The organism is Butyrivibrio sp. AE2005, from assembly GCF_000686965.1.
Classification (GTDB): Bacteria; Bacillota; Clostridia; order Lachnospirales; family Lachnospiraceae; genus Butyrivibrio; species Butyrivibrio hungatei_A.
Genome location: NZ_JMMD01000001.1, coordinates 288,358 through 346,028, shown reverse-complemented (window position 1 = coordinate 346,028; position 57,671 = coordinate 288,358). Strand labels below are relative to the sequence as shown.

The 57,671-nt window shown below is 41.6% G+C and carries 46 protein-coding genes, 1 tRNA gene and 1 other RNA gene (2 of these 48 only partly in view); 5 read left to right on the top strand and 43 right to left on the bottom strand.

The genetic code is table 11. The features are described from left to right. Together DL92_RS0101565 and DL92_RS0101560 are read right to left on the bottom strand one after the other, a co-directional pair. Positions 1 to 715 carry the beginning of a glycosyltransferase family 2 protein gene (locus tag DL92_RS0101565; protein ID WP_026666690.1) on the bottom strand. 1,175 nt of this gene lie to the left of the window's left edge, so the window shows 715 of its 1,890 coding nt (coding positions 1-715); its start codon is at positions 713 to 715; the stop codon falls past the left edge of the window. A 14-nt stretch (positions 716 to 729) separates the two neighbouring features. Then, the gene (locus DL92_RS0101560) at positions 730 to 3,846 is read right to left on the bottom strand and encodes a polysaccharide deacetylase family protein (RefSeq protein ID WP_026655004.1); all 3,117 of its coding nucleotides are present in this window, start codon (positions 3,844 to 3,846) and stop codon (positions 730 to 732) included. 204 nt (positions 3,847 to 4,050) lie between these two features. On the opposite strand from DL92_RS0101560, the gene DL92_RS0101555 reads away from it, so the two are divergent. Both DL92_RS0101555 and DL92_RS0101550 read left to right on the top strand, forming a co-directional pair. Next, the gene (locus DL92_RS0101555; protein WP_026655005.1) at positions 4,051 to 4,791 is read left to right on the top strand and encodes a LytR/AlgR family response regulator transcription factor; all 741 of its coding nucleotides are present in this window, start codon (positions 4,051 to 4,053) and stop codon (positions 4,789 to 4,791) included. Next, positions 4,791 to 6,122 (top strand): sensor histidine kinase, encoded by a 1,332-nt coding sequence (locus tag DL92_RS0101550; RefSeq protein ID WP_026666689.1) that lies wholly within the window; start codon positions 4,791 to 4,793, stop codon positions 6,120 to 6,122. The genes DL92_RS0101555 and DL92_RS0101550 overlap by 1 nt, the downstream gene beginning before the upstream one ends. A gap of 13 nt (positions 6,123 to 6,135) precedes the next feature. On the opposite strand, the gene DL92_RS0101545 is transcribed toward DL92_RS0101550, so the two are convergent. From DL92_RS0101545 to DL92_RS19975, 8 genes are all read right to left on the bottom strand, one after another. Then, entirely contained in the window at positions 6,136 to 7,500 is a 1,365-nt protein-coding gene (locus DL92_RS0101545) for a PFL family protein (protein ID WP_026655008.1), read from the bottom strand. A gap of 12 nt (positions 7,501 to 7,512) precedes the next feature. After that, entirely contained in the window at positions 7,513 to 7,785 is a 273-nt protein-coding gene (locus DL92_RS0101540) for an ACT domain-containing protein (RefSeq protein WP_026655009.1), read from the bottom strand. Between the two features lie 15 nt (positions 7,786 to 7,800). Beyond that, on the bottom strand, positions 7,801 to 8,598 hold the full coding sequence (locus DL92_RS0101535; protein WP_026655010.1) for an MBL fold metallo-hydrolase: 798 nt from the start codon (positions 8,596 to 8,598) through the stop codon (positions 7,801 to 7,803). A gap of 12 nt (positions 8,599 to 8,610) precedes the next feature. Next, the gene (locus DL92_RS0101530; protein WP_242827150.1) at positions 8,611 to 10,779 is read right to left on the bottom strand and encodes a cell division protein FtsA; all 2,169 of its coding nucleotides are present in this window, start codon (positions 10,777 to 10,779) and stop codon (positions 8,611 to 8,613) included. Beyond that, on the bottom strand, positions 10,776 to 11,417 hold the full coding sequence (coaE, locus tag DL92_RS0101525; protein WP_242827149.1) for a dephospho-CoA kinase: 642 nt from the start codon (positions 11,415 to 11,417) through the stop codon (positions 10,776 to 10,778). Before coaE ends, DL92_RS0101530 begins: the two co-directional genes overlap by 4 nt. Continuing rightward, positions 11,404 to 13,602 (bottom strand): DNA polymerase I, encoded by a 2,199-nt coding sequence (gene polA, locus DL92_RS17945; protein WP_026666687.1) that lies wholly within the window; start codon positions 13,600 to 13,602, stop codon positions 11,404 to 11,406. The genes coaE and polA overlap by 14 nt, the downstream gene beginning before the upstream one ends. A 64-nt stretch (positions 13,603 to 13,666) precedes the next feature. Then, the gene (locus DL92_RS17940; RefSeq protein WP_027208305.1) at positions 13,667 to 13,990 is read right to left on the bottom strand and encodes a zf-HC2 domain-containing protein; all 324 of its coding nucleotides are present in this window, start codon (positions 13,988 to 13,990) and stop codon (positions 13,667 to 13,669) included. Between the two features lie 116 nt (positions 13,991 to 14,106). After that, the gene (locus tag DL92_RS19975; protein WP_051198950.1) at positions 14,107 to 15,195 is read right to left on the bottom strand and encodes an HD-GYP domain-containing protein; all 1,089 of its coding nucleotides are present in this window, start codon (positions 15,193 to 15,195) and stop codon (positions 14,107 to 14,109) included. A gap of 114 nt (positions 15,196 to 15,309) precedes the next feature. Here DL92_RS19975 and DL92_RS0101505 point away from each other — a divergent pair, with 114 nt between their 5' ends. Further along, positions 15,310 to 15,918: an NUDIX hydrolase gene (locus DL92_RS0101505; protein ID WP_026666686.1), complete on the top strand. Its 609-nt coding sequence runs from the start codon at positions 15,310 to 15,312 to the stop codon at positions 15,916 to 15,918. Between the two features lie 88 nt (positions 15,919 to 16,006). Here the strand turns inward: DL92_RS0101505 and DL92_RS0101500 are convergent. From DL92_RS0101500 to DL92_RS0101445, 12 genes are all read right to left on the bottom strand, one after another. After that, a tRNA-Leu gene (locus DL92_RS0101500) sits at positions 16,007 to 16,089 on the bottom strand. A gap of 226 nt (positions 16,090 to 16,315) precedes the next feature. Next, a complete protein-coding gene (locus DL92_RS0101495) occupies positions 16,316 to 17,971 on the bottom strand; it encodes a putative manganese-dependent inorganic diphosphatase (RefSeq protein WP_026655025.1) in 1,656 nt (551 codons plus the stop codon). Positions 17,972 to 18,138: 167 nt separating this feature from the next. Continuing rightward, a complete protein-coding gene (locus DL92_RS0101490; protein ID WP_026666685.1) occupies positions 18,139 to 19,869 on the bottom strand; it encodes an ABC transporter ATP-binding protein in 1,731 nt (576 codons plus the stop codon). Next, entirely contained in the window at positions 19,866 to 21,590 is a 1,725-nt protein-coding gene (locus DL92_RS0101485) for an ABC transporter ATP-binding protein (RefSeq protein WP_026666684.1), read from the bottom strand. The genes DL92_RS0101490 and DL92_RS0101485 overlap by 4 nt, the downstream gene beginning before the upstream one ends. Before the next feature lie 26 nt (positions 21,591 to 21,616). Then, positions 21,617 to 22,948 (bottom strand): RsmF rRNA methyltransferase first C-terminal domain-containing protein, encoded by a 1,332-nt coding sequence (locus DL92_RS0101480; RefSeq protein WP_026666683.1) that lies wholly within the window; start codon positions 22,946 to 22,948, stop codon positions 21,617 to 21,619. 102 nt (positions 22,949 to 23,050) lie between these two features. After that, entirely contained in the window at positions 23,051 to 24,595 is a 1,545-nt protein-coding gene (rny, locus tag DL92_RS0101475) for a ribonuclease Y (RefSeq protein WP_026655030.1), read from the bottom strand. Between the two features lie 119 nt (positions 24,596 to 24,714). Beyond that, entirely contained in the window at positions 24,715 to 25,332 is a 618-nt protein-coding gene (locus DL92_RS0101470) for a regulatory protein RecX (RefSeq protein ID WP_026666682.1), read from the bottom strand. Then, complete coding sequence (gene recA, locus DL92_RS0101465) at positions 25,332 to 26,393, bottom strand: recombinase RecA (RefSeq protein WP_034461987.1); 1,062 nt, start codon at positions 26,391 to 26,393, stop codon at positions 25,332 to 25,334. Before recA ends, DL92_RS0101470 begins: the two co-directional genes overlap by 1 nt. Positions 26,394 to 26,663: 270 nt before the next feature. Next, positions 26,664 to 27,200: a J domain-containing protein gene (locus DL92_RS0101460; RefSeq protein ID WP_026655032.1), complete on the bottom strand. Its 537-nt coding sequence runs from the start codon at positions 27,198 to 27,200 to the stop codon at positions 26,664 to 26,666. A gap of 22 nt (positions 27,201 to 27,222) precedes the next feature. After that, positions 27,223 to 27,624 carry a GerW family sporulation protein gene (locus DL92_RS0101455; RefSeq protein ID WP_026666680.1) on the bottom strand — a complete coding sequence of 134 codons (402 nt, stop codon included), beginning with the start codon at positions 27,622 to 27,624 and terminating at the stop codon, positions 27,223 to 27,225. A gap of 28 nt (positions 27,625 to 27,652) precedes the next feature. Continuing rightward, positions 27,653 to 28,630, bottom strand: coding sequence for a hypothetical protein (locus DL92_RS0101450; RefSeq protein ID WP_026655034.1), 978 nt, complete (start codon positions 28,628 to 28,630; stop codon positions 27,653 to 27,655). A 17-nt stretch (positions 28,631 to 28,647) separates the two neighbouring features. Then, complete coding sequence (locus DL92_RS0101445) at positions 28,648 to 28,974, bottom strand: hypothetical protein (protein WP_026655035.1); 327 nt, start codon at positions 28,972 to 28,974, stop codon at positions 28,648 to 28,650. A gap of 148 nt (positions 28,975 to 29,122) precedes the next feature. Here DL92_RS0101445 and DL92_RS19970 point away from each other — a divergent pair, with 148 nt between their 5' ends. Further along, positions 29,123 to 30,190, top strand: coding sequence for an HD-GYP domain-containing protein (locus DL92_RS19970; protein WP_051198947.1), 1,068 nt, complete (start codon positions 29,123 to 29,125; stop codon positions 30,188 to 30,190). Between the two features lie 7 nt (positions 30,191 to 30,197). Here the strand turns inward: DL92_RS19970 and DL92_RS0101435 are convergent, their stop codons facing one another. From DL92_RS0101435 to DL92_RS0101380, 12 genes are all read right to left on the bottom strand, one after another. Beyond that, entirely contained in the window at positions 30,198 to 31,661 is a 1,464-nt protein-coding gene (locus DL92_RS0101435) for a peptidoglycan D,D-transpeptidase FtsI family protein (protein WP_026655038.1), read from the bottom strand. Further along, on the bottom strand, positions 31,627 to 33,021 hold the full coding sequence (locus DL92_RS0101430) for an FtsW/RodA/SpoVE family cell cycle protein (protein WP_026655039.1): 1,395 nt from the start codon (positions 33,019 to 33,021) through the stop codon (positions 31,627 to 31,629). The genes DL92_RS0101435 and DL92_RS0101430 overlap by 35 nt, the downstream gene beginning before the upstream one ends. A 4-nt stretch (positions 33,022 to 33,025) precedes the next feature. Further along, complete coding sequence (locus DL92_RS0101425) at positions 33,026 to 35,314, bottom strand: peptidase U32 family protein (RefSeq protein WP_026666679.1); 2,289 nt, start codon at positions 35,312 to 35,314, stop codon at positions 33,026 to 33,028. Positions 35,315 to 35,348: 34 nt separating this feature from the next. Next, entirely contained in the window at positions 35,349 to 35,756 is a 408-nt protein-coding gene (gene zapA, locus DL92_RS0101420) for a cell division protein ZapA (protein ID WP_026655041.1), read from the bottom strand. A gap of 52 nt (positions 35,757 to 35,808) precedes the next feature. Next, positions 35,809 to 36,840, bottom strand: coding sequence for a Holliday junction branch migration DNA helicase RuvB (gene ruvB, locus DL92_RS0101415; RefSeq protein ID WP_034461988.1), 1,032 nt, complete (start codon positions 36,838 to 36,840; stop codon positions 35,809 to 35,811). Between the two features lie 6 nt (positions 36,841 to 36,846). Beyond that, complete coding sequence (gene ruvA, locus DL92_RS0101410; protein WP_026655043.1) at positions 36,847 to 37,467, bottom strand: Holliday junction branch migration protein RuvA; 621 nt, start codon at positions 37,465 to 37,467, stop codon at positions 36,847 to 36,849. A gap of 117 nt (positions 37,468 to 37,584) precedes the next feature. Further along, the gene (gene gltA / locus DL92_RS0101405; protein ID WP_026666678.1) at positions 37,585 to 38,967 is read right to left on the bottom strand and encodes an NADPH-dependent glutamate synthase; all 1,383 of its coding nucleotides are present in this window, start codon (positions 38,965 to 38,967) and stop codon (positions 37,585 to 37,587) included. A 62-nt stretch (positions 38,968 to 39,029) separates the two neighbouring features. Further along, positions 39,030 to 39,905 carry a sulfide/dihydroorotate dehydrogenase-like FAD/NAD-binding protein gene (locus tag DL92_RS0101400; protein ID WP_026666677.1) on the bottom strand — a complete coding sequence of 292 codons (876 nt, stop codon included), beginning with the start codon at positions 39,903 to 39,905 and terminating at the stop codon, positions 39,030 to 39,032. A 50-nt stretch (positions 39,906 to 39,955) separates the two neighbouring features. Further along, positions 39,956 to 41,392: a chitobiase/beta-hexosaminidase C-terminal domain-containing protein gene (locus DL92_RS0101395; RefSeq protein ID WP_026655047.1), complete on the bottom strand. Its 1,437-nt coding sequence runs from the start codon at positions 41,390 to 41,392 to the stop codon at positions 39,956 to 39,958. A 40-nt stretch (positions 41,393 to 41,432) separates the two neighbouring features. Beyond that, entirely contained in the window at positions 41,433 to 42,290 is an 858-nt protein-coding gene (folD, locus tag DL92_RS0101390; protein WP_026655048.1) for a bifunctional methylenetetrahydrofolate dehydrogenase/methenyltetrahydrofolate cyclohydrolase FolD, read from the bottom strand. Between the two features lie 50 nt (positions 42,291 to 42,340). After that, positions 42,341 to 44,017 (bottom strand): formate--tetrahydrofolate ligase, encoded by a 1,677-nt coding sequence (locus DL92_RS0101385; RefSeq protein ID WP_026655049.1) that lies wholly within the window; start codon positions 44,015 to 44,017, stop codon positions 42,341 to 42,343. After that, positions 44,018 to 46,804, bottom strand: coding sequence for an FtsK/SpoIIIE family DNA translocase (locus DL92_RS0101380; RefSeq protein ID WP_026655050.1), 2,787 nt, complete (start codon positions 46,802 to 46,804; stop codon positions 44,018 to 44,020). Between the two features lie 99 nt (positions 46,805 to 46,903). Here DL92_RS0101380 and DL92_RS0101375 point away from each other — a divergent pair, with 99 nt between their 5' ends. Beyond that, a complete protein-coding gene (locus DL92_RS0101375; RefSeq protein ID WP_026655052.1) occupies positions 46,904 to 47,473 on the top strand; it encodes a hypothetical protein in 570 nt (189 codons plus the stop codon). Between the two features lie 68 nt (positions 47,474 to 47,541). Here the strand turns inward: DL92_RS0101375 and DL92_RS0101370 are convergent, their stop codons facing one another. The 9 genes from DL92_RS0101370 to gpmI all read right to left on the bottom strand — a co-directional run. Beyond that, the gene (locus DL92_RS0101370) at positions 47,542 to 48,375 is read right to left on the bottom strand and encodes a bifunctional hydroxymethylpyrimidine kinase/phosphomethylpyrimidine kinase (protein WP_034468254.1); all 834 of its coding nucleotides are present in this window, start codon (positions 48,373 to 48,375) and stop codon (positions 47,542 to 47,544) included. A gap of 240 nt (positions 48,376 to 48,615) precedes the next feature. Next, positions 48,616 to 50,388, bottom strand: a complete 1,773-nt coding sequence (locus tag DL92_RS0101365; RefSeq protein WP_026666675.1) for a methyl-accepting chemotaxis protein — start codon at positions 50,386 to 50,388, stop codon at positions 48,616 to 48,618. Between the two features lie 157 nt (positions 50,389 to 50,545). After that, positions 50,546 to 51,346: a glutamate 5-kinase gene (gene proB, locus DL92_RS0101360; protein WP_026655055.1), complete on the bottom strand. Its 801-nt coding sequence runs from the start codon at positions 51,344 to 51,346 to the stop codon at positions 50,546 to 50,548. Between the two features lie 188 nt (positions 51,347 to 51,534). Further along, complete coding sequence (locus DL92_RS17925) at positions 51,535 to 53,217, bottom strand: glycoside hydrolase family 3 protein (protein WP_081816799.1); 1,683 nt, start codon at positions 53,215 to 53,217, stop codon at positions 51,535 to 51,537. Between the two features lie 64 nt (positions 53,218 to 53,281). Next, positions 53,282 to 53,637, bottom strand: a transfer-messenger RNA (tmRNA) gene (gene ssrA / locus DL92_RS20590). An 82-nt stretch (positions 53,638 to 53,719) separates the two neighbouring features. Beyond that, positions 53,720 to 54,187: an SsrA-binding protein SmpB gene (smpB, locus tag DL92_RS0101350; protein ID WP_026512786.1), complete on the bottom strand. Its 468-nt coding sequence runs from the start codon at positions 54,185 to 54,187 to the stop codon at positions 53,720 to 53,722. A 12-nt stretch (positions 54,188 to 54,199) separates the two neighbouring features. Further along, positions 54,200 to 56,650 carry a ribonuclease R gene (gene rnr / locus DL92_RS17920; protein ID WP_034468252.1) on the bottom strand — a complete coding sequence of 817 codons (2,451 nt, stop codon included), beginning with the start codon at positions 56,648 to 56,650 and terminating at the stop codon, positions 54,200 to 54,202. An 83-nt stretch (positions 56,651 to 56,733) separates the two neighbouring features. Then, positions 56,734 to 56,976, bottom strand: a complete 243-nt coding sequence (secG, locus tag DL92_RS0101340) for a preprotein translocase subunit SecG (RefSeq protein WP_026655058.1) — start codon at positions 56,974 to 56,976, stop codon at positions 56,734 to 56,736. Between the two features lie 78 nt (positions 56,977 to 57,054). After that, on the bottom strand, positions 57,055 to 57,671 hold the 3' portion of the coding sequence (gpmI, locus tag DL92_RS0101335) for a 2,3-bisphosphoglycerate-independent phosphoglycerate mutase (protein WP_026655059.1). 931 nt of this gene lie beyond the right edge of the window; the window shows 617 of its 1,548 coding nt (coding positions 932-1,548); its start codon lies beyond the right edge, outside the window; its stop codon occupies positions 57,055 to 57,057.

Below are 57,671 nucleotides of genomic sequence, written 5' to 3'. Positions count from 1 at the left end.
CAGGATCAACTTTCTTTGGTCTGTAGAAAGCTCCGAAGATATATCTGCTCAAAAGATACACTGCTGTGACCATACTGTACAGATACAGGAGCTTATTAAACTTAAAGTAAATGATGCTCTCCGCTCTCATAAGGATGACGCATGCGATAGTAAACGCTATCAGAATGACCGAAGATACAAACATGAATCTGTCTTTATTTGCGGCAGCATAATTGTGAAGCTCTTTGCCAAAGTTTATTCCGATCATGAACTTTCCGTCGGAAGTAATGAAAGTACGGACTACTTTCACTTTCTGCTTAACCCGCATTTCATTACCTTCAGGCATACTTCCCGGAACAACCCTGAAGTCAACTTTGAGCATCGTCTTGGTGCTGAGAGCGCTAAATTCCTCTCTTCCAACTTCGACGAGCATACCGGTGTTTGATATATCAACTACCTTCCCGACTCCGCTGACTTTCGGGCCTTCTTTGGAGTAGCTTCTCATATGTACCGGGAAACCTGTAACGTATCTTATGCCTGACTTACTCTCCTTAAGAAAAGCCTCATAATCATTATTCTTATTGTCGTTACTGTTTCCTCTTCGTTCTGCATTTGTTCTTTTATTTGAAGAATCCGGAACATGTGAAAGAACTCGTCTGTCTTTCTTTTCAACAGTCATCACGTCTTCTTTGTTTACAGAACCTTTTTTCTTTTTTATCTTATCCAGAAATTCCATCTTTTACCCCTCAATCATCTTAGGTAATCGTCAAGTCTGCCAAAATTGTAGCCCTGAGCTTTCCATTCCGGAATCATGATATCGAGTGCCTCGGCAGTATACTGTGCATTGGGCGACATATGCAATACGATACATGAACCATTTCCTATAGTTGCATTTCCGTACCATGCTTTCTTGCCGTTTCGTAATATGTTCACAACTTCATCAACAGAACTGCAATTGTAGTCCCCTGAGCTAAAGTCTCCGCTGACAATGTATGAGAATCCTACATCCAAAATATTTTCCATAGCGATTCGGCTCATTGCAAGGGTCGGTGGTCTGTAGATTGTTGAAAGCGCTCGTCTTCCGTCTACGACTACATCACCGCAGTATTTATTAAGTGTTGAGTAGCTGTTAACTACATCTGCTCTAAGTCTCTTTCCGGCATCCTCACTGATTGATTCGTAACTATATGTTCCGTCTTCGTTCTGGGTAGCATTCCATGCAACCATATGTGAATTGGAATGTGATCCTATCATGTGTCCGTCAACCGCGATAGCTCTTAAAAGATTCGGGTTGTCGGCAACATTGTTTGTTCTTACAAAGAAGTTTCCTTTTACTTTGTACTTATCAAGGACATAAAGAAGTTCATTTATATCCTGCTCATATCCCCAGTCATCAAAAGTAAGGAAAATAACCTTATTCTTTGATATCTTACCGGTCTTGTCATAAGCTTTCATCTCATCATCGGTAAATCCGGGAATGTATGTAACATCGGGATTTCCAATGTAATGTCCGGCCATATATGCATTCTTTGTTGCATTATCCGGAAGTGCTTCAACAATGTTGTTATTGTTTGAAACAATCTTCTGTGAATTCTTGATAGGTGCATATACATACTGTGAAGAAGCAAGTTCACTGAAAGTCTTAACCGTATATGATGTTGAAGGCTGTGACTTTCCGTAAACATCCTTATATGTAAGTGCATAAATCTTTGTCTCAATGAACTTATTCAAAAGTTCCGCAAGAAGTGTTGTTCCGTCACCGCTTGCAGCATCCTGGTCTGCGGTGTAGTAATTCATATTAAAGTAAATAATGCTTCCTCTGTGTGCTTCAACCTTTTTGGCAAGTGTTGTGTAGAAGCTTAAGTCTACAGCACTTCTGTCCTTAGACTGAACCATCGAGTACTCATATCCTGCAAGTGAGCATCCGCATGAAGCGACAGCTTCCTTGGTATCCTTGGAAGGAACGCCGTAAGGCTGCATTACAACAGAAATCTTGGCATCATATTTCCACTCTGCATACTGCTGGGCACCAAATATATATCCGGCAACTTCATCATAACTCTGATCGATCTGTGAATTGCTAACATATGCAATACCGATCTCATTTCCGCCGTTAAGGATCTTGGTAATTGACTCTCCGCATCTACTGAGTTCATCAGGTGTTACAAAGAATGTTCCCTTGTATCCGTTCTGCTTAAGTATTGAAAGAACATCATTAAGAACCGCTTTATTTGAGATTCCGTAGAATGTCATGGTCACAGCTCTTTCAGATGTATATATATTCTTTCTCTCCTGAGCAAGTCTTGCATGATTTTCCATTCTAAGGTGCGCAAGTGTCTCTTTATCGGTAACAGGCTCACATGTAGATGATTTGACAAGTTCTGTGATATCTACAACTTGCTGATTTTTACCTGCCGTGGATGAAATATAAGCATTGAGCTTAGCCATATCGAACTCTCTTGTAAGATCGAAACAGCTGATGTAGCCCTTCTCAGGAACTGCTTCATTCTTGGGTGAAACAACATCAAGTCCCGCAACCTTTGCTGCGATTCTGAGGTTCTCCGTTATCTCGCTTGCATCTTCAGGCATGTAGTATTTTGCCTTAAGACCGTAGTTCTTCTGAATGCTTCTTACAGAAGTCTTGAGATCAACATATATATCATAGAATTCTTTGTTACTGATATTTCCACCCGTAGTGCCTCTTGTTGCGATTGAAAAACCTGAATTTACAATCTTCTCAACAGACTTGGGGTTCTTCTCTATATCCTCTGAGCTTACAAAGAAAGTGGCTTTTGCATTGGCTTTGATAAGTGCTTTTGTAATAGCATCAACGCTCTCGGCATTCTCGGGAATTCCGTAGAAGCAAAGACCGGTAACATCTTTCATTGTTGCTACTTCTTCATATACTTCGGCAGAATATCCGCCTGTCTCTTCATACAACTGTCTTACGTACTCTTCATCATTAAGAGCTTTAAGCTTATCAAGCTTAACGTTCTGAACATTCTGAGATTGCATTGCATCAAGAAGCCATCCAACCATGGTGACAACGTCTCTTTCATCTTCCTTCTCTTTGCTGTCGGCTGAAGGAACTATAGTCGGTTGTACGTCAATAGCAGGGTCCTTGTATTCAACCTTCGGATCAACCTCGAGAGATTCAACATACTCATCAAGCTTGATAACGAGGATCTTACCGCTTCCCTGTCTTAAAACATACTCAGAAGTATTCTGAGCATCTCTGAAACTCTTCTCATTAAGGTAGCTTCCGGAACTGGGTGAAACCAGTTTGTTGTAACCTGAAGCAGACGCTGCCATACATATCGTGTCATTATAATATGTAGTGTTAAGCATCATCTTATCGGGCGGAACATCCATTAATGTGGAAAAAACTTTTCTGGAATCAGAAAAATTGCTGACCATATCTTCATCTGACAATACATCTATAGAAGAATCGCCGTTAAGGCCATTGTCGATAATGTCATGTCCTTTTTCAATAATAAGGTCGATCAAAGCATCGTCTTCCGCAGCTGTTGCCGCAGTAATAGCGAATGTAGCCTTGATATTCTTCTCATCAAGGATCTGCAGTACCTTTTCTACGGTAACTGAATCCTTTGCGCCTTGAAAAATCAGACAAAAGTTCTTTTCAGGCTGTGACTTGTCGTCACGAATAATCTTGGCAGGTTCACAACCTTTATTGAATTTCTCCAACGCAATTTCGTGCTCGTCTGTTGCATCATAAGAAAGTCTCTGAATCTTGGTAAGATCGATATCAGAAACCGATTCGGTGTTATCTCCGCAGCCTACAAGACTTGTAGTGCCGATGACAGCAACGAGAGCGAATACAAACAGATTTTTTAATCTTCTAAACATAAGTGCCCCTCTTTGCATAAGTTTATCGCTCAAATTTAGTCAAACCGTTTGCCGTTGACGTATAAAATTTTATTGTCAACGCGATTTCGAAGCAATATTTATGTCATAAAATGTTTTTTTTTGGCATAAGATGCATTATAATATTATAATCTATTATGAAATATTTTTCAAAACGCTAATTTTATGACGGGGAATTATAGTTAAATGAATATTGCAATTGTTGACGATCTGCGTTCTGATGCGGATCAGCTGAGAACTATTCTGATGAGTTACGCTTATGAGAACTCACTCGATCTTTCTATCGAAGTCTTTTCGGGAGGCGAAGATTTTCTTTCCGAGTATAAAAAATATAATTACACTTTGATCTTCATGGATATTTATATGAATGGCATTTCAGGAATCGAAACTGCCCAAAAAATACGAGAAACCGATACCGATACCGCTATCATCTTTCTTACAAGCAGCAATGAATTCATGCCGGAAGCATTTAGTATCCATGCCTATGATTACATTTCAAAACCTGCCGAGATTGGCAAGCTCTATAAGGTTATGGATGATTTCCTTAAGAAAAAAACAATGGCCGAAGATGTTCCGTACCTTTTCTTTACTTATGAAAAAGATAAAGTATCCGTGCCCTATTCAGATATCGCACTTATAAGATCCATCGGCCACTACAACGAGATTGTCTTAAAGAATCAGAGGACATATAAAGTCAGAATGACTTTTTCAAGAATCTCGGACATTCTGACCGAAGACATCAGATTTCTTCCTGTCATGAGAGGAATCCTGGTAAATATGGACTATATCACTTCCTTAAAAAACGGAAGCTGTTTTATAGCCGGTGACATGCAGACTCCCATCACGCTCAGAAAAGAAAAACAGCTTGAGCAGATCTGGAAGAATTATATCTTTAATAAAATTAGAAATGAAAGTGAAGTTATCTGATGAACGCCTTTAATTTTTTGAATATGTTTTTTTCAAACCTTATTCTTATCCCGGCACTTATCATGTGCTACCTGCCGTTTAAGAATCATCTGAAGTACCGAACCAAACCGCTTTTTATCGGAATGAGCACCATAATAGTAATCCTGTCCGCGCTGTTTTCGTTTATTACACTTACACTTGATGCAGATAAAGCTTTTACATTTCTTTTATTGGTTTTTATCTTGTATTTTATCTATGAGCAAACTCTTGTTGCAGATCTTGCAAAATCCCTTGCGATCTACCTTTGGATGTGTGCCTTGATGTCGATAATAATAAACGGAGTCTACGGATACGATGCAATTGTCAATCCCGCATCCAATTCCGACACATATAATATAGAAACAACATTTATCCGTGTTACCATAAGCTTCTTCATCGTTGCTATCTTCTGGTCTCCTCTTTACGATCACGGAAGCAACCTTGTTGATATGCTCACAATTCCTAAGATATGGATTATAACAATGCCCGTATCCATCATATTTGTGGCTATCAGTTTGCTTATAATGCCCGGCAAATACAGTTCTCTCTACGTTGATGATATATTTGCCACTTATTGGGGACTTCTTATAGGAATGTTCTTTGTCTTCATTATTCTTACTATCATTTTTTACAACATAGTGTTTGAGATAATGAACGCAGTTAAATATGAAGAGAAATATCATATCCTGCAGATGAAAGAAGCTCAGTACTTAAGTCAGCAGAGCTATATTGAGAATACAGCAAGGGTAAGACACGATTTCAAGCATACCATCTGCCTGCTCGATTCTCTTGCAAACAGCGGTGACATAAGGTCTATCAGAGAGTACCTCAGCAATTACATCAGTAATATGCCCGAAAGCGAGATCAGATATTACTGCAAGAACAATTCGCTCAACGCACTCCTCAATCACTATATGAGACAATGCAAAAGTGAAAAGATACAGTTTAACTGCAAAGTTACTCTTCCGGTAAAAGAAATATCGATATCAACCATAGATCTTTGCAATATAATAGGAAACCTTTTGGAAAATGCCGTTCTTGCCTGCAGGGAACTTCCCGAGGAAGACAGAAAGATAGATATCAAGATCCTTGAAAGAAACATGAGTAACCTTTATATAGTTACGACCAACAGCTTCAACGGCTTTGTTAAGCAAAAAAATAACACCTATATCACCACCAGACGCGCCGGCAGTGGTATAGGCTTAAAATCAATCAAGTCTGCAGCTGAAACCTATGGTGGTTCAGCAGATTTCAGAAACAGTGAAAACGAGTTTTACTCAAATATCACCATTCCGTTCAGTGCAGTCAAATAATTCTTAAAAATCATTAGTTCTTAAAGCTATGTACGGGGGCGGGAATTCTTCCGCCTCTGTTTACGAAAGCGTCGCAAGAGAATCCGTTTACAGGCATAATAGGTGCATATCCCAAAAGTCCGCCAAATTCAACAGTCTCTCCCACTCCCTTTCCGATAACGGGAATAAGTCTTACTGCAGTAGTCTTCTGGTTGATCATTCCGATTGCCATTTCATCCGCAATAACTCCGGCGATGGTTGTATCCTTTGTATCTCCGGGAATCGCGATCATATCAAGACCAACAGAGCATACGCATGTCATTGCTTCAAGCTTTTCAAGTGTAAGCGCTCCCGCTTCAACGGCGTTGATCATTCCCTGATCTTCACTTACAGGAATAAATGCTCCCGAAAGTCCGCCAACGTAAGAAGAAGCCATAACACCGCCTTTTTTAACCTGGTCGTTAAGAAGTGCAAGAGCTGCCGTTGTTCCGGGCGCACCTGCATGCTCAACTCCTATCTCATGAAGAATATCGGCAACGCTGTCTCCGATAGCAGGTGTGGGTGCAAGTGAAAGGTCGATTATTCCAAAAGGAACGCCAAGTCTCTTTGATGCTTCCCTTGCAACGAGCTGACCAACTCTTGTAACCTTAAATGCTGTCTTCTTTATAGTCTCGCAGAGAATCTCAAAATTCTCTCCTCTTACTTTTTCAAGTGCAGTCTTAACAACACCGGGTCCGCTGACACCGACATTGATAATTCTGTCTGCCTCCGTAACGCCGTGGAATGCTCCCGCCATGAACGGGTTGTCATCAGGCGCATTGCAGAATACTACGAGCTTTGCGCATCCAAGAGAATCATTCTCTTTGGTTGCTTCAGCAGTATCTTTTATAATTGTTCCCATAAGACGAACAGCATCCATGTTGATACCTGTCTTGGTTGAACCTACATTGATTGATGAACAAACAAGATCTGTCTGAGAAAGAGCAAGCGGAATTGACTCAATGAGAAGTCTGTCTGCCTGTGTCATTCCCTTACTTACAAGCGCTGAATATCCTCCGATAAAGTTTACTCCGATTTTCTTTGCAACTTCATCAAGAGTCTTTGCTATCTCCGCAAAATCTTCTTTTGTCTTACAAGCTGCCCCACCGACAAGAGCGATAGGTGTAACGGAAACTCTTTTGTTTACGATAGGAATACCGAACTCTCTTGAGATCTGGTCTCCGGTCCGAACAAGGTCTTTTGCAGACTCATAAATCTTATTGTATATATTCTTCTTGAGAGTTTCGAGATCTGAATCGATACAGTCAAGAAGGCTGATACCCATTGTAATTGTTCTTACATCGAGATTTTCCTTCTCGATCATTTCATTGGTCTCGATGACTTCTTTAGTGTTTATCATTAGGTTGTCTCCTTAAATTCTATGCATGGAATCAAAAATTTCTTCTCTCTGACATTTAATTACAACACCGATATCTTTACCAATTTTCTCAAGATCATCGGCAACAGTGTTGAAATCTTTTGATGTCCCTTCCATAGATGCGATCATCATCATATTAAAATATCCGCTTACGATAGTCTGAGAGATATCGAGGATATTGATCCCTGAATCTGCAAGATAAGTACATACCTTAGCAATAATTCCCACTGTGTCTTTACCAACAACTGTAATAATAATCTTGTTCATATTTCCTCCACTTATTTAAAATTCGATAACAGGCGAAAGCTCTGCTCTGTTTGCAACCATTAAAGGGAAATCTCCGCTTGAATACGGATTGTCTCCCATATCTATCTCGACGCTGACCGTCTTATAGGCAAGATCCGGATGATTATTATCCTTGGAAAGGTGCCCAAGGAACACACCTTTTATCTTATCGTTCAAGATCTTACAAAGAAGTTCTGCACTCTTTGCATTTGAAAGATGCCCCTTATCGCCCAAAATTCTTTTTTTGAGCATGTAAGGATAACGCCCCGCCTGAAGCATCCTCTCATCATGATTGGCTTCAATAAGGAGCGCATCACAACCGGAAAGGCTTTCAACGGTGTAATCCGTATAGCAGCCAAGATCGGTCGCAACTCCTATCTTTTTATCCCCGCAGTAAATTCTGTATCCGCAGGGATCAAGAGCATCGTGTGAAATTGTCATGGGATTGATTATCATATCTCCGACACACAGACTCTTATCCGCTTGAACCGGACAGAATACGGAACCTGTCATCTCATTCTTTTTATCACTGTTTCTTATTCCCTGTATTGTGCCTTCAGTGGCGTATACCGGTATGTTATGCTTCTTAAGTATCGTATGAAGAGCAGCTATATGATCAACATGTTCATGTGTCACAAAAATCGCATCGAGGTCGTCAAAGCACAGATCAAGCTTATTAAGTCCTTCCCCTATTCTCTTCATACTGATTCCTGCATCGATCAGGATGTGAGTGTTGTCAGATCCGACATAGGTACAGTTACCACTGCTTCCACTGGCAATACTGGTAAAACGCATCAAATAGTCCCCTTACTTCCAATATACTTCTATCTTGTCGCCTTCATGGATAGACTGCAAGTAATCTGGAGTCTTTCCGTTTAAGGTCGTAACGATTGCCCTACCGTTTGGCTTGGTAAGGTCGAAATCAATGGAATCAAATATGTCAACAAACACGTACTCAGGCTTACCGTGAAGTGTAACGGCATCGTTGTTCACCATAATATGAAGGTCTCTTGCAAGAATATTTTTTACAGACTCTTCGCTTCTGTGGTACTCTCCGTCATCATCGGGAAGATCCTCATATCCCATCTCATCGCTTCTGCCTTCGAACTTCCTGATATCATAATCATCGCTTTCGTAGGCTTCTTCATTGGCCTGGCTTACAGCAACTTCATCTGCATCAGGGAAATCTCTGTAATATTCCATGATAGCTTCTTCTCTGTCCTTGAACTCTACTTTGAAATTCTCATAGACAGGAGTAGTCTTATCGCCGTGTTCATTATTTACGATTATATACGTATCTTCAGTAATTTCAATATCCATTAGAGCCGCAACCTGCTCAACGGTATTGTAATCAAGTATCTGAATGTCATCGCCGTTCTTAATGCTGTAAAGGGCAGTCTGAGGCTCTCCGTTTACAGTTGCGAATCTTGATGCCTCAACATTTACGCCGTTTACATTCACCATGAATTTAGTCTTAAATTCAGGAATGTTCTCAATAACAGCTTTTCCGGGTTCACCCGCGGTTGAAGGTGTAACCTCTATGATATCGTTTGCACGAATCTTGGAGTGAATGTCCGCACTCTTTCCGTTAAGGCTGATAACTGCTGCCTCGCCGGGCTCACCTCTTGCAACTCTCTCTTTTCCGTTAACGAGATATCTAAGTTCCTGTCCTCTCTTGGGAAAAAGATCTTCATTCTGGAATGAAGCCTGCATAGCCGCGTCAATGATCTGAAGTTTGCCGTTATCGTAGATTCTTGTCTGTTCGCCGTTGAATGAAACAAAGATAATATTGTTTGCTTCTTCATAGTAGCTGATACAGATACCAAGCGGTGTTACAAGGAGTGAATCTCTCTCGATACCGTCATTATTAAGAAAAGTAATGCTCTTCATTACCTCCTCACCACGAAGGGCAACACGCTCTTCGGGAATATCCATTTCTCTGGCAATAGCCTTGGTATATCCGGGCACGCATCCACCGCCACCTACTACGAATACAGCGCTTACGGGCTTATCACCGTTAAGTCTTTTGATCTCTTCTGCTGCCTTTTTTGCCATCATATCAACCTGAGGTCTTATGATCTTGGCAATGTCCTTGGCTGTTATGGTCTTACGAAGACCCATGATATCAATGAAATCAACTCTGTCGTTGTGACTTGCCGCGATCTTGATCTCGTCGGCCTGATTAAAGTCAACAAGGCAGTGCTGAGCTATAATCTCTGTAATATCATCACCGGCTATAGGAAGCATACCATAAGCCGTGATAGAACCGTCGTTGGTTACACAGATATCGGATGTACCCGCACCAACGTCAACAAGTGCAAGATTGAGCATTCTGAATCTGTCGGGAATCGCAACCATCATAGCTGCAATAGGCTCCAGAGTCAGGTTTGCAACACTAAGCCCCGCTCTCTCGCACGCTTTGTAAAGTCCGTCTACGCAATCATCCGGAAGGAATGTAGCGATAAGCTCAACGCTTACCTTACCAGCATTATGGCCTTCAAGATTAGCGATCTGATATCCATCAAGATAATAATGCATTACGGAATATCCAACCAGATAGAACTTAAGATCTGATGTGTTCTTCTGAAGGAATTCCGAATAAGCCTGCTGAACCGCAGCAGAATCAAGGTTATATATATCTTCATCCGTAATATCATGTGATTCCGGATACTCATACTCATATGTAGTTCTGACAGTACGAAGAACTCGTCCGGCAGCCGCTATGCAAACATCAGTAAGATGTATGTCGGTCTGCTGCTCAAGCTTTTCTTTGACAACTCTTATAGTAGCGCCAACCTTACCGATGTCGTGAATCTGTCCGTCAAGCATAGCTCTTGTTTGGTGTTTCTCAACCGCCTGCGCAATAACATTAAACTGTCCGTCATTCATGTATCCGACAGTTCCCACCACGCTTCTTGTTCCGATATCAAGACCAAATACTACTTTCTGATCTGTCTGTTCCAAACTTGCCATCATTCTCTCCACTCTCCAAGTTTCTTGTTAATTTGTTCCGATGCTGCTTCTAAATCTCTGCTATTATCAATCACAAAATCCGCATTTAGTCTGTATGTCTCATCATCAAGCTGCTGAGCAAATATTCCGTCAATCTTTTCGTCTGAATAGCTTCTTGTGTCTTTGAGCCTGTCTCTTCTGGTATCTTCATCGGCATAGATATACCAAAGCTCATCGACAATATTTTTATATCCGTTTTCGATCAAAAGAGCCGCTTCAACAAAAACAAAATCGATTCTGTTTCTGAGTTTCTCTTCATCTATTATATTAATAATAAATGTATTTACTGCAGGATGCAAAATTTTATTCACTTTTTCAAGTTTTTTTGCATCTTTAAAGATCGCATTTGCCATTTTGGCCTTATCAATCTCGCCGTCATCGCCAAGAATTTCCTGCCCGAGAACTCTCACAAGCTCGTCATATGCGGGATACCCCTTCTTCTTGATCTCATTTGCAACGTCATCCGAATAGACAACCTTGCAGTTATAGTTATCATTTATGTATTTAAGTACGGTGCTCTTGCCGGCTCCAACGCCGCCCGTAACACCTATAATATTTGTTTTTCCTTTTTGTAGTTTATTCTGCATCTTACTTTGATTCATACCAGTCGTTTCCGATATGGCAGTCAACTTCCATTGGAACCGAAAGATCTGCCGCACTCTCCATCTCTTGTGTAAGTATATTTGTTACTGTATCTTTCTCATCAGGTGCCGTCTCGATCACAAGTTCATCGTGAATCTGAAGTATCAGCCTTGATTTAAGCTTCTCTCTTTTTATCCTGAAAAAGACATTTATCATGGCTATCTTCATAATATCCGCAGCAGTTCCCTGAATAGGAGCATTCATCGCAACTCTCTCACCAAACTGTCTTAAGTTAAAGTTAGATGCTTTGAGCTCGGGGATAGGGCGCTTTCTTCCAAAGAGTGTGTCGCTCACGCCTGTTTCCTTGGCACTTGCGATCACTTTGTCCTGATATTCCTTCACACCGGGATAAGTCTCAAAATATTTGTCCATATACTCTTTTGCTTCGCTTCTTGAAATGGACAAGTCCTGAGACAAGCCAAAAGAACTGATTCCGTATACGATACCGAAGTTAACAGCCTTGGCGTTTCGCCTCTGAAGCGGTGTTACATCCTCAAACGGTACATGGAAGACCTTTGATGCCGTAATCCTGTGAATATCCTCGCCCTCGTGGTATGCCTCGATAAGCCCCTTATCTTCCGACATGTGAGCGAGTATCCTAAGCTCGATCTGGGAATAATCCGCATCTGCGAAAACATATCCGTCTTTCGGAACAAAGACCTTACGGATAAGCCTTCCCTCTTCAGTCCTCATGGGGATGTTCTGAAGGTTCGGTTCTGTAGAACTGATTCTTCCCGTCGCTGTAATTGTCTGATTAAAGCTTGTATGTATCCTTCCGTCGCTGTCGATATAAGCCGCAAGCCCGTCAGCGTATGTTGACTTTAATTTCGCAAGCCCTCTGTATTCGAGAATGTCCGCAACGATCTTATTATCGGGAGCCAGCTTCTCAAGTACGTCAGCCGCTGTTGAATATCCGGACTTTGTCTTCTTCTCAGCAGGAAGTCCGAGTTTTTCAAAAAGAACTTCTCCAAGCTGCTTGGGACTGTTTATATTAAACTCGCATCCCGCAGCCTCATATATTGCCTTTTCAAGCTCTGCAATCCTGACCGCAAGCTTGTCCGAATATGCTTTGAGCTCATCTTTCCTTGCTATGATACCTTCTTTTTCCATTGCAAAGAGTATGTATGAAAGAGGCATCTCAATATAGTAAAAGAGATTCTCCATGCCGGCTTTTGCAAGCTTTTCTCTTATAAGAGGAGCCGAAGCCTTGCATATATAAGCCGATTTGCATGCGTAGTCCGCAATTTTGTCCGCATCCGCTTCTTTAACACTCATCTTACCGAACACGTCACTTCTTTTATCAAAAGGAATCTTTAAATATTCTTTGGAAATATCTTCGATTGCGTAGTCGTTCTTGATAGGATTACACAGATAAGCTCCTATCAGAGTATCAAAGCACTTCGGTGAAGTAAGATAGCTTGTATCTTCCGCATCATACCCTGATGTCCTGTCGCTTATCTCATAAGGTTCGAAAATGTCATATCCGTCCTTAATGTCAAATGTCACAAGCGCGCAGTCTTTACTCAGCTCTGCAAGCTTATTTCCGATATAAGACTCTGAAATGAAGTTCTCTACAGGAATATATACAGCACTCTTTTCATCAAAGCAAAGTGCGATACCGACTGTATCTTTTTTCTTGGAAGATGTATCTTTATTTCCCTCTCTCATGAGGAAATATCCGATATAATTATCCTTGCTCTTAGCGCCGTACTCATGCGCATTCTTGAAAATCTCCTCAACCTCGTTAAGATCCGAAGTCTTAATAATATTAAGTTCAAACTGTGGAGTCTTGATTACCTTACCTGTGGGCGACAGCTTTACAAGTTCGCTTTCAAGATATGCAATAAGTTCAGACGAGCCGGCCGCTCCCTTTGATACATCCAGAAGTTCGGGTACTCCGGCATTTGATAGAATATCTTTAAACCTGTCTGTCTGATAGAGAACCGCAGGTGTATATTCAGATTCATTATCTTTTTCAAAAGAAAAAGCAAAAAGAGCGTCTTCACTTCCGGGAAGCATGCTCTTTAACTTATATATTGCACCGTAAACGCCACTGATGCGATTTCCCTCAGCATCGGAAAAATCGGGCATGGCGTAGAATGCATCCTTTATAAAATTTGTAGCGTCAATAACGTGAATACTCAATGACTTTTTTCCCCAACATAGTGCTTATTTTGTGATCTTATAGGAAACCCGTTCCTATCTTTTTTCATAAAAACAGTGCGAGAAAAAGTGCTGTTCCTCCGAGAGCAAGAACCACAGCCTGCAAAAGATAGCTTGATAGCACCAGATATTTTCTGGTTGTCAGTCTTTTATTTGCATCAAGTAAAAGAGCATCAAGTTCATTTCGAAGATTGAAGGTATTACCGTCTTCAAGCCTCTTCATACCGACCTTAACCAAAAACTGAATGGTCAGTTCTTCCTTACATCCGGGACAAGTCTCAACATGACTGAGAAATTCGGAAAGTTCACGGTTATCAAGATCATCGTCTAAAAATAATGGAATAAGTTTATCCGCTTCTTTACAGTTCATGTTCGGCTCCGCATAACAAATATCAAAAATTCCAATATGTTGTATAACATAATGTACTCTCAACAGCCATTTCTACAACATAAAGAATACTACAAACAAATTTCATTTACAATGATTTAAATAACGGCAACAATAGACAGGCTCTTGTTTGATGAAAGATCTACGTAGTTCTCTCCGCACTTTACAACAGGACGCGAAAGGTGCTCTGCGTTGACAAATATGATCTCGCCCGTCTGGCCCGTATTAAGCATAACTCTGTTGGCAATGAATGTATTTGCGATATTGCCAAGGAATGTCATGATTACGTTGGGATCAAATTTGTTGATTCCTTCTTTTTCAAACTGTGATATCACGGTAAACGGACATATCGGTGCTCTGTAGGTCCTGCGTGATGTCATCTCATCGTATATATTGGAAACTGTGACGATTGAAACCACCTCATCAATCTTGTCTCCGCTAAGATGAAGCGGATATCCCGATCCATCCTTGAACTCATGATGCATAAGAATGCAGTTCTTTATCCTCTGATCGATATCCTCGTTCTTAACAAGCTCATATCCCTTGGTTACGTGATCTCTCATAACGCGCTCTTCATATTCTGTAAGAGCCGCTTTCTTGTTAAGAAGTTCCGAAGGCATAAGCATCTTGCCTATGTCATGAAGAAGTCCGCCTGCTGTTACAACCTGAACCACATCCTCAGGAAGTCTCATCCATGTTGCAAGCGTGTTGCTTATAAGAGAGACATTCAAGCTGTGCATGAATACCGCATCGCTGTTATCTCTAAGATTATGGAGCATATCGAACACTCCTGCCGTGCCGCCAGCCTCAACAAAGAGGTGGAAAACTGGTTCTGTAAGCTTCTCTACGTCAAGAGGCGCTCCGTCATTAGCGATCATCTTAAAAGATTCTTCGAGTTTTTTGGCTTTCTCTTCTATGTCGCGCTTAAATCTGATGAACCCTTCAGAATTCTTGAGTTTTTCTGAGTATGATAAAAAGTCCTCAGGATTTGTTTCTTCTTTTTCCGTACGTTCAACCGGCTTGTCGTCTTCAACAAAGATGTTATAAAGGGAATGCGACTTGATTCTGAGTATATCCTTCTCATCAAGAACGGTTCCCTTCGCCAGAACAAGTCTGTCGTCAATCGTATATATATTCTCCGAAACAATCAGTCCGGGCACAAGTTTATCAACTGCTAGTAGTTTCATATTATTACACCGCCTCATAAATAGAAATAACCATACCTACGAAATATTATATCAGTAAATGCCTGATTTGTGATAAAATACATTGCGTAAAATTTAGAAAAAAAGAGGTAATTTATGACCATTTTTGAGAAAAAACTATACTGGGAATTAAAAAACGAAGAACATATCATCCAGGATCAATGGATTGACTTTAGAAGAAACGAATACAAACTCCCCGACGGACAGACGATTTCACCCGTTTACAACTACTCAAAACACAGCTTTTCTCTTGTTGTAGCAACCGATAAAGACGGAAAATACATCTGCGTCCGCCAGTACAGACACGGAATCGATGAAATTACTACGGAGTTTCCTGCCGGAGGCATTGAATACGATCCGCATCACATCGGTTCAAGCATAACAAAAGAAAACATCATCGCATCGGAAGACGACGCATTCGAAGCGGCAAAGCGCGAACTTCGCGAAGAGACAGGCTACACCTCAGATAACTGGACACACCTTCTCACAATTCCCGCAAATGCCACAATTTCTAACAGCAATGTGCACATCTACTGTGCCACAGATTGCACACTCTCCGCTTCCCAGGAACTTGACGCAACCGAGTTTCTGAATGTTGTGACTTTAAGTGAAACTGAGCTATTGTCAGCAATCAACGGCGGTGATTTCAAGCAAGCCCTGCACGTGCTTGCGTATTACTTATTCAAAGATAAAGTCATGAAATAAACTTAAAGAAACCATGTTGCACAAATAAAAACCGACAACCACGCGACTTTAAATCAAACTGCGTTGGTTATCGGTTTTAATAATTTAGTGCCGGCAGTGGGACTTGAACCCACACGTGGTTACCCACAACAGATTTTGAGTCTGCATCGTCTGCCATTCCGACATGCCGGCATTCTTTCTGTGCCTGTACTGACGTACAGCTTTATTACTATATCATAGAGAATATTTATAATCAAGAGGCTTATTCATTATTTGTCATAAAAAATCATTATCGATAAGTATCAAAAGCTTGCTCAAACACTAACTTTTTTATCAAAAACAAAAGAACCGCCACTTAAAGCGACGGCTCTCCGTATCATATATATTACTAACACAACTAACTCTCTGCACAACACGATCAATTCTGAATCGCTTCAACAATCGCCGGAAGAAGCTGCTTCTTTCTCGAAACAACGCCGGGAAGTGTTGCTTTGTCGCCGGAGACGTTTATGCCAAAGGCGCTGTTGATGGTATACTGCGACTTTGCGCCGGTGAAAAGAACTTCAGAAGACTCGTCGATTATGTTGGTAAGCATGAAGAACAGCATGTCGAGGCCATCATCTTCCGCAGCTTTCTTAAGTTCAGGTTCAACCTTGTCTTTTATATCAAGAAGTTCTTCAGAGCTCATTGAGTTGATCTGGCCGATTCCGATGTTCATATCATCGACTGTAAACTTCTTAAAGTCCTGATGAAGAATCTCGCTTGCAGTCTTGCCGCTAAGATTGGATCCCGCATGGAACATCTCTTTTGCAAATCCCTCGTAATCAACGCCCGCTATCGAAGCAAGTTCCTCTCCCGCTTTCTTGTCAATATTAGTACAAGTCGGCGATCTGAACATAAGCGTATCGGAAAGGATTGCAGCAAGAAGAAGTCCCGCTGTAACCTTATCAACATCAACTCCGTACTCTTTGTACATCAGATAAATGATCGTACATGTTGAACCAAGGGGCTGGTTTCTGAAAAATACAGGTCCCGATGTTTCAATCGTGCGAAGCCTGTGATGATCGATAATCTCCAGAATATCCGCAGAATCCGCGCCGTTAACAGCTTGGTTCTTTTCATTGTGATCTACAAGAATGAGCTGCTTCTTTTTCGCACCAAGGAAATTTCTACGGCTGATCATTCCGACATAATGCTCATTCTTATCAAGCACAGGGAAATACCTGTGTCTCATGGAAGCCATAACTTCCTGAATATCTTCGATGTAGTCGTCCATATGGAAGCAGACGACATTATCTCTTTTCATAACGTAGCTTATAGGCATGCTCTGATTGATAAGCCTTGCCACAACAAATGTGTCATGCGGAGTTGTGATAATCTTGGTTCCGTGCTCTCTTGCCTGAGTCCTAATAGTCTTGGCAACATCCGCGCCCTCGCAGACTATGATACATCCGGCATTTAACTCAATCGCACAAAGCTGTGACTCATATCTGTTTCCGAGAATAACAACATCGCCCTCTTCAATGAAATTCTCCATCATATCAGGGCTCGCCGCAGCGATAACAACTTTTCCCTTATCAAGGGTATCTCCGATATCGCCCACGATCAGCTCACCGTCAAGAGTCTCGACAATATTCTGGTACGATGTTTTTGCAGAAGACAAAATCCCGGGATCTATAACATCCATATATGTCTCAACAATATCATTCGTCGTTATTATTCCGCTTACTTCATCATTTTCGGTAACGCACAAAGTCACAACCTCAGCGTCACGCATTTCAGCCCAGGCTTTCTTAAGAGAAAGATCCGCTCCGATTCCGTCGAGCATCCTGATCTCCATGTCTCTTACCTGAGTTCTGACATCCTTAATATAAACAGGAATCTGCACGCCAAAATGAGACAGCACAAACTGCGTCTCTTCGTTTAGGTGCCCCGCTCTTCCTGCAATATACTCATCACCTGTTATCTCGCTCTTAAGTTTCGCATATGTAATCGCAGCACATATAGAATCCGTATCGGGATTCTTGTGTCCGATAACAAAAACAGGTCTCTTTTTTTTCTTTTTTGATTTCATATATTCCCCTCATATTTAAAGCATCTATACTAATTCTATTACATAGTTCGAAAAATAACTATAAAATATTGAACCATAGTAAATATGTGCTATTTCAGCTTCTTCGCACAACAAATCCGGTAACAAAACAAGTCATCATCGCAAATCATTGCATCAAACACCACATTTTACGCGAATTGGCTATTGTACAATTCATAATAAAAGCCCTTCTTACCCAGAAGTTCCTCGTGTTTACCCTGCTCAAGGATATGTCCGTCCTTCATAACAAGGATCACGTCCGCTTCGACTATGGTCGAGAGTCTGTGTGCAACGATGAAACTCGTCCTGCCCTTCATCATCTTATTAAACGCCCTCTGTATCCTCATCTCGGTATGCGTATCGATTGAAGAAGTCGCCTCGTCAAGAATCAGCATCGGAGGAATATTGAGCATAACTCTGGTAATGCAAAGAAGCTGTTTCTGACCCTGCGAAAGATTTCCGCCATTCTCCGAAATCACTGTATCATACCCATCAGGAAGCTTCTTTATAAAGCTGTGCGCATGAGTCGCTTTAGCCGCCTCGATTATATCATCATCACTAAAATCTTTTCTTCCGAGAGTAATATTATCCCTGACAGTTCCGTGCCGCAGCCACGTCTCCTGCAAAACCATGCCGAAATTATCTCTAAGATCAAGCCTCTTGATATCCCTGATATCATAGCCGTCAATCTTAACACTTCCCTTGTCAACATCATAGAATCTCATAAGGAGATTAATAAACGTTGTCTTTCCGCTTCCGGTAGGTCCTACTATCGCAACTCTCTGCCCCTTAACGATACTAAGGTCAAGGTCTTCAATAAGCTTCTTTTTCTTATCGTAGGAAAAAGAAACATCACTTATATCCACAACACCCTCAGCGGTAAACTTCTCCGGAGCCGTCTCTTTATCCTTCTCCTCGCTCTTTTCCTCAATAAGGTCAAAGACACGTCTTGCGCAGGCAAGCGCATTCTGAAGTTCGGTAACAACGCCTGAAATCTCATTAAACGGCTTAGTATACTGATTTGCATAGCTCAAAAAGATCGTAAGTCCACCAACCGTCATTCCGCCGCTGATACAAGCAAACGCACCAAAAAGCGCAACGAAAGCATACACGAGGTTATTGATAAATCTGGTTCCCGGATTGGTTATTGCGGAAACAAAAACCGCTTTAACCGAAGCATCCTCAAGTTTTCCGTTCACCTCATCAAAATACTCCATATTCTCGTCTTCATGAGCAAACGCCTTAACAACCTGAAGATTGCCTATCATCTCGTCAACAAACGAAGTCTGATCTGCTCTTGCTTCGCTCTGAAGTTTAAAGAGCTTGAACGACTTATCCGCAATTACTCTCGCAACAATAAGAGATAGTGGCGTAAGAGCAACTACAACTATAGCAATCCTGAAATTCAGATAGAACATAAATACAAGCGTAAAAAGAATAGTCACTATCCCCGTAAAGAGCTGCGTAAAGCCCATAAGAAGCCCGTCCGCAAAAAGATCTATGTCCGCCACTATTCTGCTCACTATTTCGCCCGTCTGTACTTTATCAAGATATTCGAAAGGAAGAATCTGAAGCTTATCGAAAGCCTCCGCCCTAACGTCTCTGACAACCTTAAAAGTGATCGCATTATTTGCTTTGTTCATCACCCACTGGCAGATTGCGGTAAATACGATAGCTGCAAGCATCTTCATAAGAACCGCCATCACTTTGCCAAAATCAACGTCCCCCTTTCCAACCAAAAGATCTATCGCCCCTCCGGCAAGAATAGGAATATAAAGCGCTAGTGCCGCCGTGATAACAGCAAGTATCATTGACAAAAAGACAAGTCCACGGTACTTTCCCGCGTAGTGAAGCACCTTTCTAAGCGTTCCTTTTTTCATACCGCTCCCTCCTTCTTGTACTGAGATTCATATATTTCCTTGTATAAGTCACAAGTTTCAAGGAGCATATCATGCGTTCCCATTCCGACAATCGCGCCATTTTCAAGAACAAGTATCTTGTCACAGTCGTGAACAGCGGACGTTCTCTGAGACACAATAAAAGTAGTCGGTGAATCTTTCATCTCGCCGATTGCTTTTCTCAAGTTCTTATCAGTAAGGAAATCAAGCGCAGAAGCCGAATCATCAAGAATAAGTATCTCAGGTTTTCTTACAAGCGCTCTCGCAATGGTAAGTCTCTGTTTCTGACCGCCTGAGAAGTTCTTTCCTCCCTGCGATACCATATGATCAAGTCCGTTTTCTTTTCCCTTAACAATCTCTTCGGCCTGCGCAATGCGAAGAGCCTCATAAATCTCTTCATCCGTCGCATCGTTCTTGCCCCAGCGCATATTGTCCCTGACGGTTCCGTGGAAAAGAACCGCTTTCTGAGGAACGATACCGATTCTCTCTCTAAGGGCATCAAGCTTATATTCTTTGACATTTCTGCCGTCAATTACAACGCTTCCCTCGCGGGCATCATAGAATCTTGGAATAAGGTTAATAAGCGTAGACTTTCCGCTACCTGTTCCTCCGATAATTCCGATTCTCTCACCTCTTTTTACCGTGAGATTTATCTTCTCAAGCGAATCCTCACTGTCACCCTCATATCTCATGTACACATCGTTAAACACAACGTGTTCATCCGTTTCATCAAATGTATCAACGTTTCCGTCAGCCATGGAAGACTTAAGCTCGATAAGCTCCTGAAGTCTGTTCCCTGATGCGATCGACTTGGTGATGGTAAGAATAAGATTCGCAAGCTTAATAAGCTCTACGAGAATCTGGGACATATAGTTATAAAGCGCAACAACTTCACCCTTTGTCATCTCGCCCGCTTCAACATAAACTCCGCCCTTATAAATTAGGAACAAGAGCGCAATGTTAAGAATTGCAAAAGTAACGGGATTCATAAGCGAAGAAATTCCGCCGACAAAGCTCTGAAGCTCCATAAGCGAATCGTTGCTCTTATGAAATTTATTTTTTTCCTCGTTCTCAAGTCCAAATGCACGGATCACCCTGACTCCCGTATGATTCTCTCTTGTGAGCCTTAATACGGTATCAAGCCTGCTCTGAATCTCGCCGTACTTCGGGATACTCCATCCCATGATCGCGCCGACAACCGCAAAAAGCAGAATTATCGTCACAAGAAAAATAAGCGCCTGTCTGACATCGATCGTAAACGCCATTATCATTGCGCCAAAGACAATAAAAGGCGACCTCAGCAAAAGCCTAATAGTAAGATTAACGCCCTGCTGAACCTGATTTATGTCGCTTGTCATCCTCGTCATCATTGCAGATGTGCCGATTCTGTCCATATCTGAAAACGACAGCGATTGTATATTGTTAAAAAGAGCTCTTTTTACCTTCTTTGCAAAGCCGGCCGCAGCCTTAGCTGCATAGAACTGCGCAGTTATCGCACTTATACATCCGATAACGCACAAAAGGATAAGTATCATGCACATTTTAATTACATATGACTTATCCCCTAATTCAATACCTTTATCTATCATAGCTGCGATGACAAGAGGCACCATAAGTTCAAAAGATGCCTCCAACAGCTTAAACAAAGGTCCTAGCGCTATTTCTTTTTTGTAATCTCTAAGATATACAAGAAGTTTTTTCATTCTTAGATTATTCCTTCTGTTTTATTTTAGTAGTTAATGCGAAGCCCCTTCGGATAGTGGTTCTTGAGCATTCCGCCGGCTTCCTTCGCCCAGCCTATACTATATCCGTCCGTTGTGATAAGACACCATCCCTTATTACCCGTTCGCGATACGCGAAGTGTCTGGCCGTTCAGATACTGTTTGATATTGTCATCATCGGATGCGATCTCATATGACAGTTTAACATCTTCCGGCTTTGAAAACAGTGCCAAAGCATGTGAAGGCTCAAATCTATCCTTCTTAAGAGTTCCCAAATGAAGACCCGGGCGTAATACTTTAAGCCCTTCAAAAGATGGCATATCTTTTGGAGCCGCATACATCTGATCTCCGAACATAAATATAACTTTGCCGTCAAAGAGCCTGTCTATAGCATCCTTCGTAAAAGTCTCTCTAAGGAAATCATCAAGAATCTTTACCTGTTCTTTCCTTGCAGGCACTATCCTGCCTCCCGGAACATAGCCGTTCTTAACCGAAATATTCTCACCGTCTCTTTTAAGAACGCACAGAAAATGTCCTTCCCCCTTAACTTCATGAGGAAAGAGTCTCTTAGTAAGTTCGCACTTAAAATCATTATGCCTGTTCAAAAACGCTTCAATGTTATCCTCATTCTCTTCCCTTGAGAAAGTACACGTTGAATAGATAAGCGTACCTCCGGGGACAAGCATTGCAGCGGCATTATCAAGTATTTCCGCCTGCCTCTCAGCACAGAGAAGCACATTATCTACGCTCCATTCATCAGCCGCGTTATCATTCTTCCTAAACATACCTTCGCCGGAACATGGAGCATCCACCAATATTTTATCAAAATAACCGTAAAAATAGTCTGCTAAATGTTCAGACGTTTCATTTAAGACCATCGCATTGGAAATGCCAAGTCTCTCTATATTCAAAGACAGTATCTTCGCTCTGTCTTTATTTATCTCGTTTGTAATTAAAAGACCTTTGCCCTCAAGTTTGCATGCAATCTGAGTGGATTTACCACCGGGTGCAGCGCAAAGATCAAGGATTTTCTCCCCGGGCTTTGGGTCAAGGAAATGCACAGGAGCCATTGCACTTGGTTCCTGAATATAATAAAGCCCCGCCTCGTGATACGGATGTTTACCCGGCGCAAAGTCGGCACTGTAATAATACCCCGTTTCTTCCCACGGAACCTGCTCTGTTACACATTCGAGCTTATCAATAAACTCTTCCCGAGCCTTTAAAGTATTGAGCCTTAAAGCATGATATCTGTTATCAGCTTCAAACGCCTCAATAAAACGTTCATAATCTTCATCACCCAGAAGATCTTTCATTCTGTTTTTAAATTCAACAGGCAACATATATATTTAATTCTCCATAAGTGCTCTACTCAAAAAGAGGCTATCTTGCTTTCGCAAAATAGCCTCTCCACTACATTTACCCAATAATGTTCAGAAACAGCATTACTTAGCGTAATCAGTTGCTCTACTCTCTCTGATGATATTAACCTTAATCTGTCCGGGATATTCCATTTCATCCTCAATCTTCTTAGCAATATCACGAGCCATGAGTATCATGTCTGAATCTGAAACCTGCTCAGGAACAACCATTACTCTGACTTCTCTGCCGGCTTGAATAGCGAAAGAGTGATCAACACCCTTAAAGCTATTGGTAATATCTTCGAGTTCTTTAAGTCTAGATGTGTAAGTTTCAAGAGTCTCTCTTCTTGCGCCCGGTCTAGCTGACGAAATTGTATCGGCAGCCTGAACAAGGATAGCAATAAGTGACTGAGGCTCAACATCACCATGATGAGCTTCTACTGCGTTAATAACAGTCTGTGATTCCTTATACTTTTTACAGATATCTACACCAAGCTGAATGTGTGAGCCTTCAAGCTCATGATCAACAGCTTTACCGATATCATGCAAAAGTCCTGCTCTCTTAGCAACTCTGACATCGAGACCAAGTTCCGACGCCAAAAGTCCACATAACTGAGCAACCTCTACAGAATGTTTCAAGCAGTTCTGGCCGTAACTTGTTCTAAATTTCATACGACCAAGAATCTTGATAACTTCCGGGTGGAGGCCGTGAACACCGGCTTCAATGGCAGCATTTTCACCTTCCTCTTTGATCTTGGCAGCAACTTCTTTCTGTGCCTTTTCAACCATCTCTTCAATCCTAGCGGGATGAATACGACCGTCAACGATCAATTTCTCCAGTGCAATGCGCGCAACCTCACGGCGGATGGGATCAAATCCCGAAATAACTACAGCTTCAGGTGTGTCATCAATAATAAGATCAACACCGGTCATTGTTTCAAGAGTTCTGATATTTCTTCCCTCTCTACCGATGATTCTACCCTTCATCTCATCATTGGGAAGCTGAACAACGGAAATTGTTGTTTCGGAGACGTGATCAGCGGCACAACGCTGAATCGCGTTAACAACGATTTCTTTCGCCTTTTTATCAGCTTCTTCCTTAGCCTCAGCTTCCATGGTTTTAATCATGACAGCTGATTCGTGTTTTACATCATCTTCGACAATTTTCAAAAGATACTCTTTAGCCTGCTCGGAGGTTAAGCCAGAGATTTTCTCAAGTTCCTGTACCCTCTGTTCGTTAAGCTTAGTAACCTCTTCATTCTTCTTGTTTAAAGCGTCCTCTCTCGCATTTAAACTTTGCTCTTTCCTTTCGATCGCTTCAGATCGTTTCTCGACGTTTTCCTCTTTCTGCTGAATACGCCTCTCTGTACGCTGGACTTCATTTCTTCTGTCTCGTACTTCTTTCTCGAGTTCATTACGTGTTTTAAGTGCCTCTTCCTTTACTTCAAGAAGTTTCTCACGCTTCGTTTCTTCGGCAGTCTTGAGTGCTTCGTCAATAATTTTTCTTGCCCTCTCTTCAGCGCTTCCGATTTTTCCCTCTGTTACCTTTTTCTGATAAGCAGAAGAAACAATCCAAGTTAAAATCGCAGAAAGAACAAGAGTTACTGCTGCAACTATAACAGTAGTCATTACAGGAGCACCTCCTTATTCAATTTTCATTGTACAATATTTTGTATAGTGCACAAAAAAAATGCACACTTAAATACAATTTTACAACACTTAAATTTTACATTCTATAAAACGCAGTGTCAAGTTATTCCGCTATCCATAGCCTTTTTAATCATAGAGAGGTCGTACCCTCGCCTCATTAGAAAGGCAATAAGTTTCTGCTTTTCTTTATGGTCAATCGTTTGCGCATCATATTTTTTCTTGATAAGAAGTTGTTTGATCTGAGAAATTTCAGCCTCATCTCCGCACTCAGAATACAGTTCTTCAAGCTTTTGCAGGATAATATCCTTGGAAATCCCCTTATTCATCAGGTCCATTATAATTCTGTTCCTGCTTCGCATTGACATATGATAAGTTATATAGTCACCCGTGTATCTCTCATCATCCACGTATCTGAATGACTTAACATAATCTATCGCAGTATCTATGCACTCCTCCGGATACATACCGTCAGAAAGCTTATCTCTTAGCTGTTTCTCCGTGTAGTCCTTTTTTTGCAATAAATTCATAGCACGGAGCTTCGCCCTTTTGGGCAGAAGTCCGCGCATAATCTCATTGTATTTTTCTTCGGAAAGTTCATTGCCGACTTTAATATCAAAGTCTCTGAGCTCACCGTTGTATAAGACAAAACCAAATTCACCGTCTAGGAATACTTTGGATCTCTTTTTATCCAATGCACATATATCTGAAACGATCATTATTTCGCTGCCTTAGTCTTCTTTGTTGCAGGTTCCTCAGCAGTTTTCTTTGCTGCCGATACATCTACGGGAAGATTGTAATATGCTCTTACCTTAGCATCGATATCTGCAAGAATCTCAGGGTTGTTCTCAAGATAGAGCTTTGCATTCTCACGTCCCTGTCCGATCTTCTCGCCATTGTACTGATACCAGGCACCGCTCTTGTTAACAATATCTACGCTTGCAGCAAGATCAAGGATATCTCCTGTAACAGATATTCCCTTACCGAACATAATGTCAAACTCTGCCTCTTTAAAAGGAGGAGCGATCTTATTCTTAACGACCTTAACCCTTGTTCTGTTACCTGTGTTCTCACCGTTCTGCTTGATTGCTTCAATACGGCGAACATCCATACGAACGGATGAATAGAACTTAAGGGCACGTCCACCTGTTGTAGTCTCGGGATTACCAAACATAATACCAACCTTCTCTCTGAGCTGGTTGATAAAGATTACTGTACAATTTGACTTGCTGATAACCGCAGTAAGCTTACGAAGTGCCTGAGACATAAGTCTTGCCTGAAGTCCGACATGAGAATCTCCCATATCGCCATCAATTTCTGCCTTCGGAACAAGCGCAGCAACCGAGTCAACAACAACTATATCAATAGCACCCGAGCGAACCATGGTCTCTGTGATCTCAAGAGCCTGCTCTCCGCTGTCGGGCTGTGAAATATAAAGATTATCTACATCTACACCGATGTTCTTGGCATATACAGGATCAAGTGCATGCTCAGCATCGATAAATCCTGCGATACCGCCTCTCTTCTGAACTTCAGCGATCATGTGAAGAGTAACCGTAGTCTTACCACTTGATTCAGGTCCATATATCTCAACAATTCTTCCCTTGGGAATTCCACCAAGTCCAAGTGCAATATCAAGGCTGAGTGAGCCTGTGGGAATTGTTTCGATATTCATAGTATCTGATGAATCACCTAATTTCATTACAGCACCTTTACCAAACTGCTTCTCAATCTGACCAAGTGCTGCCTCAAGTGCTTTTTGTTTTTCTTCTCTCTCCATACGGGTCTCCTTTTCTAGAACATCTGTTCTAACTAAAATTTATAATAAAACAAACGTTCGTTCTTGTCAATAATTTAATTTTATTATTTTTTATTTTGGAATCTATGGCGAAAATGCCATCATATAAGCTTTTTGTCCGACACAAATACATGACGGAACAAAATATCCCCGAAAACATATACAAGCCATTGTTCACAGACTGAACAATGACTTGTTTACATTATCATATATTGTGATAACAAACAACTTAAGATTTTATGAAGACTATATTTAGTTAATCATGCTAACATCATAACGTCTGCACAATTCACTGTACTCCTGATTGATAAGCTGGACCATATCCTGGTCTCCGCTTATATTGTCAGGATGAAACATTTTCATCAGGTCTTTGTATCTCTTTTTAAGAGCAAGTGCGCTATTGACTCCTCTAAACAGACAATCAACCGCATCATACTCAATTTCACGCTGGTAAGTTCTCTCCCTCTCGAGTCTTACAAACTCACTCTGCAGCTTTTTCTTGTCACTGTTAAGCTGATCAAAGCCATTATTAAGAATTTTGAGTCTCTGCTCAAACAGTGCCTGATCGTTATCAAGGCGCTTTGTAGCAGTTTCCAACTTTCTCTCTGCCGCATCGACTCTGTTCTTGAATGAAAGCTCATCGGCTTCAAGTCGTGCGTAACGGTCAGAAAGTGAGCTCTCCTGATTCTCGAGTCTTACGCTTTCTTTGAAAAGCCAAAGTCTGAGTTCCGAAAGTTCGTCCTTTGTCCCGTTAAGAATAATGTCTTCAATGTCTCTCTTTTTTTCCATTAGGACCCCCCTAGCCTAAGACTTACTCTCCCTTATTCTTGTTCTCGGGAAAAGCAATGTCTACTGCCGCGTTATCATCCATCATGTTCTCTTCTTTTTTGGAAAAACAATCCACAATATCGGGCACGAGATCCAGAACCTTTGTTACAGCATCTTGGTTCTTGATATTAACTAGTTTAGTAGATCCATCCTTGATCACCAATACGGCACTTGGCGACATCTTTGCACAAAATCCGCCTGCTCCACCGTTCTTCTTGTCCGCATCGCTGGAGCCTGCTCCAACACCGAAAGATACGTCGACAAGTGGTAAGATCACTGTGTCATCAACCTTAGTTGCTTCTCCCACGACAGTTTTTGTCGCAAGAATTGAATTCATACCTTTAAGCAGCGAGTCAACCACGCTGCCAAAATTATTGTCTCCCATTTACTCCTCCGGGTGATAAAGAATTGCCTTATGAATTCATTATCTTCTTGAATCTGTTTATTATTTTTTTTACATCCTTGTTGAAATAGCAAACAGCGACACAATATATAACCGTAAAAACAGTTATATGCCCCTTTAGATCCAGATCCGCACCGAGTGCCCTGTTCTCAAAATCGGGTGTAAACTTAAGCTTGTCATATAAAACAGGATACAAAATTCCGTAAACAGACATAAGTTCCGCCTCAGTAGCGGGATCCCCCATTCCCAGATACAGTTCAATACTGCTCTTGTCGGGAAGAATCATTTTTAAAAGTCGCGCAAGCTTTTCCTTAACAAGACTGTAAGCTCTCTTGAAAATATCATTTTCCAGAGTATTTTTTATCATTCTTATCTTATCACAAACTCTAGATATTGTATATCGATTTTTTTTAAACACATGTTTTGGCTTTTTTATCAGCTCCAAAGCCGTTTCCGCGACTTTTTTCAGCTTGTCGAAAAAGGTGTCTTTATCGTCATCTTCGATATTTTCTTCTGTTATTTCATTATCTTCTTGATAAAATTCCGAAACATTGTTTTCGATATGTTCACCTAAAGATGTATTTTCGTCATTAAAGTTCTCTTTTTTATTAACAAAATTCTCTTTAAAAATAATCTTCTCTTCATTCTTATTTTCTTTATCTTTATTTTTCTTCTCTTTTATCTTTTCCGGCTTTTCTTTTCGCGGAAAAAACTTTATCCCGAATATCCTTATGACAAACTCGGGCCTTTGGGGATACAGGAACTTTCCCGACAGCACATGCAAAAGCCAGGAAAAATTCACGGACAAATACGCTTTATCCTTATCAAATCCCTGCCCTTCCTCAAAGATACTCTTTGGATAATTCCCCTTTATTCTGTATCTGACAGGCACAAAAAGAACCAACAGAACCAGCAATACAGCTATAAGAAGCAGCACAAGCAACACGATGCCGACCACTTTTAATACCGATAAAAAAACCGCCAACATAAACTTCTCCGTTTAATTTATTTTTTGTCCAGATAATCCAAAAGATTCCCGGGCTTCCCCACTTTCTGCGCTTCATCCGAAATTCTTATAACAATATCGAGTGCCTCCGTATAACCTGATGCGATACCGTAGATGTACACCGGATGTTTTCTGTAATAGTCCTGAGATAAAAAAGCATTGTGAATAATCTCAAGCTGATCGATCCCGTTAGTAGCTCTCACAACGCAGAAAATCGTGAGTTGCTTTCTGTTATGGCACAGACGCCACTTAACTAAATTTCTGTTTTTAATGGTATCATCCCAATACAGATTCTTATAAAATTTACAGAATCCATTTTTTATCATAAATATCATAGCTCCCTAAGATAAATAAATTGACCTTAATAACATGAAAAAGTATATTATTATTAAGCGCTATAAATCCTTATTATTTTATCATAAGGGCGGCGTTTATGGAATTATGCACAGGAATGTGTGACGGGAGGTCACTAAAATGAAGTACGTTGCCAGGATGGAATTAAAACCCGGTATGGTAGCCGCAGAAAATATTTTGAATTATAGGAATGAGATAATTGTTGCCGCAAACACGAAGATAGATGCAACGATCATCGAAAGGCTCACCAGACAGTCCATTATGGCTGTACCGATAAAAGAAGAAGCCGACTTTGCTACAACGCACAATGATAAAGTTCGTATTTCAGAAGGTTTTAAAAAATTTGAATCAATATATAATGTTTATTTTCCTGTATTCAAGGGATATGTGATGGGGGCGATCACATCTCATCAGCCTATCATCATGCAGCAGCTCATAGATGTTTACAATTCGGTCATCTCTTCTGTTGCAAGCGGTGAGCAACTCCTTGAATATCTTTATAATCTGACACCTGCGAATGATGAGGATATGATTCTTCATCACTGTTTAAAATCAGCTCTTATTGCGGGCGTTTTCGGATCTTTTATAGACCTTTCCGCCGAAGATCAGCTGCTTTTTATTCAGTGCGCATTTGTTTATGACATAGGTAAATTCAGTATTCCCACTCAGATTCTGACAAAACCGCAGCGTCTTACAAGGGAAGAATATATGATAATCATCCAGCACACCGTTATCGGATATGATTTCCTTAAAAATATGGGGGATTTTAATGAACATGTTTTGAACGCTGCAATGCAACATCACGAAAGATGTGACGGAACAGGCTACCCTGCAGGTCTCCACAGTGACAGTATCGACAGATTTGCCAAGTACATCGCAATCGTCGATTCATATGTTGCGATGACTTCAAAAAGAAATTACAGAAGAAAATTAAATGCATTTCAGATTATTGCAAACTACGAAGCGCAAGGTTTTCATAAATTCGACTACGAAGCACTCAACGCGATTCTTTTGCGCATTGCAAATTCTCAGCTTGGATTTAGCATTAAATTAAATAATGGGAAGAGAGGAACCGTGATCCGTATAAATGAACACGCGCTCTCCCATCCCATAATACTTTTAAATGAAAATAATGCTCCACTCGATCTTTCGATGGATTACAGATTTGCAATTGAAGAAGTCTATTGATGAATTATCATCTTAATTTGAAATATGCATCAAAGATCTTTTTAGCGATAGGTACGGCAAAGCTTCCGCCGCTTCCAGCATCCTCAACAATGACGGTAACACATATCCGGGGATTCTCGGCAGGCGCAAATCCCGTAAACCAAGCATGCGAATCAGAACTTGATGAATTAAATTCAGCAGAACCGGTCTTTCCTGCCGCAGTGTAGGAAAGGCCTTTTAATTTGCTCGCAGTTCCCTTCTCAACAACCTGTGTCATCATCTCTGTAAGAATTTCCGTCTCTTCTTCGCTCATCATTCTCTTAACTTCTTCGCCGTCATAAGACTCCAAAACCTTGCCGTCGGCAGTTCTGACCTCTTTGACAAGATAAGGCTTCATAAGAATTCCTTTGTTAGCGATTGCAGAAGTTATCATGTTCATATGCATGGGAGTAACCGTTGTAGCACCCTGACCTATCGCAAGCTGCATAACATCTCCCTTTGACATTCCGTCCTTATACCTCGCTTTACTTCTTGAATATGTAAGGTCAAGAGGAAGCTTATCATTAAACATAAGACTTTTAAGAACATCATTAAACGTATGCTGATCGATATAATTAACTCCTATATTCGCATACGAAGAATTACATGATTTTGCAAAAGACGTATAAAGGTCAAGCTTTCCGTGCTTTTCTCCGTGGTAACACGATATCGTGTTCTCTCCCTCGGAAACCCTGCCTTTACAGGTAAACTTATAATCATTGTAATCCTTGGGATGGTCCCTTAAATATGCAAGCGAAGTAACAATCTTAAAAGTGGAACCCGGAGGGTAAAGACCCTGAGTTGCCCTGTTTACTAAAGTTGCATCGCCTGAATCGTCTTCAAGATAACTCTTCCAATCATCCTGAATGTTATTTGGATCAAAGTCAGGCTTTGATACCATTGCAAGTATCTCACCGGTCCTTGGATCCGATACAACTATCGCACCCTTTCTAGGTGAAGGAATTGCATCACTGCAGATTTGCTGAAGCTCAACAGAAAGAGTCGTCGTAACATCGTTTCCGGGAAACTTCTTCTTTTTGGCATCATATATTGCCTTTTGAGAAAGATCTATCCCCGAATTTATCAGATAATAATTGGAAATAAGCTCAACACCGGCTTTTCCGTGTGATGAATACCCCACAACATGCGCAAAGTCTTTTCCGTAAGGGTACTCTCTTACTTCCTTGCCTTTTTTGTCCGTTTTGGTGGACGCAAGAACATCACCGTCTCTTGATAAGATCTTGCCTCGTGTATTCTGGGCAGTCAGTATCTTCTGTCTGGTATTAAAGTTGTTATTCATGTATTTCTGTTTATTTACAGTAGCGGAATACGCGATAAATACAAGCATTGACACGAACAACGCCAAATAGATAAATGAAAGTACAATTATCGAAGTCGGTTGCGACGCCCTTGTATCTCTAGTAGTCCTCTTCGTATCTCTCGTTTCTCTCATCGTAATAATAATCCCTCTTGTTTCCTCTTGATCTGTCGTGTCTCATGTAGTCTTCCGCTTCCTCGAAATTCCGCACAAGACAAATCCCCTCAAATATCATCACCATGATAACCGTAACCATTACGGACGATCCGCCGTAACTTACAAGAGGAAGTGTTACACCCGTAAGAGGAATGAATCTGGAGCCTCCTCCTATAGTTAAAAACGTCTGAAAAATGTATGACACGCCTATTCCGCATGACAAAAGTCTGTAATACTTGTCGTGCATCATGTAACCTTCGTACATGATATGCATAAATGTGCTCAGGCATATAAGTGTCATTATAACCGCAAATACGATTCCGAATTCCTCCGCGATTGCCGAGAAAATAAAATCCTGCTCAACGAAAGGAATCGACTGTGGCGCTCCTCCGTATAGTCCAAGTCCGAAAGCACCGCCGCTGCTTATTCCGAAAAGTGACTGTGCCAGCTGGTATCCGGCACTTTCAATATTTCCGAACGGATCGAGCCATGCCTTAACTCTCACCTGTATATGTGAAAAGAGTCCGTAAGCAATAACGCTCGCCACCGACCCGAATCCAAGTCCCAGAATAAGATATCCGATATTATTCGTTGCAATATATATAAGCGCAAGAAAAACAATAAAGAACAAAAGCGCACTTCCAAGATCTTTTGACAGCACAAGGATAATTACATGGACTCCTGCAACCCCCGCGATCTTGATAAGATCCGTCAGTTCTTTTGCCCTAAATAACGCTCCCGCCAAAAAGAGCAGATAAATAATCTTCGTAAATTCCGAAGGCTGGAAGGTTATTCCCGCAATCGTATATGTGATCTTAGATCCGTTTGTTGCGGTTCCGAGAACCAGAACTATACCGATCATCGTAACGCCTATTGCCGCAAATACCCATGCGTAGCGCTTTATGACATTTAATCTGAAAATCAGTTCCGGAATAAAGAAGCCTAATACTATAGATGCCGCAACAACAACAAACTGCTTTATCGCTTTCTCATAAGAAAGCCTTGTAAGCATGATGATTCCGATCATCAAAAGCATACACATATTATTGATAACAAGCTTGTTTGCGTCCGGATAAATAATATAAAAAAGCATGATCACCGAAGCAAATATAACTATCTGAAACAGAAAGAACAAAAGATAGGATACTTTTCCCGTTCTTGCCAATATCTGTATAAAGCAGGTTATCTGAACTCCGAACATACAGCCTATCTGCCTGGTATATATAAACTTCCTGTCGCTCTCATACGGTTTTGCAAGCGCGCCGAAGGAATCGGCGGTATAAAAAAGAAGTAAAAGAGCTATCAAATATTTAGCTATCTCTGTAACAAAAAGTTTCATTAAATCATTCCACTCCGCGTTTATAGTGACCCGTGGTATAGTTCTTTTTTTCAAAAGCTTTATCATTGATAAAACTTTCAAGAACATCCCTCGTATCATTTCCGGATTCAATCGTAAAGTCAATCCTGTAATGATCGAAGATGCCCATATCATCAATAGTCTTCATTTTGCCCAAAAGAACTGTCGGATCCGTATTCCATATGACATTGTAGCAGTTCCTGCAATCAGTCGTAACTGTCATGTCATTTCCCATCCTGTCGATCATATGCATTTTCTCGCTATGAACGCTTCCGTTCTTGCCGCTGCATCTATCTGTAGTCTTCTTTACACAGCCGGCGCTTATCATCATGGGAACATGTCCGTAGATATTATACGTAACAGGAACATCACAAATAGACTTAACCGCTACTGTAACATCTTTTGCCTCATGAATAGTAAGTTCGTATGGAACAGAAATCTCATCAACACTGAAATCTCCCTTCGTGCACTCAGAAAGGAGCTTAAAACTCTCAGCATTCCATACATAAACTCCGTAATCGCAGATTACTTTCCCAAGATAATTATTATCTCTCAAATATCCCAATTGCTCAAGGTTTCTTACAAGCAAACCGCACAGATTACCTGCCTTGCAGATATTTATGAGCGTTATAATATCAAGTGTTCCGTCAATCTTCTCTTCTCTTGTGACATAAGGAAGAGCCGCGATCACCTCTGTGCCTGCATCTGCGGCGATCTTTAAATCTTTTAAAACACTGTCTTTTTCTTCTCCGAGAAGAAGTTTTGAATCAACATAAATTCTTTCGATTTTCTTTTTGTGCGAATCTCCTGCAAGATATCCGAGTGCAACGCCAAGCTGCTCTTTACTACTGACAAGCACATGTATATCCGCCTTTCTCTTTTGTACCTTCAGATGATTATCTGACGATTCAGCACTGTCGATATTTTTATCCGCACTTCGATCATATGCTTTTTCCTTGGCATCACCCGAATCAAGGAGTATCTCAAGCATCTTATCGCAAAGACTGCGTCTGTACTCATTAAGCTCGCTCACAGGGATAAAGATTCCGCATCCTGCCCCGTTATCATCTATTGAAACAACAACATCATCCGCTTCAAAAGGTGTATTTCCGAGCTTTCTAAGCTGCTTTTCAATATTCTGCGCATCCATCGGTCTGTTAGAAGCCGTCTGAACTTCTTTTCCCGTAATCTCACAGACAACTCCGCTGTTATCCTTTAGAAGCATTGTAAGCTTTGCAGTGCTCCCCGCGGTAAGATCACAGTAAATATCACACTTTATCTTCTTCTCGTAGCCGAGATATTTTTCTTTTATCATCTTGAAAACTTCTTCAGAAGTTCCGTTATACGCAGGCGATGAAACGGTTACCATTTCTCTTCCGTTATGCCTGTGATAATATCCGTCGCTTATACCCGTTCTGAGATAAAGAGCCTTCAGAATATCCATATCCTCCTTGGATACCCTGTGTTCCTTATCGGGCTCTTTATAGTACAAGTCGATGTATTTTCTGTAAAGCGAAGTTACGCCTGCCGCATACTCAGGCTTTTTCATACGTCCTTCTATCTTAAAAGAATCGATTCCGGCGCTAATAAGTTCCGGAATCAGATCTATCGTGCACATGTCCTTAAGGCTGATAGGATATTCCTCTTTTCCGTTTGATCCGGCAGTCTTATAGGGAAGTCTGCACGGCTGCGCACAACGGCCTCTGTTACCGCTTCTCGTTCCAACCATACTGCTGAAAAGACAGGCCCCCGAATAGCAATAGCACATCGCTCCGTGAATAAATGCTTCAACTTCAATATCAGCCTTTTCGCGGATTGCCTTCATTTCAGAAAGGCTGAGCTCTCTTGCGGGAACAACTCTGCAACATCCAAGCTCTTTTAAAAGCTTTGCTCCGTAAACTCCCGTAACGGTCTGCTGCGTGCTTGCATGAACCTCCACATTCGGAAATTCGTCACGCAAAAACTTCATTACACCAAGATCCTGCACGATAACACCGTCAAGATTCTTTTCGGCATAAGGAAGCATAAAGTCATATACTTCGGAAAACTCTCGCTCTTTAACGAGAGTATTGACTGTCATATAAATTTTTTTATGGTGTAAATGTGCATAAGAAATAGCATCCAGAACCTGGGCCTCATCAAAATTGTCCGCATACGCCCTTGCTCCGAATTTAGAGCCACCAAGATAAACGGCATCGGCACCTGCATTGAAAGCGCCTACCATTGTTTCATAGCCCCCGGCGGGAGCCAAAAGTTCGACTTTTTTCATATTCATATAAAAGGCTGTCCCTAAAGACAGCCCCATTAAATCACCTTTTATTACCTTTAACCTGTGTTTCTAACTGAATTATCTTTTTGGAAGAATCATCAAGTTTACTCTGAAGACTCTTGCTGTTCTTCTCGGTATTCTCAAGCTTTATCTGCGTGGCGATAAGCTCATGCTTAAGATCGTAGAGCTCTTTTTCCTTCTCGGTAAGCTGCTCTTCCATAAGTTCTATCTGCTTCTTCAACTTGAAATAGTCATCCGCAATATTAAGCTGTAACAAAACATTCTGCGTATCTACCGGCTGCCTCTTAAAGCTGTCTAACTTGTTATATTCCGCAATCTTATTGTTAATGTACGAAGCTACTTTCTGAAGATACTCCTCGCCTTCGTAGCCGCTTAAGGTGAATACTTTTCCCCCGATAATTACTTCAGTATCCGTTTTAGAAGCCATAGTTTTCTCCCTGCATAAAAAATCAACCAATAAGCAAATTTGTACTTTTAAATTATATATCGGTATCGACGGGGTTTTCAAGTCCCAAATGAGCATACGCAATATCAGTAACCACGCGTCCTCTGGGAGTTCTGTTTATGAAACCGTTTTTTATAAGATAAGGTTCGTAAACATCCTCGATGGTTCCGGGATCCTCTCCTATCGCAGCCGCCAAAGTATCGAGTCCGACAGGCTTTCCCGCAAATTTGTTTATCATGGTAAAAAGAAGATTTCTATCCGTATGGTCAAGTCCCATCTTATCAACATCCATAAGATCAAGAGCTGTCATTGCAACTTCGCCCGTAACTTTTCCGTCAAACTTAACCTGTGCAAAATCCCTGACACGCTTAAGTATCCTGTTGGCAAGTCTCGGCGTTCCTCTGCTTCGCCTTGCCATCTCAACTGCGCCGCCTTTGTCTACATCGACATCAAGGAGCTTTGCAGACTGCAAAATGATACTGCAAAGTTCGTCAATATCATAAAACTCCATTCTGTGGATCATTCCAAATCTGTCTCTTAGAGGGGCAGAGAGCATTCCCGCTCTGGTTGTCGCTCCTATAAGCGTAAAATGAGGAAGATCCAGTCTTATAGATCTTGCAGTAGGCCCCTTTCCTATCATGATATCAATAGCATAGTCCTCCATAGCAGGGTAAAGAACTTCCTCAACCTGCCTGTTGAGACGATGTATTTCATCCACAAAAAGGATATCACCTTCCTGAAGATTATTTAATATAGCCGCCATATCACCGGGCTTTTCGATAGCCGGTCCGCTTGTGATCTTGATATGTACGCCCATCTCATTTGCAATGATTCCTGCAAGAGTGGTCTTACCAAGTCCGGGCGGTCCGTAAAAAAGAAGGTGATCGAGACAATCTCCTCTTTTCTTCGCAGCCTCAATATATATCTTAAGACTCTCCTTGATCTTCTTCTGTCCGATATACGAATCAAGGTTTTGAGGACGAAGAGATCCTTCGATCTTTATGTCTTCCCGATTTGCTTCCGGTGCCATTCCTCTGGCGTTTGTTACAATCTTTTTCTTTTCCATGGCTGTTTAAAACATCTCCTTAAGAGCAAGTTTAAGCAGATCTTCCGTATCTGCGGCTGCGCCTGCATCACTTCCGAGAACTTTTCTGACCGCTCTCATGGCATCGGATTGATTGTAACCAAGAGCCACAAGTGCAGCAACCGTCTCATCCTTTGCAGACGAGTTCTCACCCGAAAGTTCTCCTCCAAGTGAATCTCCGCCCTGTGAAAGCAACGAATCCTCCGTAACTTTTATCTTGTCTTTGAGTTCAAGAGTTATTCTTTCTGCAGTTTTTTTGCCGATTCCGGGAGCCTTTGCAATAGACGCACTGTCACCTGCTATAATCGCAAAACGAAGATCGTCCGGCGACATGACAGACAATATTGCAAGTCCGCCCTTAGGACCTATTCCGTTAACTGTAATAAGAAGTTTAAAAAGACCCAGCTCATCCCTTGAAAGGAATCCGAAAAGTGTAAACGCATCCTCTTTGACATTCGTATAAGTGTAAAGCTTTACCACTTCACCAATTCCGGGCATTCTGTCCATGGTAGAACCGGAAATATTTACGTTTATTCCAATGCCGTTAACGTCTACAACGGCATTTCCCTCCTCGATACTCTCAAGAATACCATTTACATAAGCAACCATATTTTCTGTTCTTTCCGTGTTTTTTATAGATAAACGCTGATCATATCAGTATTTATATAGATTAACAACCGTCACCCGATAACGGGTGACGGTGTTATGTCAATATTTTCGTATATATTACTTGTTCTGAAGATACTCATCAATACCCTTTGCGGCAGCTTTTCCTGCACCCATGGCAAGAATAACTGTAGCAGCGCCTGTAACAGCGTCACCGCCTGCAAATACACCGGGCTTTGATGTCTGTCCGTTGTCTTCTGCAACAATACATTTTCTCTTGTTGATATCAAGACCTGCTGTTGTTGAAGAAATAAGCGGATTAGGTGATGTTCCAAGTGACATGATAACCGCATCGCACTCAATCTCAAACTCAGAACCGGGCACCTCAACAGGACTTCTTCTTCCTGACTCATCAGGCTCGCCAAGTTCCATTCTGATACATGTGATTCCTGTTACCCAGCCGTTCTCATCAGCGTGAATCTCAACAGGATTGCAAAGAAGATCGAAGATGATTCCCTCTTCCTTAGCATGTCCTACTTCTTCCTTACGTGCAGGAAGCTCTTCCTCACCACGACGATATACAACATGAACTTCAGCTCCGAGACGAAGTGCTGTTCTTGCTGCGTCCATAGCAACATTACCGCCACCTACAACTACGCACTTTTTAGGTCTCATGATAGGTGTTCTTGAATTCTCATCAAAAGCTTTCATAAGATTGCTTCTTGTAAGGAACTCGTTTGCTGAGAATACACCCATAGCCTGCTCGCCGGGGATATTCATGAATCTGGGAAGTCCTGCTCCGGAACCGATGAATACAGCCTCAAAGCCTTCCTTCTCCATAAGATCGTCTATAGTAACAGACTTGCCGATAACAACGTCTGTCTCAAGCTTAACGCCAAGTGACTTAACGTTCTCGATTTCCTTTTTAACAACAGCGTCCTTAGGAAGACGGAACTCAGGAATACCGTATACAAGAACACCGCCTGCTTCATGAAGTGCTTCGAATATAGTTACATCGTAGCCCATCTTTGCAAGATCGCCTGCGCATGTAAGACCTGAAGGGCCTGAACCGATGATGGCAACTTTCTTGCCCTTCTTCTCCTTTGCACCCTCGGGCTTAATACCCATCTCTCTTGCTGTATCAGCAACATATCTCTCAAGCTTACCGATTGAAACGGCATCACCCTTTATACCTCTTACGCACTGGCCTTCGCACTGGCTCTCCTGAGGACATACACGTCCGCATACAGCGGGAAGTGCACTTGACTGGCTGATCACCTGATAAGCTTCCTCAACATTTCCCTGCTTAACCTGCTCGATAAATGCAGGAATATTGATTGATACAGGACATCCCTGCACACATTTGGGGTTCTTACAATTAAGACATCTGAGAGCTTCTTTCTCAGCTTCTTCTTTATTATATCCGAGACATACTTCTTTAAAATTAGTAGCACGTTCCTTAGCGTCCTGTTCGCGGACCGGAACTCTTACAAATCCATCCATCTTTTATTCTCCTATATAGTTATCGTAAATAGAATATATTTGCGAAACAAATCTTATATATATCAGTTGCAGTTTCCGCATCCACCGTGATGTGTATCACCTTCCTGAGCCTTGAGAAGAAGTCTTCCCTCCTCAGTCTTGTAGAGCTTCATACGATTCATTGCCTGGTCAAAGTCAACCTTGTGTCCATCAAACTCAGGACCGTCAACGCAGGCAAACTTAACCTGTCCATCAACTGTAAGACGGCAAGCTCCGCACATTCCCGTTCCGTCAACCATAATAGGATTCATGCTGACAATTGTAGGAATTCCAAGCTCTTTTGTAAGCTTGCAAACAAACTTCATCATGATCATAGGTCCGATAGCTACGCAGTGATCATATTTATTTCCTTCATCCCAAAGATCCTGGAGAGCCTTTGTAACCATTCCGCTTCTTCCGTAAGAACCGTCATCTGTTGTGATGTGAAGGTTACATACTTTCTTAAATCTCTCCTCCATGATAACAAGATCTTTAGTCTTAGCACCGATAATAACATCGCAGTCAACACCCTGTTCTTTTAACCACTTTGCCTGAGGGTAAACAGGAGCTGTTCCTACGCCACCTGCAATAAATACGATTTTCTTTTTCTTTAAGTCTTCAATGCTCTCTTCGCAAAGATCTGAAGGCTTACCCAAAGGTCCGACAACGTCAGCCAAGCAATCGCCAGCCTTGAGTTTGGAAAGTTTATATGTCTCAGCTCCTATAGCCTGAACAACAATCTCTACAGTCCCCTTTTCTCTGTCATAGTCGCATATTGTAAGAGGAATTCTTTCTCCCTCCTCATCAACACGGATAATCAAAAACTGTCCTGGTAAACATGCGTCCGAAACACGAGGAGCCTCAACGATCATCTGATAGATGTTCGTAGTAAGCTCATTTGCCTCTAAAATCTTGAACATAGTCATCCTCCTCCAATATCTGGTAATAGTATATAAAAATAAATTACTCTTTATTTGATGGTCTTTAATGTAAATCTGCCACCGGTATCATATCCGAGATGATTAAGCGTACCGTCATGCGTATTAACGGCAAACAATCTTCCCGTCTGAGTTCTTGTTCCGTCTCCTCGAACAAATTCTTCGATGATCTTATAGTACTCACCGGCGCCCGGAACCTCAATTACAGAATCATAAATATATTCATTATGTCCGCCGCCTCTTACACTTCCCTTTTCATCAAGAAGTACATCGAGAGCAAGAAGTTTACTCACAAGTCGTTGCACAGCCTGTTCTTTGGTAACTTTTCTGTCATACGCAAGAACATATTCACGTTCGACTATCTCACTCGGATTACCTTTTTCATTATATGCAATAAACTTAAAATTAGATGTTCCCATAGGCATAGGAATAGGCTCGGTATATTCCTGTGAGTCCATGGTCGGATCTGAACCGTCGGTTGTATAATAGATCCTGCATCCATCACCCGCTATGGCTACTATCATGGTGTTTTCTTTATAATCACCACTTGGTTCCATGATCTCGGGAGTAGGTGCCGTTCCGCCTTCTATTATAAAAGTTCTTTCAACGACAGAGCTTGATACACCATATTCATTGATAGCTATTGCTTTAATATTGTATTCGCCGTCTTTATCAATCTCAAATTCACTTCTGTACGCGTTGCTTCTCTTTGTAGGAGCGTCCTCATTTATTGTGTAATAAATGCTTGAACCGTCATCAACTGAAATTGAAACTGTGACTTTTTCCTCGTATGTTCCGTCTCCGGGAGTGAGTTCAGGGTCACTTGGAACATATTCTTTTCTAAGTGCCTCAGCAGATTCATTCTGACCTTCATTAAGAATCTCAGCTATTTTATCATATTCTCCCGCCTGTTTATATATCGAAATTATACTTTCGTACGCTGATGTAACAGAATCTTTTGGGTAAATTGACGAATCGGTTATTATTCTCAGCGTATCAACCGCATTTCCGGTTGACCCAAGTTCAAGATAACAATCCGCCAGTCCGAAAATAATATCTGTATTATAGGGATATCTCTTATTTCCTTCCGTGAGGTAGGCAACCGCCTCATACGTGTTGCCGTTACTCTTTGCCTTTTCGGCAAGTTTAAGATATTTAGCTCCTGTTCTGTCTTGAGACATAAAGATCAAAGTGACAAAAAGAACTAGGATCAGTATTCCTAAAAGGCTTCCAATGATGACATTCTTCTTTTGCTTAATATATTCAAAAACATCATCTTTATTTCTGTATTTGATCACAACTTTGGGCTTATCATCTTTAATGAGTCTATCTGCAATCGATGATAGCGTTGTATCTATTTCATTTTCTACTTCCGGCTCAAACTCCGGAACAATATTTATCTCCGCGCCACATTTATCACAGTACAGATGTCCATCGGGTATCTCGGCGCCGCAATTATGACATTTCATATCTTATACTCCACTATTATCTCTACTCTTTTTTCTACAATCATCTAAACATTGTAGCAGCTTCATAACAGTTGTTCATAAGCATAGCAATAGTCATGGGACCAACGCCACCGGGAACCGGTGTAATTGCCGAAGCAATCTCTTTTACCTCATCAAAGCATACATCTCCGCAAAGCTTACCGTCTTCATTTCGGTTAATTCCGACATCTATTACAACTGCACCTTCTTTTACATGATCTTTTGTGATCATACCGGCTTTTCCGACAGCTGCAATAAGAATATCCGCTCTCTTGCAGACTTCTTTAAGGTTCTTTGTTTTTGAATGCGCAACCGTAACGGTTGCATTTTCTCTCAACATCAGCATTGACATTGGTTTGCCGACAATATTGGATCTTCCTACGATAACACATTCTTTGCCGGCTATATCTATCTTGCCGTCGCACCCTCTCTTTAAAAGCTGGATGACTCCGGCAGGAGTGCAGGATACAAAGCCTTTCTCTCCTATGCAGAGTGCACCGACATTCATCGGATGGAATCCGTCTACATCCTTCCTCGGACTAATGGCATCGATAACCGTCTTCTCATCGATCTGTGAAGGAAGCGGCATCTGAACAAGTATTCCGTTAACGTCATCTCTGTTGTTGAGTTCATCGATAAGCTTAAGCAGCTCTTCCTGCGAAGTTTCCTTCGGAAGCTCATATGAAAGAGATCTGTAGCCAATATACTCACATGCCTTCTTCTTATTCCTTACATAAACCTGAGAAGCAGGATCTTCTCCGACAAGGATCACGGCAAGTGTAACCTCTATTCCCTGTTCCTTAAGACGGGCCGTTTTTTCTTTCAGTTCATCTTTTATAATCTGCGAAATCGCTTTTCCATCTATAATCTGTGCGCTCATGTGTACTCCTAAATGTAAATAGTTTTTATGATGATCAAATCAGTATTGCATCAGAACAATCCTGTAATCTTGCCGTTCTCGTCAACATCAATGTCGTAAGCGGCAGGATGCTTGGGAAGTCCGGGCATTGTCATGATGGCACCTGTGAGTGCAACCACAAATCCCGCGCCGGCGGAAACATAGACTTCTCTTACAGTTATATTGTATCCGGTAGGTCTTCCAAGGAGGCTCGGATCATCAGACAATGAATACTGAGTTTTTGCCATACATACCGGAAGTTTTGAAAATCCCATTTCTTCGATCTTAGCGATCTGTCTGCTTGCAGCAGGTGTATATGTTACTCCGTCTGCTCCGTAAATCTCTGTAGCAACCGTACCGATCTTATCCTTAATCGACATATCATCACTGTAGATAGGCGCATAGTTACTTGGCTTTGTATTAATTGTATCAATAACTTCTTTTGCAAGAGCTTCGCCGCCTTCGCCGCCTTTTGCCCAAACTTCGGCAAGAGCAAATCTGCAATCCTTTTTCTCGCAGAACTCTTTTACAAAATTAGTCTCTTCTTCAGTATCTGTAATAAAGGAGTTGAGTGTTACAACAACGGGAACGCCGTACTTCTGGATATTCTCGATGTGCTTCTCAAGGTTTACGATTCCCTTCTTAAGAGCTTCAAGGTTTTCTTTTCCAAGCTCTGTCTTAGGAACTCCTCCGTTATACTTAAGTGCTTTGATTGTTGCAACAAGAACAACCGCATCAGGCTTAAGTCCTGCTATTCTGCACTTGATATCAAGGAACTTCTCAGCTCCGAGATCCGCACCGAATCCTGCCTCGGTGACGGTGTAATCAGCAATAGAAAGAGCTGTCTTTGTAGCTCTTACCGAGTTACAACCGTGTGCGATATTTGCGAAAGGACCGCCATGGACAATAACAGGTGTGTGCTCAAGTGTCTGAACAATATTGGGCTTAAGCGCATCTTTAAGAAGAGCTGCCATCGCTCCGACAGCCTGAAGGTCACCCGCTGTTACAGGCTCACCCTTAAAGTTATATGCAACAATTATGTTTGAAAGTCTCTTCTTGAGATCTTCAAGATCGCTTGAAAGGCAAAGAATAGCCATAATCTCAGAAGCAACCGTGATAACGAAATGATCTTCTCTCGGAACACCGTCTGCCTTTGCGCCAAGTCCCACAACGATATTTCTGAGCGCACGGTCGTTCATATCCTCAGCTCTTTTCCAGATGATCTGTCTTGTATCGATCATAAGCTCATTACCCTGCTGGATATGGTTATCAAGAAGTGCGGCAAGCAGGTTGTTTGCAGAAGTGATCGCATGGAAATCACCTGTGAAATGAAGGTTTAAGTCTTCCATGGGAACAACCTGAGCATATCCGCCACCTGCAGCTCCACCTTTTATTCCAAAGCAAGGTCCGAGTGAAGGCTCTCTGAGTGCGATAACAGTCTTATGTCCAAGTCTGTTAAGGGCATCTCCGAGTCCTACGGATACAGTTGTTTTTCCTTCTCCTGCGGGAGTGGGGTTGATCGCTGTAACAAGAATAAGTTTTCCTTTCTTGTTGTTTTCAGCCTTTTTAAGATATTCCTCAGTAAGTTTAGCCTTGTATTTTCCGTAAAACTCAAGGTCGTCCTCTTCAACACCTACCGACTTTGCAACTTCTTTGATATGAAGCATCTTAGCTTCCTGTGCAATTTCAATATCACTTTTTACTCCCATTTACTCTCCTCCTACCATTTGTTCAAATTCAACTTTTGTCATAAGGACTTTTCTTGGCTTAGTGCCTTCTTCATCACCTACAACACCGGCTTCACAAAGCTGATCCATTATCCTGGCCGCTCTGTTAAATCCAATCTTAAATACTCTCTGAAGCATTCCGATAGATGCTTTCTCTTTATCTATGATCATCTCTCCGGCCTGGACAAAATACTCGTCTCTGGCAGATGCCGCATCGCCAGAACCTGCTGATGTGCCGCCTCCGCCCTGGCTCTGAATGTTCTGAATCTGCTGTTCTATTTCCTCACCGTAAGATGATTCTATTCCCTGATTTCTCAGGAAATCTGTAACTGCCTGAACTTCCTTATCGGAAACAAATGCGCCCTGCATTCGTGCCGGCTTTGTATATCCCTGAGGATAAAAGAGCATGTCTCCCTTTCCAAGGAGCTTCTCCGCACCGGTTATATCAAGGATTGTTCTTGAGTCAACACCACTTGATACGGCAAATGCAACTCGGCTCGGCATATTGGCCTTGATAAGGCCTGTGATAACGTCAACCGAAGGTCTCTGAGTTGCTATGATCAAATGAATACCGGCTGCTCTCGCAAGCTGTGTAAGTCGGCAGATTGCATCCTCAACTTCATTTGCGGAAACCATCATAAGGTCTGCAAGCTCATCTACGATAACGACAAGCTGTGGAAGAACCTGTTTCTCCGGATCACCGCTGTTTTCAACGGATTTGTTATATCCCTTGAGATCTCGGACACCCGCCTCGGCAAACTTCTTGTATCTGTTTGTCATCTCGGCAACAGCCCAGTTAAGCGCAGCCGCAGCTTTTTTAGGATCTGTCACAACAGGAATCATAAGGTGTGGGATTCCGTTGTAAACGCTGAGCTCAACGATCTTGGGATCGATCATGATCATCTGAACTTCTTCAGGTTTAGCCTTATAGATAAGGCTCATGATTATTGTATTTATACATACGGACTTACCAGATCCCGTAGCACCCGCGATAAGAAGGTGCGGCATCTTGGAAATATCCGTAACTACCGTCTTTCCTGCTATGTCTTTGCCGACAGCAAAGGCAAGTTTTGATGAGAACTCCTTAAACTCTCTTGACTCAAAGAGATCTCTTAATGCAACAGCCTGATTTTCCTTGTTCGGAACCTCGATTCCGACTGCAGCTTTACCTGGAATGGGCGCTTCTATTCGGATATCCCTTGCAGCAAGGTTCATCTTGATATCATCGGCAAGTCCGACGATCTTGTTGACCCTGACACCCGCTTCGGGCTGAAGTTCAAATCTTGTTACCGAAGGACCCTGACTTATATCAGTAACAGTTACATTTACGCCGAAAGTCTTAAGTGTCTCCTGCAATTTAAGTGCCGTCTCCTTAAGCTGTCTTGCAGTCTCAAGGTTTTTATTCTTAACACCCTTCTCCAAAAGACTTACAGGAGGGAATACGTATTTCTTGGCAATTGCACGTTTATGTGCCTCAATCTCTTTTTCCATTCCGACATTAACCGTATGCGGTCCGGGGCCTGAAGGAACATGCACAGCTTCGGCAGTCGATGTGATCTTGGACGAAGCGCCGGGCGATCTGGAAATATGGTCCTGAGCATGTATCGCATAATCGCCGTTCATGCCGTTTCCAAGATCTTCTGCATGTATCGGTACATCGGGAAGAATATCTTCCGGTGCTTCTTTAGGAGCAGCCTTTGCCACAAGCTTACCGTGATTATCAGGTAAAGCAACAGGCTCCTCTTCCTTTGATGAACCAAAATCCATGCTGTGAATTCTTGGCTCTGTGACAAGAACTCTTTGTCCGTCAGGTTCAATGTTTGTCTCTATCTCATGCTTATTGAGCATGATCTCATGAATATCGTCGTGGAACTCTTCCTCATCGGGAATAAATACGTTCCCAACGTTTTCTTCTTTATTATCACCATAAATATGGATATTATCACTTTTTTCTTCTTCAACATCTTCTTTGGTGATGTTGGTATCAAGCATTACTCCCCGGACATTTTTCTCCATCCTGAGGATCTTTGCGTCTTCTTTTTGTTCAATGGCAAGGCGTTTTTCTTCTTTTATCTCAGCTCTGCGCTTCTCTGCCATCTCACGCCTTCTCTCGGCGTAGTCTCTGTAATTTGCAGCATCTTCTCTTGTCTTCTCAATAAGCTTCCTGCTACCGTTTCTGATACCACCGACAAAAGACTGTTCGGTAAATATCACCATGCTCACAATGCCTATAAGAAGCAGTACAAGAGCCGTTCCCGCAAATGACAGGTGTTTGTACAATACATAAGCAAGGGTACCGCCGAAGAATCCGCCTCCGTCTCTACCCGCTTTTGCCGAATTAAATATAAATGCAACATCGTAATTCTGCGCCTGCTGTGGTCTGTTCGTAAAAAGCTCCGCGATTATACCTATCATAAAGAAAAGTACAATTCCGGAAACGACCTTACGCTGTGCTGCACTTGAGCCGTAATTTGCCACTGAAATAAGAACAGCGCCCAATGCCACAAGTGGTGCAAAATACGCCGTAATACCGAAAAAGCCAAATAATATTCCGCTTACTGCACTACCAAGCTCTCCGCAAACACCGAAATTACATAAGAAAAGGAAAATTGTTAAAGCGACCATTGCAATAACCACAAGTTCGCTTCTTAAAGAATAGTCAATTTCTTCTGCTTTTCTGGCGGAAGTGTTTGCTCTGGAGTAGCTTCTACCCGTACTCCTCGAAGCGGTCTTTCTTGTCTGTTTTCTACCATTATTACTCTGTGCCATATTCTCCCCTTGATTTATACAAAACTCTTATAAGTATACCATTTTCTAACCCCATATGCTATACTAACGTTATTGTAGTTTTGCGTAAAGGAGATAAAAATGGAATTCACACAGGAGTTAGAAACAGGCACTTTTAAAATGGTCGGCGCAGCGGAAGCAACATTAAAACTTAAAGAAGTCGCCGAAAAGTGCAGACTTGTCAGAACAGACAACGGGGTTAAAGTAGAGCTTGCATACACAGGTCCTAACGCCGGTAAATATATGCAGTACATTGAAAAGCATAAAGAAGAGCTTACAAAGTATCTAATGAATCCCGACGAAACCGATCTTTACGAATGGATGGAATCATCACATCAAAGTCCCATCACTCTCAAGAAACATGAGAAAGAAAAGCTGCTTTTGTATGTAAATTTTGATCCTACTACAAGAATTATGTTAACAGGAATAGCCGACGAAAACGTAACTCTTAAACTCGGCGCTCCTCTTATGGAAATTAACATCGACGAACTCACAAGAGACGAGTTCAAGCTCAAGATCTACAACATGCTTTTACTCGCCGATGAAATTGCAGTTCTTATGGGAAATCTCGACCTCCGCAAGATGTCAAATATCCAGATTGTAAAAACATATCTCGCAGAAATTTACGACAAATATCATGAAAACCCTTGATCCAAAACATAAAGCGGTGTAATGAGCTTCACTCTTACTCCGCTTTTCTATTGCAACAATCTATATATTTATATAATAAGCATTCCGAGATTCTTTTCAAATGCTATTCCTTCATTTCCCGAAGCACCGTCTTTTTCAGCATCTTCAACAGACGCACGTATGAAATCCCCCGCAAGTTTTGAGGCTTCAAGAACATTCATACCGTTAAGGATTCCTCCAAAAAGAACTGCCGCAAAAAGATCTCCCGTCCCCGAATAATGAACACCGTTTGTATGAGACTTTATAAGGCCGTGGCCGTCTTCCGTTATCATAAGATTTCCGACTTCGCCCGCTTCAGGTACCGGTATTCCCGTAACGGCTATTATCTGCTTTCTTGCTCCTCTGACTTTTTCGGATACTTCAAGTATATAATTTATAAGCTCATCTCCCGAATACTTACGGTACTCACCGGAATCAACATCCGCAAGAAGACAAAGTTCCGTTATATTCGGTGTTATTATATCAGCCTCTTTAACCATCTCCTTAATCGCGCCGAGAAGCTCTTCCGAATAATTCATGTATCTCTCACCGTCATCTCCAAGCACGGGATCAACAAGTACACGTGTGCCTTTAGTCTTAAAAGCCTTTATGAACTCAAGCGCATTATTGGCCTGTACCTCGTTCAACATAAATCCGGTAATGATTCCGTCAAAACACGCTTTTTGCTCTATGTATTTGGCTGTATACTCCGGTATAACTCCCGTAAGATCCTTACAATAATATGATGAAAAGCCCGTCTGAGCACTAAGTACCGCTGTCGGCACCGCACATGTTTCTATTCCCATTGCTGAAAAGACTGAAATATCTGCCACAAGTGAACATTTTCCCAAACCGGAAAGATCATTTATTGCTGCTACTCTCATTATGTTTCCTCTCTCGCCTGTTTATTTATAGCACTTTTCCAATATACTCCCATTCTGGTATCACATAAATATACAGCTCTATATAATTATTAAATACCAGATTCATCTGCACATCGATTGCATCCCTGCAGAACATATTTAATTGAATAGGGAATTTCGGAGAAATTTCAATTAAAAAGACACGACCCAACAATGATATGAGCCATGCCTTATAAATCTAATCAAACAGCGATCCAAAGATCACAGATTAACGAACTGCTTTGTACTGTCAGAAAGCTGGTTTGTAACACGGTTATTGTTATCCATAGCCTCTCCGATACCCTGCATTTCTCCGACAATCTCTGTCGAGTTAGATGCTGAAGTATTGATTGCTACAGTACTTTCCTTAACAGACTCACTGATCGAAGTAACGGATGTTGCCATCTCAGCCATGATTGCATTGAGATTATCAGCCTTCGCATTGAACTTACTGAGCATATTGTCAATGATTACTGCTGTATTGCCGTACTTCTCACCGATTTCTACAAATGAATCATAATCGGAAAGAACTGTTGTGTTAATGAAATCAAGAACCTGAAGTGCGTTATCCGAAAGGTCCTTAACTGCGCTTGTAACATTCTGGCTGATTGCCTGAATATTTCCGGCTGTCTGTCTGCTATTTTCAGCAAGTGAACTGATTTCTTCAGCAACAACCGCAAAACCCTTACCTGCTTCGCCGGCTCTTGCCGCTTCAATACTTGCATTAAGCGCAAGAAGGTTAGTCTGTGATGCAATATCAAGAATGACATTTGTAAGTTCACCGATCTGGTTAACCTGCTCACTCTCTTTAACAGACATTTCAAGAACCTTACTGAGTTCTTCCATCTTAGCACCTGTATTGCTCTTTTTAAGATTAGCTTCATCACGAACGTTTGATGCCTCAACCTTGATCTCCGTTGCAGCTTCCTGTCCGCCGTATACTTCATCATTTATGCTCTGAGTAGCACGCTTAACATCTTCAAGCTTATCAAGCATACGATTTGCTGTATGTGATACATTCTCCATACTTGCAGAAAGTTCTTCGAGAGCTGCCGATGTATTTGAAACATTGTCATTTGCCTTCTGAATCTTCATGGAAACTTCTTCTTCAGAAGTAGCAAGTACCAATGTACCCTCTCTGATCTCACGCATGATTGTCTGAAGAGTTTCAATGAATCTGTTGAATCCCTTCTTAAAATATATAAGCTCAGAATCAACGCTTGTCGTAATTCTCGAAGTAAGGTCACCCTGACCGTTATCAATTTCATCAATGATCCTGTTAACTTCATTGGACATTGAAGAAATCTTACGGATAATAAGGAAATAATTCATAAAGAATGTTGCAATAATGCAAAGGATAAAGATGCTAAGTCCGATAATAGTTTTTGCTACCGCACCGTTTCTCATATCTATCATGTCATAGATAGATCCTGTTGCAATCTGCTCCACAGCATAATTAAGCTCCTGCAAATTCTGCTCCACTACCCCGAGCTGATCCTTTACATCTGTTTCCATCATGTGTGCACATGAAGCACCTTGCGCCTTCTTCGCAAGCTCATATGCCTCATCAACGAGACTTACATACTTCTCAACACTTTCCGACAACTGCTGAGCTACACTCAAGGCTTTCACCGAATACTCACTTGTATTCTTTCCAAGCTCATCCATAAGATCTGTCAGATTCTTTTTGAGCTCCGCTCCGTTCTGCTGCACCACATTTTCAATATTCTTCTTCTGTTCTCTGTCTGTATATATATAACTAAAAGGCTGAGAATACAGGAAATAGACCTTGGCAGATATCTTGCCTTCGTAATTATTTACATTGGCAATATACGACATAAGAGAAGAAGACATATTAACAGAGTTGTCCAATGAGTCCATCGTTGTAAACATGACCAGTCCAAAAACAAGAGCCATAATAACGTTAACGGCAATAACCTGAGTTAGAATAGAATTAAACCACTTAATACCACTTTTTTTTCGTTTGTGTCCCATATAACCCTCCAGATGCTAGTTGTAATAAAGCGCATTAGTTTACTCAATAATAATATAATTGCATTATAATTTAAGCAAGCTGAGTTAATATAAATAGTAAAAATTTCATATATTTATCCAGTATTTGCAAGAAATTAGTTAAAAAAATGCTACTTTATCACTGTTCTTTAGCAACAAAAAGTGTTCCTACTTTCTTTTTTTCGATAATATCATATAATTTTTCCGGGTTTTTTCCGTTGGTAATAAGCACGTCTATTCCATGTGATGTAGCTAGTTCTGCCGCTTCCAGTTTAGTGATCATTCCGCCGGTTCCTCTGTTTGAGCCCGATCCGGACGCAACACTCTTAAGCTCTTCAGTTATCTCTTCTACTCTGCTGATAACCTTGGCATTGGGATCCGTATTGGGATTGCCGTCGTAAAGCCCGTCAATATCAGAGAAAATAATTAGCTTACTTGCATTACAGAAAATAGCAACAAGCGCAGAAAGCATATCATTGTCGGAAAAGAGCTTCTTATCCGACTCAATCTCCGTATGGCTAACCGAATCATTTTCATTAACTATGGGAATAATATGATTTTCCAAGAGTGCATCGAATGTATTCTTGAGATTTTCGCTTCTTACAGGATTACAGAAATCCGCATTATCAAGCAAAATCTGTCCGACCATTCTGTTATATTCACCAAAGAATTTATCATACAGATGCATGAGCTCAGTCTGTCCGACCGCTGCAGCCGCCTGCTTGAGCCTTATCTCCTTGGGCTTCTGCGCAAGGCGCATCTTTCCTGCGCCTACCGCAATCGCTCCCGAAGATACCAGTACCAGATCGTACCCCAGATTCTCAACACCGGACAGCGCTCTGCATAAATGATCAAGTGAACGAATATCAACATTTCCGCTGTCATTCGTTATAGTAGATGTTCCAACTTTTACAACTATTCTCTTCTTACTTACGCTCATATCAGTTCCTTCTTCACTTTATCAGAATAAATTGATTTTATATTGGCATAGTTAATTAGTCAAGAAGTTGCTAAATTGAGCCTGTGAAGTAAGATAATTAGTTACCTTTTTCAAGAAATGGTCTCGCAAATTTGACATTAAAGAAATCGATGAGCGGTCCCATAAAGAATGCCGTTAATATGCCACTATTACGAAAACAACTTGTATATTGCCGCAGTCACATTAATTCCGGGTCCGTAGCATGCCAGCAGCGCATCTGCGTTATTGTAGTTTGCAAGGTCATACGGAAGATTCGTACTAAGCACCACACTCTTTTTGCCACTTGTCTTTGCTTTTTCAATCAGCACATTTACCGAAGCAGTGTTTTTAAGATCCTCTCCCGTCGCGCAGGAAGATATGCATACGACCACATCCGCTTTTTGGATATCGGAATCTGCAGTAGCCGGCAAGCCGCCTTCAGTGCTCACATATGTAACAGACTTAGCTCCTGCCTTTTGAACACCTGACTTGATCGCAGATAATTCATCTTTCTTAGGATAAAAAATAACTACCTTCTTATCTTTTCCGACAGGACAAACGCCGTCATTTTTCTCTTCCTTAACGCCTGCTGTTGCAAGTTCCCATTCAACGGCTTTATGCTGCTTAGAGCCGACCAAGCTTGCAGCCTCCTGTGGAGAAGCTTCTACGGAAGTATCCAAAAGTCCGTATTTATCCTTAGCCTGCAAAATTCTCATCACAGAATCATTCAGTCTTGCTTCGGAAATCTCTCCGCTTTTGACCTTTGCCGCAAGAGCTTCAATATACGCATCCACATCTTTCAAACTCTTGGACGAAGTAAGGCTTACAGGCATCAAAATGATATCCGCGCCGGCATTTATCGCTCTGGCCGATGCATCAACCTTGTCAAAATTCGTAGATATGGCATCCATCTCCATAGAATCGGTAATGATAAGTCCCTTATATCCAAGTTTTCCTCTTAGGATCTCCGTCAAAAATTTCTTTGACAAAGTCGCGGGTAAATATATCTTTTGTCCGGAAGACTTTGAAACGCACATTTCATTTTCTATCTGCGGGTATTGAATATGCGCCGTCATTATAAAATCCGAAGCCGAAGCAAGAGAAGCATACGGAACGAGCTCTGTTTTCACCAGCTCCTCATAAGTCTTATTGACCTTTGGAAGTCCTGTATGGCTGTCAACATCCGTATCTCCGTGTCCCGGAAAATGCTTAAGACAAGTCATTACACTCTGTCCATGAAGGCCGTTTACATACTGCAATCCAAACTGCGTTACAACATTTGGATCTTCCGAAAAAGACCTGACACCTATAACGGGATTTGCCGGATTACTGTTCACATCCACAACCGGTGCAAAATCAAGATTAAATCCCTGCACAGCCAATTCCTCACCGATCACGTTTGCAGCTTTAAAAGCATTTGCAGCATCGCCCGTCGCCGCAACAGCCATGTTTCCCGGCAACTTCGTACCGGTCTTTAAACGTGTGACTCTTCCGCCTTCCTGATCTACAGCGACAAACATCTTGGATTTAAAACCACCACTTAAATGAGCTTTCTGAATGCTGTTTATCAACTTCGTTGTCTGAGCCGCATCCTTAGTATTCTGCAAAAAAAGAATCACTCCGCCAAAATCATATTTCTTCAGAGCACCTGTAATCTCCGAATTTAAAGAAGTCAGCTCCTTATCGTTCCAGGTTCGCATCGACGGCATGATCATCTGAGCCAGCTTTTGTTCCACCGTCATTGATGAAGCAATAGCCTCAACCGACTCCTTCGCTTTTGCATAACTACCGTTATTGCAAGATACCCCTGTTGCCATCACGCATGCCAAAAGAATTGATGTAAATCGCCTCATATGATCACCTTTCTGTTGTACATTTATGAATATTGAAAAAGCGCGTAACCACGCGCTTTTTAAGTTATGGATTAGACGGGAGTCGAACCCGTGTCCAAAAATTCATCCCCTGTACTTCTACTATCATAGTCAATTATTGCGGGATTCTGCATCCCTGTTCCCTCATGCCTGCAGTAATTGACAACCGCAAACAATCGGTAGCTTCATGATACGACCACAACCGCAAAGCTTAAGCTGTGTCGTTTCCTACAAGTTTTGACGCCGATTACCGGATATGTAGGTGTACCCGGGTCGACGGGCTGCACTTAGGCAGCGTATGCTAAATTATCGTTAGCGTTTAATTTTAATTTGAGGTTTAACGCACCATCCTGCGGATAGCTTCTCCAGCTTCAAAATCCCTGTCGAAACCTTTACTAACCCTTATTAAATTATATGCAAAGAGCCTGTGGCTCTTATTGCTTATTAAGTATATCGTCTAAACAGCCATTTATCAACAGCTTTATCACTTAAATCTCATCTTGAATTCTTTTTCAGCTTCTCTCTGCTGGTCTTTCTTGGCCATATCCGCACGTTTATCATACAGCTTCTTACCTTTGGCAAGACCGATCTCGACCTTAACCCTGCCGTTCTTAAAGTACACTTCAAGTGGAACAAGTGTATATCCCTGAACCATCTTCTGCTGGTCGAGTTTTCTTATCTCAGTCTTGTGCAAAAGAAGTTTCTTAACCCTGAGCGGATCCTTATTAAAGATGTTTCCCTTCTCATACGGAGTGATATTCATTCCCATGATAAAAGCTTCACCTTTATCAATACTGATCCAGGCTTCTTTTATACTGCACTTTCCCTGGCGGATAGATTTAACTTCCGTTCCGAAAAGTTCAATACCTGCCTCGTATTTTTCTTCTATAAAATAATCGTGATAAGCCTTTTTGTTATTGGCTACCAGCTTTCTTGCCTTATCTTCTGCCATAATGATTCCTTTTTATTTTCTTCTTTTCCCTTTGCCCTGAGCGCTTCTTGCAGCCTTACTCGTGGCAGACTTCTTGTATTTATGCACCTTGTAAACTTTGCGGGTTGATTTCTTCTCGCCGTTATCATCAGTCTTTTTTCTTCCGGAACGTGATGATTTCGCCGCAGAACCTCTTCCGGCCTTAACACTTTTTTTGCGCTTAGGCTTAGGCTCTCCCGTCCTCGGATCGGGCTCATACTCATTAAGATCTATCAGCCTGCCCGCATATTCAACAAGTCTTTTCCTGACAAGCTCTTTTGCAGAATCCTCCGAATCGTCAAACTCATCCTCTGAATAGTCTACACCCTCGTTTATATTTTCCGCAGCTTCACTGAGCTTTCTGATCTTCCTTGCCTTATCCTCGGCAATCTTTCTTGCTTTTGGAACAAAACGATCCCCAACAGGGTAAAAATCTTCATCATCGCTATCGGGATCTATCAACATAAAGTCTATCGTCTTGGTAATCCTGTCAGCTCCGAGAACACGGATCATGACTTTCATTCCGAGAGTATACTCTTTGTGATATCGCTCTCCCACAAGCTTCATCGAAGTTTCATCATACACGTAGAAATCATCTTCCATTGAAGCCGCTCTGATCATGCCCTCGCAGGAGTTTTCAAGTTCAACGAACATTCCCCACTGAGTAACGCCGGAAATAACACCTTCAAACTTCTCTCCGATATGATTTTCCATGTACTGGGCCTTCTTGAGCTTTTCAGTCTCACGCTCAGCCTCTTCCGCTCTTCGTTCCATCTCGGATGAATGCTTTGCAACTTCATCCAAAATTTCCTCATAGTGAGAAGCCTTGGCCTCATTCATCCTTCCGCGAAGATGATCCTTGATTATTCTGTGTATCTGAAGATCGGGATATCTTCTTATCGGTGACGTAAAGTGGCAATAGTAATCAAACGCAAGTCCGAAGTGTCCCGTGCAGTCTGTGCTGTACTTAGCCTGCATCATGCTGCGAAGAGTCATTCTGCTGACTACCGCTTCTTCTTTGGTTCCTTCTATGCCCTTTAAGAGTTTCTGTATCTCTTTTGGCTTAACTCCCTCATCTCTTCTGGTTTTGATATGGAACCCGAAGTTATTTACAAAAACAGAAAGAGTTGCGATCTTCTCAGGATCGGGCTGTTCATGAATACGATACACGAAAGGACTCTGCATGAAATAAAAATGCTCTGCAACAGTCTGATTGGCAGCAAGCATGAAATCTTCAATAAGCTTTGTTGCCGTATTTCTTTCACGCATAACTATATCTGTAGGATTTCCGTCCGCATCAAGAAGAATCTTTGATTCAGGAAAATCAAAGTCAATAGCGCCTTTCTTCTCACGTCTTTTTCTGAGAATACCGGAAAGGACCGCCATATCTCTGAACATGGGAACAAGATCTTTGTACTTGGCAATCTCCTCTTCATCCTCATCTTCAAGAATCTTCGCAACCGAAGTATAGGACATTCTCTCGTTGACGTTAATGACTGACTCAACTATGTTGTGGTCGACGATACCGCCGTTTTTATCGACAGTCATAAGACAGCTAAGTGCAAGCCTGTCTTCGCCGTGATTTAAAGAGCATATGCCGTTGGAAAGTCTGTGCGGAAGCATAGGGATTACTCTGTCAACAAGATACACACTGGTTCCTCTCTTGAGCGCTTCCCTGTCAAGTGCAGAGCTCTCCTGAACATAATTCGTAACATCGGCAATATGAACACCCAGATGATAAAGTCCCTCTTCATCAATATAGAGGCTTACCGCATCGTCAAGATCCTTGGCATCCTCACTGTCAATGGTTACCATGGTGAGATTCCTTAAGTCCTCTCTCCCGTACATATCGGCTTCGCTGATAAAATCAGGGCACTTATTCGCCTGGTTTATGACCTTCTCGGGGAACTCCGTGGGGATTCCGTTATTCTTTACAATAGACAGAATATCTACTCCGGGATCGTTTATATTTCCGATTATCTCAAGAACTTTGCCCTCAGGCTTCTGTCTCTTGGCTACATTTCCGTAGTCGGTTAATTTAACAAGAACTTTGTCGCCGGTAACAGCCTTATTATGATGTTCGATAGGAATAAAAATATCGCTGGTAAACTTATCGCTGTCGGGAATAACAAAACCAAAATTCTTCTCAGCCTGGTACGTTCCGACAATCTCTTCAATACCTCTTACAAGAATATTTCTGATACGGCCTTCTTTTCTTTTACCCGTCTGTTCTTTCAGAAGCTCAACTTCAACAGTGTCGGAATGATAAGCCCCGTGCACGTATTCCTCGGGGATAAAAATATCCTCATCCATATCGTCAACGCTAACAAAGCCGAATCCTCTGGCGTTTGAGATAAATTTACCCACTATAAGCTCAGCGGATTTTTTCTTGCTTCCGCCATATACGCTGTCTTCTATTCTCTTAAGTTTTTTCCCCTTACTCATAATTAAGCTCCACGACATTATGTCAAATACGAAATAAGGCACTCTAAATTAATAGAGTGCCCGAAATCCATCAAAAACAAAGATCAAATAATATTCATATCAAGAAATACACTTAATAAGATGAAAAGAATAGCAAGGACAACTGTTAACTTCTTCATCATTCCTTCTGAAGAACGTCCCTTATTCTTACCCCAGTATGTATTCTCAACTGAACCTTGAATTGCCCCAAGTCCCTGGCTCTTGCCTTCCTGAAGAAGAACAAGAACTACCAGAACGGCACATATCAATATAAAAATTACACCTACTACGTAATTTAAAGCATTCACAAAAATAGCCCTCCCAGTACGTATTACTGAAAAAAATGTTTGTCGCAATTAGCGAACAAATAATACTTTAACATATTATCACTTTTTTATCAACAAAGACTTTCCTGTCATTTCCTCAGGCTGCTTCTCTCCCATGCACTCGATAAGTGTAGGAATGATATCTGCAAGGCATCCGCCCTCTCTGAGAGTGTACGCAGAATCGTAATTAACAAGGATGAAAGGAACAGGATTTGTTGTATGAGCTGTCCAAGGCTCGCCTGTCTCGTAATCGATCATCATATCTGCATTACCGTGATCTGCACAGATAAACATTGTTCCGTTTGTTGCCTTAATAGCTTCAACGATCTTGCCAACACACTCGTCAACTGTCTCGATAGCCTGAACAGCTGCAGGAATAACACCTGTGTGTCCAACCATGTCAGGGTTAGCGAAGTTAGCTACAACAACATCGTACTTCTGAGAATTGATAGCATCGAGAATCTTCTCGCATACTTCAGGAGCGCTCATCTGAGGCTTAAGGTCGTATGTGGGAACATCCTTAGGGCTGTTTACAAGTACTCTGTCCTCACCGTCGTTGGGCTTCTCAACACCGCCGTTAAAGAAGAATGTTACGTGAGCATATTTCTCTGTCTCAGCGATACGAGCCTGTTTAAGTCCCTTAGCTGCAAGCCACTCACCGAATGTATTTGTAAGAA

Coding starts and splice junctions, on each gene's coding strand:
- DL92_RS0101535 (WP_026655010.1), bottom strand. CDS start 8,598: ATGCGTTTTACCAGTATTGCCAGTGGAAGCAGTGGTAACTGTACCTAT.
- DL92_RS19975 (WP_051198950.1), bottom strand. CDS start 15,195: ATGAAACTACTAGCAGTTGATAAACTTGTGCCCGGACTGATTGTTTCG.
- DL92_RS0101445 (WP_026655035.1), bottom strand. CDS start 28,974: ATGATAAAAAATGGATTCTGTAAATTTTATAAGAATCTGTATTGGGAT.
- gltA (WP_026666678.1), bottom strand. CDS start 38,967: ATGGATGGATTTGTAAGAGTTCCGGTCCGCGAACAGGACGCTAAGGAA.
- DL92_RS0101400 (WP_026666677.1), bottom strand. CDS start 39,905: ATGTTCAAGATTTTAGAGGCAAATGAGCTTACTACGAACATCTATCAG.
- zapA (WP_026655041.1), bottom strand. CDS start 35,756: ATGGCTTCTAAAACGGATACTGAAGTAATTATCGGGGGAAAAGTATTC.
- ruvB (WP_034461988.1), bottom strand. CDS start 36,840: ATGGAAAAGAAAAAGATTGTAACAAACGCCAGAGGAATGGCACCGGAA.
- folD (WP_026655048.1), bottom strand. CDS start 42,290: ATGAGCGCACAGATTATAGATGGAAAAGCGATTTCGCAGATTATAAAA.
- DL92_RS0101450 (WP_026655034.1), bottom strand. CDS start 28,630: ATGTTGGCGGTTTTTTTATCGGTATTAAAAGTGGTCGGCATCGTGTTG.
- DL92_RS0101470 (WP_026666682.1), bottom strand. CDS start 25,332: ATGATCGTTTCAGATATATGTGCATTGGATAAAAAGAGATCCAAAGTA.
- DL92_RS0101375 (WP_026655052.1), top strand. CDS start 46,904: ATGGAATTCACACAGGAGTTAGAAACAGGCACTTTTAAAATGGTCGGC.
- DL92_RS0101545 (WP_026655008.1), bottom strand. CDS start 7,500: ATGATAAACACTAAAGAAGTCATCGAGACCAATGAAATGATCGAGAAG.
- DL92_RS0101370 (WP_034468254.1), bottom strand. CDS start 48,375: ATGAGAGTAGCAGCAATAAATGATCTTTCCGGTTTGGGAAAATGTTCA.
- DL92_RS0101555 (WP_026655005.1), top strand. CDS start 4,051: ATGAATATTGCAATTGTTGACGATCTGCGTTCTGATGCGGATCAGCTG.
- coaE (WP_242827149.1), bottom strand. CDS start 11,417: ATGAATCAAAGTAAGATGCAGAATAAACTACAAAAAGGAAAAACAAAT.
- DL92_RS0101480 (WP_026666683.1), bottom strand. CDS start 22,948: ATGTTGCCTGTTGAATTTAAAAACAGAATGAAAGATCTTCTGGGTGAT.
- DL92_RS0101430 (WP_026655039.1), bottom strand. CDS start 33,021: ATGAAACTTTTTGTTACAGAGATAGCTAAATATTTGATAGCTCTTTTA.
- DL92_RS0101530 (WP_242827150.1), bottom strand. CDS start 10,779: ATGATGGCAAGTTTGGAACAGACAGATCAGAAAGTAGTATTTGGTCTT.
- recA (WP_034461987.1), bottom strand. CDS start 26,393: ATGGAGAGAGAAGAAAAACAAAAAGCACTTGAGGCAGCACTTGGTCAG.
- DL92_RS0101395 (WP_026655047.1), bottom strand. CDS start 41,392: ATGAAATGTCATAATTGCGGCGCCGAGATACCCGATGGACATCTGTAC.
- DL92_RS0101540 (WP_026655009.1), bottom strand. CDS start 7,785: ATGAACAAGATTATTATTACAGTTGTTGGTAAAGACACAGTGGGAATT.
- DL92_RS0101380 (WP_026655050.1), bottom strand. CDS start 46,804: ATGGCACAGAGTAATAATGGTAGAAAACAGACAAGAAAGACCGCTTCG.
- DL92_RS0101385 (WP_026655049.1), bottom strand. CDS start 44,017: ATGGGAGTAAAAAGTGATATTGAAATTGCACAGGAAGCTAAGATGCTT.
- rnr (WP_034468252.1), bottom strand. CDS start 56,650: ATGAGTAAGGGGAAAAAACTTAAGAGAATAGAAGACAGCGTATATGGC.
- rny (WP_026655030.1), bottom strand. CDS start 24,595: ATGACTACTGTTATAGTTGCAGCAGTAACTCTTGTTCTTTCTGCGATT.
- proB (WP_026655055.1), bottom strand. CDS start 51,346: ATGAGCGTAAGTAAGAAGAGAATAGTTGTAAAAGTTGGAACATCTACT.
- DL92_RS0101365 (WP_026666675.1), bottom strand. CDS start 50,388: ATGGGACACAAACGAAAAAAAAGTGGTATTAAGTGGTTTAATTCTATT.
- DL92_RS17925 (WP_081816799.1), bottom strand. CDS start 53,217: ATGAGGCGATTTACATCAATTCTTTTGGCATGCGTGATGGCAACAGGG.
- DL92_RS0101550 (WP_026666689.1), top strand. CDS start 4,791: ATGAACGCCTTTAATTTTTTGAATATGTTTTTTTCAAACCTTATTCTT.
- ruvA (WP_026655043.1), bottom strand. CDS start 37,467: ATGGTTGCTTATGTAAATGGTATTCTTGAGAGTATCGAGGAGGGAAAT.
- smpB (WP_026512786.1), bottom strand. CDS start 54,187: ATGGCAGAAGATAAGGCAAGAAAGCTGGTAGCCAATAACAAAAAGGCT.
- DL92_RS0101435 (WP_026655038.1), bottom strand. CDS start 31,661: ATGAGAGAAACGAGAGATACGAAGAGGACTACTAGAGATACAAGGGCG.
- DL92_RS17940 (WP_027208305.1), bottom strand. CDS start 13,990: ATGAACTGTAAAGAAGCGGATAAACTTATTCCATTATTTTTAGACGAT.
- DL92_RS0101485 (WP_026666684.1), bottom strand. CDS start 21,590: ATGAAAAAACTTCTTGTATATCTTAGAGATTACAAAAAAGAAATAGCG.
- DL92_RS0101460 (WP_026655032.1), bottom strand. CDS start 27,200: ATGGAAAAAAAGAGAGACATTGAAGACATTATTCTTAACGGGACAAAG.
- DL92_RS19970 (WP_051198947.1), top strand. CDS start 29,123: ATGAAGTACGTTGCCAGGATGGAATTAAAACCCGGTATGGTAGCCGCA.
- DL92_RS0101425 (WP_026666679.1), bottom strand. CDS start 35,314: ATGAATATGAAAAAAGTCGAACTTTTGGCTCCCGCCGGGGGCTATGAA.
- DL92_RS0101505 (WP_026666686.1), top strand. CDS start 15,310: ATGACCATTTTTGAGAAAAAACTATACTGGGAATTAAAAAACGAAGAA.
- DL92_RS0101455 (WP_026666680.1), bottom strand. CDS start 27,624: ATGGGAGACAATAATTTTGGCAGCGTGGTTGACTCGCTGCTTAAAGGT.
- DL92_RS0101560 (WP_026655004.1), bottom strand. CDS start 3,846: ATGTTTAGAAGATTAAAAAATCTGTTTGTATTCGCTCTCGTTGCTGTC.
- DL92_RS0101490 (WP_026666685.1), bottom strand. CDS start 19,869: ATGAAAAAAGGAACGCTTAGAAAGGTGCTTCACTACGCGGGAAAGTAC.
- DL92_RS0101495 (WP_026655025.1), bottom strand. CDS start 17,971: ATGAAATCAAAAAAGAAAAAAAAGAGACCTGTTTTTGTTATCGGACAC.